Below are 51,247 nucleotides of genomic sequence, written 5' to 3'. Positions count from 1 at the left end.
AACCCTTCGGGTTTACGCTGGTGACGCGGGGTGGAGCAGCCCGGTAGCTCGTCAGGCTCATAACCTGAAGGCCGCAGGTTCAAATCCTGCCCCCGCAACCAATTACAAAAAAAGCCCGCTTCAAGCGGGCTTTTTGCGTTCTGCCAACGCCGAAAGCATCCAACCAATCAGCCCCCAGAAAAAAGCCTAACCAAACCACGCTCCACAATACAAAGCCGCCTAACAAAACAATAACCTCCCCAAGCACTAAACAATCGCTGGCCCAAAGCATAAACGCAAATCCCAATCCTAGCGCCGCTCCCACATCGCAGCGCAGGATTGTGGGAATCGGCCATTTCCCCGCCGCGCGGACCACGATGAGGTCGTGAAGCTGCGGGCCGATTCCGCCCTCCCGCACAAGGAAGGTTTCCGTGGCGAGGTCTCGCCATGCGATGCGATCGCACTGCGCCAACGGGTAGGCTTCCCGCATGACGACCATAAGGCGGTCGTGCCAGATGATGCGGGAATGCAGATCGGGGATTTCGTGGGTGCAGGCCATGAAGGCAACGTCAAGCTGGTCTTCCCGCACCATGAACTGTGCGTCTCTTGCTGTGCCTTCGGTGATGTGCAGACCAACGCCAGCATGAAGGCTGCGGAAGCGGTCCAGCAGCCGGTCGCGAAACCCGCCTGATGCGAGAGAATGAACTCCGGTGTGAAGTTCTCCTTCCTCGCCGCGCGCGCATCCCGGCGGTTTTGATGGCACGGTCAAGAATTTCCACGGCATCATCGACCTGATCGACAAAGCGGCGTCCTGTCTCGGTCAGCCGGACGCCGCGTGTCTTTCGGTCGAAGAGGATGATGCCAAGGTCTTGCTCCAATGCCCTGATCCGCAAACTGACACTTGACTGGTTGGTTCCGAGGGCGTGAGCTGCGCCACGAAAGCTAAGATACTCTGCAACAGCGAGCGTCTGAATCAGGGCGACCATCGGGATGCGGCCGCCAGCAATAGTAATTACCCGTTCTTCGCCCAGTGCCTTACTTCGCCGCCCACGCATTCCGTCGCCCTAGGCGCAAATTCTGCGCCCGGTTTCCAAATCGGATCGGATTGAACCTGCGCAGCGCGCCACTGGTGGTACGGTCTTTGACGTTACCCTGAGCCAACAATTCGGCCTCAGGCAAGAGATCGATATTCCTCATAAGCGATCCTGTAGGTTGCGCTCCTTCGCTCGACTTGAGCGAAACCGAGTTCGCCAAGGTGCATCCCCGCAATTAGTAGGTGTTCCGAACTGGCAAGGTCCAGCAGCCTCGTTCGTGTCTCGGCGGCGAGATGTGCATCCTGATCGAACGCAATCGACACGTCGGGCCGCGGAATCTGAATCTCGGGGAAATGGACAATATCTCCCCAAACCAGCAGATTTTGACCGCCGGATTCGAGGCGATATCCGGTGTGCCCCGCGGTATGGCCCGGAAGCGGAACCGCCGACATGCCGAGAAGGACCTCACCGGCATCGAAGGTGCGCAGCCGCTCGCGATAGCCGTCGAATGCCTGACGGGCCACGAGGAAGTTGCCACGGGCGCGTTCGGGCGCACGGTTCAGATTGCTGTCGTCCTGCCAGAACGCGGCTTCCCGACGGTGGACGACAAGTTCGGCATTCGGAAAGACGGCTTCCCCTGAAGCGTCCATCAGCCCTCCAACATGATCAGGATGGGCGTGCGTCAACAGGATCGCGTCGATCTCCGAAGGCTGAATGCCCGCGAGCAGCAAAGTGGTCTTCAATCGGCCGCCCCATTGCTTGAGGCCGCCCGCACCTGCGTCTATCAGAACCGTGCGGCCGCCTCCGCGCACCAGATAGCAGTTGATATGGATCGAGGTATGATCCGCTATCCCTGCTTTTTCCTGCATACGCGAGGCGTCAACCGGGTCGATGTTCGCGAGAAAATCGAAACTGGTATGGAGATAGCCATCACTGACGGCAGTGATCGTCAAGTCACCGATCTGATGGTTGGGTAATACGAGACTAGACATGGTTCTCCTCCAGGCGTCGGCTCAATTTCGTGCGTGGATGCTCGAGGCTTCATAGCCAAAGCAACGGATGCGCGCGGTGAGGTCGGTATTGCGTCTTATGGCGTCGTCCAGCCCCTCCATGAACTGCGCCATGACCGGCTGCGTCCGAAATGGCTCAAGGCGATATCGGATTTCCGCGAAAGCGGGGTGCCCCCGACCGTGCCGGACAGAGACATAGACGATATGCACTTTCTCCAACGCGGCCCGAAGGATGCCGGTGCAAAGTTCGGTGCATTGCTCCGTGAGGCCTACGAGAGCTGCGTCCGGCGGCATCCTGTCCGCAGGAATGTAGATCGTGACATTCGGCATCGGTGCTACCGCGCCTTCCCGACAGCGGCGTTACCGTCGTTCGTCAACTGCGCCGTCATCGGCACATAGACATGGACGCCTTCCGGAAGATGTTCGATGTCAGGCGCATTGCCGCGCTCCACCTTGGCGAGCCAGCGGTGTTCCGGGAACTTCTCCATAGCGACCGCGTGCATCGCATATGGGGTGAGGCCCAGCCGGGTCAGCGGCTCGGGGCCTGCTGCGCTGGACGCCAGATATTCGCCATCGCCAATCGCTGGCGCGCGCTCGACGCCGCCGTAGAGGTTCCGGTGCCAGTCGATGATGTGCTGCTGCCAGCGTGCGAAATTGCCGCCGCCCTTATGGCGATATTCCTCACCCGTCAGAATATCGAGGCCATCAATCGAATGAAGGGCGAGATAGACAGGGCAGCCGGGGCTCAACGCCTTGAAACGCTGCGAAGTATGGAAGCCGCTCACAGAAATGAGCGCTGGCAGTTTGTCCAGGCTGTAAAAGTCGTTCCATTCCGCTTCGCTGGCTGGATCAGCAAAGCTGCATTCTACCGTATAGATCATCGCGCCACCTTCGACCGAAAGCGCAGCGCTTCCGGCTTGTCTATCGTTGATATTTTCTCATGATGGATCGCCAATTCTTGCCTGTATATCGATATTGAATCATGCTTCAGTGATTGAATATCAAGGTGGCAGGGGGGCGAATGCCAAGCCATCCTGTCAGGAGCCGTCATGCGCCGCAAGATTCCCAGCAATTCCGCACTCATGGCGTTCGAGGCGTCCGCTCGTCATGGAAGCTTCGCGCGCGCTGCCGACGAGCTGGCTCTGACCGAAGGGGCGATCAGCCGCCAGATCGCTCGGCTGGAAGCGTTCCTCGGCGTCACGCTGTTCGAGCGGGTCGGCAATCGCGTTCGGCTTCTGCCAAATGGAGAGCGTTATGCGCTTCAGGTTCGCGAGACGCTCGACCGGCTGGAACGAGACAGCCAATACCTAATGGGGCAGCCCAGCGATGGCGCGAGCCTCGACATCGCCACCATCCCGACCTTTGCCACGCGCTGGCTTATTCCACGATTGGCGCGGTTCCGCGAAGTGCACCCGAATATCACCGTGCATCTTGCCGAACGGATGGAGCCTTTTGTGCTTGCCGGAAGCGGTTTCGATGCCGCGATCCATTTCGAGCACCCCGCATGGACGGGAATGAGAACGCATCGCCTGTTGCAAGAGACATTGGTTCCCGTTTGCCATCCGGCTCTTCTCGGTAAAGGCGAAGGCATGGCATCTCTCGATGAACTGCCGCGCCTTCATCGACGCCAGAACGCGGACGTCTGGCAACGCTATGCGCAGGAAACAGGTATCGAGCTAACCAACCCTGCGGTTGGTGCCCGTTACGATCTTCACTCCATGCAAATCGAAGCCGCGTTGGCCGGCCTCGGCGTTGCGCTGGTGCCGCGCCTCTATATCGAAGCCGAATTGGCGGAAGGTCGCTTGGTCGCACCCTGGCCTGATGGCACGTCGATCTCCAAGACCTTCTGCCTCATCCTGCCGGAGCCGATCCGATTGAGTGGGGGACCAATACAAGTGTTCGCAAACTGGCTTATCAAAGAAGCTCGATCGTCAAACCCAATGCTTTGATGTCAGGCAGCGCTGCGATGTGGGGTCCGCTCCGCCCGCCATCGGTTACGTCCGATCCTGCTGCGGTTGAGTCCTTTCATGCGCGTCTGCTGGACGTTCCGCCTCGAACGCCTCTTTCCGCTTTCCGGCCCACAGTTCCCGCGCCCGTTCACCGTCTTCGCTGTTAAGCTTTTCGGCCATTCAGATGAGCGCGCCGAGCATGACGGCGCGATCATCGTTCGTCAGTTCGACAACGCCGGATTTGACGACGAGCCCGCCGAGTTCGATCAGATGGCGCGTCCGCTTTCGTCGCTCGATCTGCCACGTCCGCATGTCAGTTCTGGCCTTCGCCGCCCGATGCCGGTTGCGTGCCGAACGGTCGCGCCTGAGTGCCGCCGCTGTCGCCGTCATTTGCCGGTTGAGATCGGCGTAATTTCCCCCGAAACCATGCTGCTCTTGATTGTCTTCCAGACTTAGTCGTTGCGCTGCAATGGGGTAGAATGGTAGAAGATTGGTTGATTAGGTAGAAGCGGAGCACCTCCACATGAGCCTCAACGTGAAAGATCCCGAAGCGCATCGCCTGGCTCAGGCGATTGCCCATGCGACCGGGCAGAGCATGAGCCGTGTCGTGACCGACGCGCTGCGGGAGCGGTATGCACAAATCGAAAAACAGAGGGGTAGGGCCTCCGTCGAAGAGCTTCTGGCGATCGCTGACAGGGCCGCGGTTCACCTGAAGCGGCCTTACGCCGATCACGCCGAGCTCCTCTATGACGAGGACGGCCTGCCGAAATGATTATCGATACATCCGCCATGGTGGCGATCCTCTACGGTGAACCGGAGGCAGCTGCCTTCACGCGACTGATCCACGATTCCACAGCCAGCCGGATCAGTGTGGCGAACTATCTGGAACTGTCCATGGTGATCGGGAAACAGCTCGGGCCGGAAGGTATGAGGCAGGCCGATGCCTTCTTCCGCCGTGCAGCGATCGATATCGAACCTGTAACAGTTGAACAGGGTCATCTGGCGCGCGAGGCATTCCTCGATTTCGGGAAGGGCCGGCACAAGGCCGGGCTGAATTTCGGCGACTGCTTTGCCTACGCTCTCGCCAAGGATTTCGGAGAACCGTTGCTGTTCAAGGGCAACGACTTCACCGAGACGGATATCCGTTCGGCTACGTGACTTCGTGGCTGATAGCGACCGGATCAACCCCGCGACGTTTCAGGCAATCTCCAATCCGTTTGTGTAGGCGTTTAAGGGCAGGGGACTGTTCCGTGGTTCAGAGCTATGACTGCCGATCCACGGGGTGTTATTTGTAAGCGTATAGGCGACCCCACGTAGCATAGCGGCTCGATATCGCTCATTTTCCGCATGAATCATGCGGGGAATTCTATGAGTGAAGATATGAATCAGGGCCGGACGTTCGTGATTCTGACGGCTGAACCCGTCCGGAAGCGGCGAAAGCCGAAGTTTTGGTCAGATAAGGATAAGGCTCTGATCCTGGAGCAAGCGCTCGTTCCGGGCGCGAACATCTCTGCGGTTGCGCGTGCCCACGACATGGATCCTTCTCAGCTTTTTGGTTGGCGACGCGCGGCACTTGCGTCCGGCGCGGTTCGGCGGCTTGATCAGGCACCCGAAGAGGAGGTGTCTGCGGAGACTGTTGAGTAATTCCTGCGCGGCCCAGACCGGATGCCTACCCACGGCGGCTCGGACGTGCCAGGGCCAAAAATGTCATTGTTATGGTGCCAGCTTTGGTATGTCCCGCGTGAACAATCGCAGGAATGATTAGTTGCGAGCCCCCACAACCAAATTTTCCCATGACAACGATGTATTACCGCCGCTCGATCTGGAGGGTGGCATCGCGTATTCCTGACAATCGCCCCCAGGCCCATATCACGAGAACCTTGACGAACCACATTGGTTCACCAATAATTATAGTGAACCAAAGAAAGTTAGATGCCATGACTGCTGCATTTACTGTGCGGGTTTCGGATGAAACCGCGGACAAGCTTAATCAGATCGCGGAAAAGCTGGATCGCTCCCGCGCGTACATGGCGGCCGAGGCCATCGAGGCGTTTGTTGAACAGCAAGAGTGGCAGCTCGCCGAGATCGAGGCTGGGTTGGCCGAAGCCAACCGGGGTGAATTTGCCAGCGATGATGATGTGGCGAAGGTTGTCGGCAAGTACGTCAAGTCTGCCCGTCAATCATGAGTCGGAAACGCATCCGCTGGACGCTGCGAGCGTTGCGGCGGCTTGATGAGATTGGTGAGTATATCCAGAAAGACGATCCAGACGCTGCTGCGCGTGTTGTCGCGCGGATTGTGTCGGCTGCTGACATACTGGCGGACTTTCCGGCGACGGGACGTGCCGGCCGCATCAAGGGCACCCGTGAAGTGGTGCTCGCGGATATTCCCTACATAATTCCATACCGCGTCAATCAGGACATTGAGATTATCACCGTCATGCATGCTCATCAGCGGTGGCCGCAGACGTTTTGACGCGCCGGATACTTTGACGGAATCGCCCTGAGGATAGGGGCGGGACAACCGCTGTTCATCGCATAGCCCCTGATTAGTCAGTTGCCTCCCGTCCATGTGACAAGCGGCTGTCGTCGGCTTCCGATCGCAAAAGGCTGCGGTGTTTGCCCCGGCCACCTTCCTGTCGTTCTCCGTTACCGGCTGAGCCACGCGGCCGGAACGGTCGGGGTATGCGCCCGGTTTCTGCCGCCGGCAATCGGCTGCCCGCTCCATTCGCTACGCTCCCGTGTTGCCGTTGCCTGCGTCCGCCTTCGGCTCAGAAAACGCGGTCGCCAAAATCCCCCGACCGGCCACGATAGGCGCAGCCGGATAACCAACGGGAGAACCGAACATGAAACCGACCCAAAAGAGCAAACCCGACTACGCCGTCTATGTTGTAGAGGGAGAAGGCGACAAAGCGCATTGGACGAGAGTAGGCGCGGGATGGACACATGTGACGGCGAAGGCATCAACATCACGCTTACAGCCCTGCCGCTCAACGGGCGCTTGACCATCCGCAAGCCGAAAACCGAACAGAACGACGCATAATGCGCCCCGCCGCAACACCATCCTGTACGGCGACTGCATCTCCTTGATGCAGCGCCTGCCGGGCGGGGCCCGGCGAAGGCATTGGTCGCAACCGCCAGAGCCAAAGTGGCGAACGAAATCGTTCTTGCGCTGAGAGACATTAATAACTCCATACGAAACCCATGCGCCACCCGTTGGCTCGCAAGGTCTCTGTTTGCGTTGGAGAACCGGAAACGGTTCCTGCTTCTCTCCCGTGCCGCCCGTCTCGGGAAACGGATCGGTGTTAGGAGATGCAGGTTATTTTGCTCGTCAGAATTGCGGGTACATTGCAGGGTTGTTGAAATATCACAAAATTATCAAGTATTTTTAGATAATTGCGTAGATTTCTTTAACTATATTGTAAGAAAGAGCGCGGCCGCCAATATGCTGAATAGGAATGGGCAGCCGCTGAAGACAGCCCCAAAGGTGTGCAATTTCCGGCGCTTTTGTTTCGGTGGCGATGGTCGCCGGCCATTGAGGATCGAGGCGATCATATTCCTGGGTTTAAAGGCCTATTCGCAGCGCTGGCCGCTTGCGCGGTCGAAGAGATGCAGCGAGCTCGCGTCGAAGCCGAGCCTGAATGTCTGTCCCTCCGCGATCACGGTGCGCGGCGGCAGGCAGGCCATCAGCCGCTGCGAACCCGCCTTCGCGGTCACGATCAGCTCGGGGCCGGTCAACTCTGCCACTTCGCAGATCGTCTCAAGCAAGCCGTGCTCATCAAGACGCAGGGTTTCCGGCCGGATACCGACCACAAGCTGCTGTCCTTGGCTGATGCCAGCTTTCGTCGCTGGCATCGGCAGCGTGATCGAGGTTCCGTCGATGCGGAGCGAACCCTGATCGGCGGTCGCATTCAAAAGGTTCATCGGCGGCGCGCCGACGAAGGTCGCGACATAGAGCGTTGCCGGATGATTGTAGATCTCGTCCGGCGCGCCGAGCTGTTCGATACGGCCGTCGCGCATCACGGCAATGCGGGTCGCGAGCGTCATCGCTTCGATCTGGTCGTGTGTGACATAGACGACGGTGGTCTTCAGCATCTGGTGCAGGCGCTTCAGCTCGGTGCGCATCTCCATGCGCAGCTTGGCGTCGAGATTGGAGAGCGGTTCGTCGAAGAGGAAGACTTCCGGCTTGCGTACCAGCGCCCGGCCAATCGCCACGCGCTGGCGCTGGCCGCCGGAAAGCTGGCTCGGCTTGCGTTCCAGCAGCGCCTCGATCTGCAAAAGCTTCGCCGTCTCGCGCACCGCCTTGTCGCGCTCTGCTGCAGGCACTTTGCGCATTTCGAGGCCGAAGCCGATGTTGCGATGAACGGAGAGGTTCGGATAGAGCGCATAGGACTGGAACACCATGGCGATGTCGCGGTCCTTCGGATGCACGCCGAGCACGGAGCGCTCGCCGATGCGGATATCGCCGCTGGTGGCCTCAGCAAGCCCAGCGATGATGTTCAAAAGCGTGGACTTGCCGCAGCCAGACGAGCCGAGCAGAACCAGGAACTCACCGCTTTCGAGCGAAATATCGATGCCTTTCAGTGTCTCCACTTCGCCGTAGCTCTTGCGGATGTTCTGGATTTCGAGCGCGCTCATTGAACGGCCTCCTCGGATGCTTGGGCCGGGCCGTAGCTGCGCGGCAGTGTGGAAATGGCGCGGGACGCGACCGCGGTCCCCGCCGAAAGGCAGGCCGCAGGCGGCTCGCCGCGGGCAAGGGCGGCCAGGAAGCCGGCATTGAAGACATCGCCGGCGCCGATCGTGTCGACGACAATAACCTTTGGTGCCGCGGCCGAAGCCAGCACGCCGTCGGCATCGATGGCGATCGCACCGTCCGGACCGCGCTTGACGACGAAGATCGCGCCTTCGGGCATCAGGGTATGGAGCGCGCGAGCGGCTTCGGCCGGATCATTCATGCCGGCCAAGGTCGTCGTCTCGACCTCGTTCATGAGCGCTACGCCGCAGCGGGAAAGCCAGCGCCGCGTGGCGTCGCAATTCTCCTTGGTCCAGCCATCGAGCGGCCAACCGGTGTCGAGTGCGACGGTGATCCCGTGCTTGTCAGCCCAGTCGAACAAGGCATCGTAATCCCGCGTGAGATCTTCTGTGAGGAAGGCGCCGCAGAGCAGCGCATAGCCGCCAGCAAGCTTCTCGCCGTTGAGAACCGTAAACACGTCATCGAGATTGAACCTCGGCAGGTGGCCGCGCGTGGTGAAGAACGTACGCTCGCCATCGGGATGGGTGATGCCGACCGAGAGCGTCGTGCTCTCAGGGCTGACAGGCCATTTGCTGCTGCGCGCGCCAAATGCCTCGCTGAGCCAGCGTCCGAACTGATCGCTGCCGACATTGGCCGCGATCTCGTAATCAACGCCGAGGCCCTCCCAGGCAAGCGCGCTATTGCCCGCCTGACCGCCGACGCGCAGTTCGTCATGATCGACGATGATCTCCGTGCCGGCCCTTGGCCATGGCGCCGCCGGTCCGAGGATCAGGTCAATATTGACATTGCCGATGACTGCAAGCGGCTTCATTCATTCGCTCCGGGTGATCTTGGTGGAGCGTATCGGCGTGCCGGCATTCTCCACGCGCTCGTCGGCAAAGGCGATCATCAGCGACTGGGCGACGGGCAGCATCTGGAAGATGGCGGCAAGTCCGGTTTCCGGCTTGAAGCGCAGCGTGACACAGCCGGGCACCGGTTCTTCCTCGGAGCCATCGAAGACGATCACTGGGGCACCCGTCTCGACTGCGGAAACGGCCATGGCCGTTACGAGGTCCGCCGTCGCATCATTGCCCCGGAACAGCACCGCGCCGATCGTGGGGCCAAGCATTTCCATCGGACCATGTCGCAGCTGGCCTCCTTCGAGCGAGAAGCACGGACGGCGGGACAGTTCGGTGAGGCCGAGCGCAAGAGCCTCGGCCACGCCCTGCAGGCGGCGGCCCGAGGTGACGACTGTGGCGACATTGGCGAGTGCTGCGAGCGCAGGCTTAATATCGAGCGTTTCAGGCGTGCGAAGCACGGCGAGCGCAGGCGCCGGATCCTGCCCGAGGGCGGTGAAGATCGCCAGATGCAGCGCGAAGGTGACGGTGAGGCTGCGGGTTGCCGCAAAGGCAAGCTCGGTACCGCCGGCGCCGACAAGAGAAAGCGCGTTTTTTGCAAGAAAGGAGCTGCCCTCCAGCGTCAGGCCGAAAGTATCGGCAGTGCCGCCCGTCTCGTTGAACCAGCGCAGCACTTCGGCGCTTTCACCGGATTGCGAGGTCATGAAGATCGTGCGGCCATCAAGCGACAGCGGCTGGCCGAGCTGTTCGGAGAGCGGCAGGGCGATCGCATCGATGCCGGCGGCGCGATAGAGCGGCTCGACGGCGCGGTTGACAGCATGCGAGCCGCCCATGCCGAGTAGCAAGAGCCTGCCGGTGCGCTTCAGCGAGGCAGCGGCCTTGGCGGCCATATCGCTCGCAGCCTCGAAGGAGGCAAGTGCATCGGCATGCTGGCGGGCCATTTCGCGGTCGATGGCAGCAAGGCCTGCGGGGCGGGTTTTCTCTTGGGTCATGGTCATCCCTTGACGCCGCCATTGGTCAGGCCCGAGATCAGGGCACGTTGCATGACAAGGCCGATCAGCACCGGGGGCAGGGCGGCTAGCACACCGGCAGTCGCGATCAGTCCGTAATCCGAGACACGGCCGCCGGCGAGATCGGCAATGGCGACAGTGAGGGTCTTGGCGCGCTGGTCCGAGGTAAAGAGCAGCGCATAGAAGAATTCATCCCAGGCTAGCAGGAAGGCAAAAAGCGCCGAGGTCGCCATCACGGGCATCGCAAGCGGCAGTGTGATGATTCGCAGCGTCTGGAACAGCCCGGCGCCATCGATCATGGCAGCCGCTTCGATCTCCTTCGGAATGGAATCGAAGCCGGATTTCATCAGCCAGGTCGTGAATGGCGCGAGAATCGTCAGATAGACGAGCACCAGGCCGAAAACGTTGTTGAGCATGCCGAGATGGGCAAGGCCCATATAGAGCGGCACGGCAAGCGCCACCGGCGGCAGCATATAGGTGGCGATGACCATGGAAAGTGACCATCCGACGGACGGCGTGCGCGACACGGCCCAGCCGGCGGGGATAGCGAGCGCGATCGCCGCGATGGTCGCCATGCCTGCGACTTCGATGCTGTTGCGCAGCGACGAGGTGAAGGCGGCACCCTCGCTGTTTTCCAGCGTCGACAGCAGCAGCTTGTAGCGCGAGAAATCCGCCGTCTGCGGCCACCAGCGCAACGGCTTGGCAGCGAGATCGGCAGCCGGCGAAATGCTCATGATGAAGAGCCAGGCGATCGGTGCCAGGATAACGATGGCGAGGAGGAGGGCGCAGACATAGATGAAACAGGTGAAGAGCGGGCTTTGGCGTTCCATCAGGCGGCACTCCCTGCGGTTTTGCGCACTAGGGCGGCATAGGCCGCGGCAAGTAGCGTGACCAGCAGCGTGACGATGAGGGCGAGTGACGCGCCGGACCCCGCTCGCTGGAAGGAGAAAGCCTCCTGATAGACGAGGATCGATAGTGTGCGCGTGCTGTTTGCCGGGCCGCCGCGCGTCATCACCCAGATGATGTCAAAGACCTTGAAGGCCTCGATGGTGCGCAGCACCAGCGCCACCATAAGCGGCCCCACAAGATAGGGAAGGATGACGAAGCGGAAGCGCTTGAAGGGGCCGGCGCCATCAACCAGCGAGGCGGCCGTGATATCACGCGGCACGGCCTGCAGGGCGGCGAGCGCAATCAGCGCCACGAGCGGGAAATTCTTCCAGCAGTCGGCGACGATGAGCGCCGTCAGCGCCGTGCCCGGTTCGCCGAGCCAGGAGCGGTAGGCGTCGATGAGGCCAAGCTGAGTGAGGGCTGCGTTGAGCGCGCCATATTCGGGATTGTAGATCAGCCGCCACAGTGTCGCGTTGACGACGGTCGGCAGCGCCCAGGGCAGGATCATCAGCGCGCGCAGCACGCCGCGGCCCTTGAAATTCTGGTTCAGCAGCAGGGCGGCCAGCACGCCCAGCACCATTTCGGCGGCAACGGAGACGATCGCGAACCAGGCCGTGGTAATCAGGGTGCGCTGGAAATTGGAGTTCGCCAGCATCTTGGTGTAGTTGTCGATACCGACGAAATTGCCGCCGGTTCCCACCAGCTTGGCATCAGTGAAAGAAAGGCCGACCGTGTCGACGAGAGGCCAGCCGATGACGGCGATCATCACCACAAGCAGCGGCAGCATCAAAAGCCAGGCACGAGTTGTCATGGAGGTGCCGGACATGGCAGGCCCCTTCTTTCATTCTTCATGGAGGAGGTAAGAGGCGGGCGGCGATTGGCGCCGCCCGATGAGATTATCAGAGACCGCTATTGTCGGCAGCAGACTTCAACGCATCTTCCGGAGAAGACTGGCCGAGCAGCGATTCCTGGATCGCCTGCTGAAGTGCGGTCGACAGTTCCTGATATTTCGGCGTCGTCGGACGCGGATACATGGCAGCTAGGCCGACCTTTGCGGCCGCAATCAGTTCTTCCTGGCCTTTTGTAACGGCCGGATCGCTATAGGACGAGGCCCAGATCGGCAGGCTGAGCTTCGCATACTGGTTCTGCGTTGCCTGCGAGGTCATGAAGGAGATGTACTTCCACGCCTCGTCGGGATGCTTGCTGGCCGACGTGATGCCGAGACCCATCGAGCCGTTCACCGCGGAAGCCTCGCTCTTGCCGGCAACGCCCGGCGCCGGCACGACGCCGACCTTGCCAGCGACCTTGCTGTCCTTAGGGTCGTTCGCCATGTTGTACATGTAGGTCCAGTTCAGCGCGAAGGCGGCATCGCCGTTTTCGAAGACCTTGCGGACATCCTCTTCGAGGAATTCCTTGGAGTTCGGGTTGGTGAGGCCGGACTTGTAGCTGGTGACCATGTATTTCAGGGCATCGAGGCCGCCGCCGGTTTGGAAGTCCGGCTTGCCGTCCTTGATGAAGTCGCCCTTATAGGCGCTGACGAGCGTGGCGTAGTCGCAGATTGCGGCTTCGGCCTGTGACCAGCTCCAGGCGATCGGGGTGGCGAGAAGACCCTTGTCCTTGATGATCTTGGCCTGTTCGTTCAGTTCGTCCCAGGTCTTCGGCGGCGTCTTGATGCCGGCCTTTTCTAGGATTTCCTTGTTATAGAACAGGTACTTGGTATCGAGGATCCACGGCATGCCATAGTACTTGCCGTCATACTGGACCGTCGTCCATGCACCCGGCAGCACGTTCTTCTTCGTGTCGTCAGAGATGCGCGAGGAAACGTCGACCAGAACCTTGTTGGTCGCGTATTCGGCCGGCCAGATCACATCGAAGAGCACGACGTCGTAGCCGCCGCCGGACCCTTGCGCGAGCACGGTCTTGTCGTGCAGGCCTTCATAAGGGACGAATTCGAGATTGACCTTGATGTCTGGATTGGCCTTGGAGAAGGCATCCGTCATGGCACGCACATCGGCTTCGCTATAGGCAGCCTGCGCCATGAAAAGGGCATTGATCGTGGTTTCGGCAAAGGCGTGCGAGGCGAAGGATACGCCGATCAGCGCTGCGCCGAGCAATGTCTTGTTCAATGATTTCAACATTCCAGCCTCCGGTTTTTGACAGTCACGCGATTTTTCCAATGGCGGCTGACGTCGCCATCAGTTGTCGAGCAGGCAATTGGCCGGGTTGGCTGCCGAGCATCGATCGGCGCGTTTTGGAGCTTCAAGGCTCCCTTGCGTTCCCTGATGAAACTCTGTGGTTTCTTTTAAGTCAATTGTCTTGACTAATTTGTTCTTCAATATTCTATTGCTGTCAAGAGGCAAAAACAGATGAACGATATTCGCCCGATCAGGGCTACCAGCGGAACGAACCACGAGGGCACCAGCGCCCATAACCGGCGGGTGATCATCGATGCCCTGCGGTTGAATGGTGCGCTCTCTCGCGCCGATCTCGCCCGCGCCACCCGCCTGACGAAACAGACTGTCTCCAACATCATGGAGGAGCTGGAAAACGATGGGCTCGTCACATCGAGGGAAACGGTGCGCCGCGGCCGCGGCCAGCCTTCGACGCCCTACAGTCTTGTGCCAGAGGGCGCTTTCGCCATCGGCCTGCAGATCGACCGTCACATCACCCGCGCCATCGCCGTCGATCTCGTCGGCAATGTGCTGATACGCAAGGAAGCGAACCTACCGGCAGGTGGACCGGCGACAGGTACGCCCGTCGTCTTGCAGCTCGTGGAAGACGTGCGCAGCGAATTGAAGGAACGCGTGGCTCAGGCGGAGAAGCGCCTCGTCGGCCTCGGTGCCGCGATGCCGGGTCCGTTCGGAATCGAGCAGGAGGATGCCGACAATCCTTGGATGATGGGTGCCTGGCAGCGCTTTCCGCTGCTGGAAACGCTTTCTGCGGGCACTGGTCTCAACGTCACTCTGCAGAACGACGCCGCGGCCTGCGCGACCGCCGAGCGCATGGTGGGTGCCGCACATGGCCTCGACCATGCCGTCTGCCTCTATGTCGGCTATGGTATCGGTGCCGGGCTCATCCTCGGCGGCGAGCTCTATAGCGGCGCCCATGGCAATGCCGGCGAAATCGGCATGGCGCTGCTGACATCAGGCGGGAGGCAGACCCAGCTGGAGCATCGCGCCTCGCTGGCTTCTCTCTACGATCACCTCGGCGTCGATCCGATGGCGCCTGATATTTATTCGCTGATAGATAAGCGCGCCGCTGCCGACGATCCCGATATCCTTACCTGGATCGAAAGGGCGGCGATCGACCTACGCTGGAGCGTGCAGCTCATCGAAACTATCTTCGATCCGCAGACGGTTATTCTGTGCGGCGGCGCGCCCCCAGCGCTGGCAACGCGGCTGATGGCTGCGATGCAGCCGCTGTTGCCCTCCAATGCCGATCGTCCCGATCGATTGCTGCCGCGCCTGCAGCTCGGCATGACCGATCCTTGGGCAGTGGCGCGCGGTGCGGCGGCGGAGCCGATCGGCCACGCCTTCGATCCGCGTTTCCAGGCGATCTTGAAATCCTAATAGTCAGGGATGTCTCGGGCTGGCGCCGAGGCGCGCGAGCACCTTATTCGGAATGCCGTAGCGCTGGATGACGTCGCGGCCGTTGCGCAGGCCGCAGATCTCGCGATGGATGAACATGGCCCAGACGGCTTGCGCCGCGATATCCACCAGCCGCTCGTGCTCCACGCCCTCTTTGCCCTTGGCCTCGCCCTCCTGCAGCGCGGCAAGCGCTGTCTCCACCTTCATGCCATGATGGCCGAGTGTGCTGGCGCGTTCCGATAGCATCTCATATTCGAGAATGCCGAGGCCGGTTTCTTTGGTTTGCGATGGATTGAAATTGCGTGGCGGGCGAACTGTCATATCGGGCTCCGCATGCTTGATGATCTGTCTCTCTATGGTTTTACACAATCCCAGCCACTTTCCCAAGTCTGAGCCTGTTGCCCGCGTCATCTTAAGGCTGTCCGCATGAATCCGGATATGCCGGGATTTTCGTGACCGTTGGCCGTTTTCGGGTGGTTGCCGACCGTCATTTGAGGTCCAATAGCGACATAAGTGCTCCATCAGAGGCAATCTCGCCCGATGCCACGAGCGCAATTCAAAGAAAGGATATCGGCATGACCAAAGCGCAGAAAAATGCGGAAAAGCAGTATGTCTATCGGATCATCGATTCGCCCGTTGGCGCCTTGAAGCTCGTCGGCAGCGATGATGGGCTTGCCGCGATCCTTTGGGACAATGATCGCCCAGGGCGTGTGCCGTTGCTGATCGTGGCCGAAGACGATAGCCATCCCGTGCTCGTGGAAACCGAGCAGCAGCTCCGCGAATATTTCGCCGGCAAACGACAGGTTTTCGACCTGCCGCTCGATTTTGCCGGAACGGAATTCCAGCAGAAGGTATGGCAGGCCCTGCTCGCCATCCCTTTCGGCGAGACGCGCAGCTACCGCCAGATTGCGACCGAGATCGGCTCGGCTAAGGCGATCCGTGCGGTCGGTGCCGCCAATGGTCGCAACCCGATCTCGATCATCGCACCCTGCCATCGCGTCGTGGGATCGGCCGGTGATTTGCGCGGGTTCGCCGGCGGTCTCGAGCGCAAGGCCTATCTGCTGCGGCTCGAAGGGGCTGATGCGACGACATTCGACTTTGCCGCGTGATCGTTTGATGGTCATTCAGGCAGGCACGAAAAAGCCCATCCAGTCCTCCGGATGGGCTTTTTGTTTCAGCGCTGCTTGACGGCGCCAGACCTATTTCAGCCCTCGAGCCACTTCACCTGTTCCGGCGTCAGCTTGATGTCGAGCGCCGAAAGGCTATCCTCCAGCTCGGCGATCGTACGCGGGCCGATCAGCGGGATGACCGGGAAGGGCTGCGCGACGACATAGGCCAGTGCGATATGGATCGGGTTGCGGCCAAGCTTCTGCGCCAGTTCGATCGCCCTGTCGCGACGACCGAAATTGCGGTCGGAATACCAGACGCGAACCAATTCCTCGTCGTCGCGCTTGTCGCGGCCGGCGCGATCGGTGAAGAAGCCGCGGCCCTGGCTCGACCAGGCGAAGTTCGGGATCTGCTTCGCATTCAGCCAGGCTTTCCACTCATCGTCCGAGGCGGCGATGCAGCCGGCCCAGATCGGGTCGAGCATTTCCGCAAGCGAGAAGTTGTTGGAAAGGGCCGCCGGTGCCGTCTTGCCGTTCTTCTCTGCATAGGCGATCGCCTCGTCGAAGCGGGCGCGCGTCCAGTTCGAGCCACCGAAGATGCCGCGGATGCGGCCGGCCTTCACCTCGGCATCCATGGCATCGACGAACTCGCCGACCGGAACGTCGGTATTGTCGCGATGCATGAAGTAGATGTCGACATAGTCGGTCTTCAGGCGGTTGAGGGATTGGTCGAGCTGCTTGGCGATCACATCCGGATAGCAGAGCGGCGAATGCGCACCCTTGCCGATCAGCACGATCTCCTCGCGCGGCACGTTGCGGCTGGTGTGCCAGTCGCCGAAGATGCTCTCCGTCTTGCCGCCACCATAGACATAGGCCGTGTCGAAGGCATTGCCGCCAGCTTCATAGAAGGCGTCGAGCGTCAGCGAGGCGGCTGCGAAATTCGGGAAGAATTCGAAGCCGAGCGTGACGATCGATGCCGGCTTTGAGATACCCGGAATGCTGCGCTTCGGAATGCTGTTGCCCTTGGTGACGGTCGCGCCGGCGATGTTCTTCGTCCGTTTTGCTGCCTTCTCGACGCTATATTCCAGGCCGATCGACGTGCGCCATTGGTCGAGCACCTTGAGGTTTCCGATCGAATCGGCCCAGCTGATGCCGGGATATGCGAATTCCTTGTTTCCGGCGCGGATGGCATCGCCGGCCGCATCGACCTCGAAAGAATAGAGCCAGCGATCTTCCTTGACCTCGATCGTCTCTGTCTCGCCACCCTTGATGACGTCGATCTTGCCGATGCCGCCCTTGTGGCCTGAGGCGAACCAGAAGTCCTTGACTTCGATACGGCCTTCGGAGCCGATGATGCGCAGCGTGTTGTCCTGGTTCGCCATGATCGAGCAGGACACTTCGGCAATAACGTTGTTCGGGAACTTCAGGACGGCGGAAGCCCATTCGTCGACACCGGTCTGGCCGAGGTGGCCGACGCCCGAGACTTTTTCCGGATCGAGGAACGGCTTGCCATCGACCGCACCGGCGATCAGGCGGGCCATAGAGACCGGATAGCCGCCGACATCGAGAATGCCGCCGCCGGCCGTCTCATTGGCAAACAGCCGGTGATCCGGATTGACCTTGCCCATATTGAAACCAAAGGATGAGCGGATGATGCGCAAGTCGCCGATCACGCCGCTCTTGACGAGTTCGATCAGTTTCGCCGTCTGCGGATGGACGCGATACATGAAGGCTTCGCCGGCGAAGACACCGGCCTTCTTGGCTTCATAGTAGATGGCTTCCGCATCGAAAGCGGAAAGCGCGATCGGCTTTTCAACGAGCACATGCTTGCCGGCACGGATCGCCTTGATTGCCCATTCGGCATGGCCGGTGTGCGGCGTAGCGATATAGACGGCGTCGATTTCCTTGTCGGCGAGCAGGGCTTCATAACCGCTAACGATGCGCGCGCCCGGGAAACCGTCGCCGAGACCTGGCTTGTCCGGGTTGCGGCTGGCGATGGCCACCAGCTTGCCGCTGCGGGAATGGGCGATACCATCGGCAAAAGTCTGCGCGATCCTGCCGGGGCCGATAATGCCCCAGCGGATTGGTGTCTCAGTGGTCATGGAACGATCCTTTCCTAAATCTGCATGCTGTCTTGGGGGAATGGGAAGCGCCTACCGCAATCGGTTGCCGGCGCTGTCGAACAGGAATGTCTTGGCGGCCGCCAGCGCCACGGTGAGCTTGTCGCGGTTGCCCGTGTTGCGGGACTCCTCGCGCTCAATGACGATCTGCTCGCCGCCTTCGATATTGGCGTAGATATAGCTGGTGTTGCCGAGATGCTCGGCGACATCGACGTCGACGATCATGTCGACCTCCCCGCGCCCGCCTTCGAGGAAATGCTCCGGGCGAACGCCGAGTGTCACCGGCTGGCCGATCTCGAGCTTGGCGGAGGTGATCGGCAGCGTCAGGCGCACATTGCGCTGGCCCTTGAGCACCACGGCGATGCGGCTGGGTTGGTTATCCGTAACCTCGGCCTGCAGAAAGTTCATCTTAGGCGAGCCGACGAAACCGGCAACGAACTGGTTTGCCGGGTCGTCATAGAGATCGAGCGGCGCGCCCACCTGTTCGATATTGCCGCCGCGCAGCACGACGATCTTGTCAGCGAGCGTCATGGCTTCGGTCTGGTCGTGTGTGACGTAGATCATCGTCGTGCCGAGCTTCTTGTGAAGGCGCGAGATTTCGACGCGCATCTGCACGCGCAGCTCGGCGTCGAGGTTGGAGAGCGGCTCGTCGAACAGGAAGATCTGCGGCTCGCGCACGATGGCGCGGCCGATGGCGACGCGCTGGCGCTGGCCACCGGAAAGCTGTTTCGGCCGGCGCTGCATCAGTTCGGTGATCTGCAGGATCTCGGCCGCCTGCTTGACGCGGCGGTCGGTGTCGGCCTTGGGATTGCCGTTCATCCGCAGGCCGAAATTGAGGTTCTGCTCGACGGTCAGGTGCGGGTAGAGGGCATAGGACTGGAAGACCATGGCGATGCCGCGGTCGGCCGGCTCCATGTCGTTGACCACGCGCCCGCCGATCTTCAGTTCGCCGCCGGAAATATCCTCCAGCCCGGCAATCATGCGCAGCAGTGTGGACTTGCCGCATCCGGACGGTCCGACGAAGACGACGAACTCGCCGTCCTTCACCTCGAGATTGGCGCCGTGGATGATTTCCAGCGAACCGTAGCGTTTGACGATATTGGTGAGAGAAAGTTCAGCCATACGGATCTCCCGGAATTATTTGATTGCGCCGGCGGCAATGCCGGCGATGAAGTGGCGTTGCAGGAGAACGAAGACCACCAGGATTGGCGCCGTCAGCATCACGGCACCGGCCATGATGCCGCCCCAGGAGACCCTGGTGAGGCCGATCAGCGTTCCGAGCGCCACGGGTGCCGTCATCATCCCAGGCCGGGAGTTAATGAGCAGCGGCCAGAGATAGTTGTTCCAGGAGGCCAGGAATAGGATGATGGCGAGTGCTGCCATCGTCGGCCTTGCAAGCGGCAGGGCGATGCGCAGGAAAATCTGCCACTCCTTGACGCCCTCGACGCGGGCGGCATCAAAGAGCTCGCCCGGCATCATTGAGAAGGCCTGGCGCATGAAGAGCACGCCGAGCGAGTTGAAGAGCGGTGGTACGATCAGCGCGACCCATGAGTTGGCCAGCCCGAAATCGCGCGCCACCATGATGAATTGCGGGATGACGACAACGGAGTAGGGCAGGGTGATCGTGCCGAGGATGATGCCGATGACGCCGGAACGGCCGGCGAACTGGTAACGCGCCAGAGCCCATCCGGCCATCGATGTCAGCAGCACCGAAAGGAAGGTGTAGGTGACCGCAACGACGATGGAGATCGTCATCGCGCCGACGAAGTTGGTGTCGGCCTGTAGGTTTCGGAAGTTGTCCATGAAACCCGTCGACGGTGTCAGGATGATGCCGGGGCTGAAAATGCCGTAATCGGGCATGGTCGAAAAGACGAACATCATCCAGAGCGGAAACAGCCAGATGATGGCGAGCGGCGCCAGCAGGCCGTGCAAGGCGATCGAGCGGATCAGAGTGGATCTGGATTTTGATTTCATTTTGGTTCGCGCCCTACCCAGAGATTGAGGAGAGAGATGGCTACCGCAAGCGCCGCCATCGTATAGGCGATCGCGGAGGCATAGCCGAAGTTGGTCGACTGGAAAGCCTGGCGATACAGCAACAGGCCGAGCGTTTCCGTCCCGCCGCCGGGGCCTCCTCTGTTGGTAATCAGATATGGCTCGGTGAAGAGCTGCATGGTGCCGATGACGGACAGGACAACGCAGAACAGAATGATCGGCTTCAGGAGCGGCAGGGTGATGTGGATGAACTGCTTGAAGCGGCTGACGCGATCGAGGGTTGCAGCCTCGTAAACATCCTCTGGGATCGATTGCAGCCCGGACAGGATGATGATGGCGTTGTAACCCGCCCAGCGCCAGGTGACGGCGATAACGATGAGCACCATGGCGGCGTGGGAGTCGGCGAACCACGACACCGGCGCGATGCTGACACTGCCGAGCAGCTTGTTGATGATGCCAAAATCGACGTTGAACATCAGGCGAAAGACCGCGGCATAGGCCACTTCTCCAACGACGACGGGCGCGAAGAAAGCAAAGCGAAAAATGCCGCGTGCCTTCAACAGCGATGAATTCAGCAGCACCGCCATGACCGTGGCGAGCGTGATCATGACCGGCACCTGGACGATCAGGATGATCAGCGTATTTTCAAGCGCGTTGTAGAATGCCGGATCGCCGAACAGCCGCCCCCAATTGAGCGACAGATTGAAGGTCCACGGATTGACCCGGGTATTCTGGAACGAGATCAGGAACGAATCGATGATCGGCCAGACCCAGAAAGCGGCGAATACCAGAAGATAGGGTGCAAGGAACGCGTAGGCGCTCCGGTTTCGCAACCGCATGAAAGCCTTCTCCTTTATACGCAGGAAAATGATGCGTAACATCGCATCCCCGCCGCCCTAGAACGTGACGCCGAAAAGTGTAGGCGGTTTTCGGACGACGTCACGCTCTACGTCTTTGATTCTAGGGCGGCGGGGAGGCCGGGCGCGGCTTGGGAAGCACGCCCGGCGGTGTCACTCATTTCGCGATCGGCAGACCCGTCGCCGAAGCGATCTGCTGAGCCGCATCGTCGAGCGCAGCCTTGCCATTCGGATATCCGCCGGCAAGATATTTCGTCTGGACAGCCTTTATGACTTCGTCGGCATCACTGAAATACTGAGTGCCTGGGCTCGGGCGGATCTTCGGCAGGGTTGCGAGGATATCGGCCCAGACCTTTTGACCGCCCCAATAGGGCTGCGGCTGATTGACGAAGGGATCCTGGACCGCGGTCAGCAGCGACGGCACGAGGCCGAAGGATTTCAGCATAGTCACCTGGCCCTCATTGGTGCCAAGCGTGTATTCGAGGAATTTCCAGGCGGCTTCCTTGTTCTTCGAGCCGCTGGCGATGGCGAGTGACGAGCCGCCGAGATTGGCCGCATGCGGACCGTCGGCCGTCATGCTCGGCATCGGGTAGACACCCCATTTGCCAGCAAGATCCGGCGAGGTGGAGCGGACGGTGCCTTCATACCAGCCGCCATAGAGCTGCGATGCCACCTTGCTTGCCGTGTTCGCCTGAATTTTCTCGTTCCAGTTCGCCGCGCTCATCAGGCCGGCGTCTTTGATCTCCTTCACCTTGTCCAGAGCCTTGACGCAGGCCGGTTGGTTGACGGTGATGCTCTGGCTGTCATACGAGAAATAGCCGCAGCCCTGTTCATTGGCGAGCATGCGGAACCATTCGGTGTCGCCGTTGAGATCGGCCTGCGTCATGATCACGCCCGGATTGGCGGCGGAGATCTTTTTGCCGGCGGCTATGAAATCGTCCCAGGTCTTGATCGTTGCCGGATCGACGCCTGCCTTTTCATACATGTCGCGGCGATAGAACATGGTGACCGGACCGGAATCCCACGGCATCGCGTAGGCGGCATCGCCGACTTCAAGCTCCGCGCGTTTGAAATCCGGGAACTGCTTCTTCAGTTGATCGTTGTAGCCAAGCTTCGTCAGGTCGGTCAGGCAGTCCGGAAAGCGATTCCAGAAGATCGAAGCCTTGTGGTTTTCGATCGACATGACATCAGGCAGGCCATCGCCGCCGGCAGCGCAAGCAGCCAGCATCTTGTCGAAGACCTGCGGATTGCCGATGTCTTGAACCTCGACCTTGATATCAGGATTTTTCTTGTTGAATCCCTCGACAGTGGACTTCAGCGCCGACGCGGCGATGTTCCAGCTCCAAACAGTGATAGTGGTTTGCTCAGCAAAGGCAGAACCGGAAGCGAGCAGGGCAGCAAGTGCCGTCGCTCCAGCAAGTTTTAAACGCATTGAAAATCCTCCCTTTTCAATTGCCGTCCTCAGTAGAACACGCTTAAACTATCCGCCGGTACGCTTCTGTCTCCTAAAAAGGGAACATCGACTTGGCGAAAAGTAAGGTGGGTCAAAGGGCGGTTTATCAGCCGGGTGCGAGCAGTGTCGAAGGGCTCCCAAACGTCCTGCAGATGTTTCATAACCACCCGTTGCCGATGGCAAAGCCGCATTGGCACGCACAGGTGGAAGTCAATTACATCGTCCGCGGAACCGTGCATTACCGCATCGGCGATCACGAGCTTACTTTGAGAGCGGGCGAGATCTGCCTTTTCTGGGGCGGTCAGCCGCATCTGTTGGACGAACTGTCGGAGGATGCGATCTATGCCGGCGCGCATCTGCCGCTTGTCCATTTCTTCCGCCTGCGGCTGCCGCTCGATATCTCCGGCCGCCTCATTCGCGGACAGACCCTGATTAGCTCGGCGACCGATGCCGCCGATGATGAGAACTTCGCGCGGTGGCACCGCTATGTCATGTCCGAAGACGGCGCCAAGGCAGAACATGCCGTCGCGGAACTCCTCCTGCGTCTGGAGCGCATCGCCTTCGAGCCCTATCGTATGGTGCCGGAAAAGCCGGCGAATCCGGTGAATGAGCAGGCTCATCCGCAATCCTCGCGCAGCCTGGCGCGCATGTGTGATTTCATCGCCGAAAATTTCCTGCATGACATCGATACGGTCGATATTGCCAAGGCAGCGAATCTCCATCCGAAATACGCCATGAACCTCTTCAAGAAATCGACAGGCATGACGCTGGCGAAATATGTGAGCCTGCTGCGCCTTTCGCGCGCCCAGGCGATGCTGATGCGCGACGGCGCCAATGTGCTGCAGGTCGCGATGGACAGTGGTTTCGGCTCGATCAGCGCTTTCAACAAATCCTTCCGCCATATTGCCGGGATGACGCCCTCCGATTTCCGGCGCGACATGCGCGTGCTCTCCGCAGTGAAAGTAGAGGCCATCAAACCTTCGATGCCGCGGCCGTCGCAGCAATATCATCGCTAGAGAGGCTTGCGGTCACGCATGATCTCGCGCATTGCTCCTGACCGATGAGGGAGGAGGATCTCATGCGGCAGTTTTCGGCTTGTATCGAGTGGTTGTTTGCGCGCGACGGTGATGCTTTTGCCGATCGTATCCGGCTGGCGTATGCGGCCGGGCTCGATGCGGTCGAGTTCTGGCGTTGGACGGACAAGGATCTCGATGCGATCGCCGCTGCCGCAGCCGAGACCGGCATTGCCGTCTCGAGCATCGTCGCCGAGCCGATGATCGCTCTCACGAATCCGGCAAACAAGGAAGCATGGCTGAAGGGGTTGCGGGAGTCCGCTGCTGTCGCCCAACGTCTCGGCGCACCGGTTCTGATTGCGCAGGCCGGCGACGATCTGCCGGAGTTTTCGCGTGCCGAGCAGCGGGCGGCCATCGTCGCTGCTCTCAGCGCCGGTGCCGATATTCTCGAAGGGTCCGCCGTCCGGCTCGGCGTCGAGCCGCTGAACACGAGGATAGACCATCCCGGCTATTATCTGTCCTCGACCATGGAAGGCCTCGATATCGTCGATGAGGTCGGTCGCCCGGAAATCGGCATCGTCTACGATCTCTATCATTCGGCCGTCATGGGCGAGGATACGCGTGAGGTCGTCGGCGATCGCATCGACCGCATCGTCCATATCCATATCGCCGATCATCCCGGCCGTAACGACCCCGGCACCGGCCATATCGATCTGGCGAAGCGGCTGGATTGGCTGTACGCCCAAGGCTATCGGGGCAGGGTGGGTCTGGAATACAAGCCGGCGATGCAAGATCCGGCGGCCGTTCGCGCGGTCGTGAAATCGCTCGGCGGCTAGACCGGCTCCATCATGCCGAAGACGGCGACCAGCCCGATGACGACAATGCCTATGACGATCTCTGCGATGCTTCCAAGCCGGAGCGCCTGCAGAGCGCGGCTATGGTTACGGCCGCTCCAGGGAACGAAGACATAGCGATTGACGATCGCCACCACCGCCATGACGGCGACCAGCGCGATCTTGATGGCAAGCAGCTTCTGATAGGGCGACGACCAGTCCGTCGGTAGCCGTTTCAGGATCAGCATCACGTTGACGACGCCGGAGATGATGACGAGCGCGACGGCGACATGCCCAGCACTGGAGAAACGACGCAGCGCCAGCAGCGCTTCCGTCCGGCAATCCGCTCGGTCGAGAAGCCGCAGAATGGGGATCAGCGGCACGAGCGCTCCCAGCCAGCCGCCGGCGGTCAGCACATGCAGGACATCGTTGGCACGATGCACCTGCCGCAGCCAGCCTTCCAGCATCGAGGCGTGCCCGGTCAAGGAAAGGAAGGCAAGCCCCAGGCCCGAACCCAGCGCCAGCCCGCGCCGCCGCCAGCTTTCCGGCAGCAGGAAGGCGCCGGCCATGACTGCGGCCGCAACTGCCTGTGCCTGCCAGGCCAGGCCGACTGTGGTCTCGAAAAGCACGTCATGAATCATGCCGGCATCTAGCGCATCGCCCCATCCATTGCCGAGATTCGCCATGGTTATGGGGAGTGCCGCCAGCACCGTCACGGCCGTAATGGCGGTCGCTGCGACGAACATCCTTGCGGACAGGCGCCAGACGGCGTCGGCCAGCGTTTTCGGCACGAGCAGGCAGAGATAGGCGCTCGCACCCCATAGAAGCACCAGCGACGCATCGTGAAGAAAGCGGCAGAGTTGGAGCGCTGTCGTCGGATCCATCAGGGCTTCACGATAAGTTTACAGGCGCCATGAGTGCGAAGTTCCAGTTTGATGCGGTATCGATTTCGCCGGCTTGGCGAGCGCGATAGGATTGCGGATACCCACTGTCAACTTTCTCCATGCATAAAGGCGTCATTCGGGACGCTTTGCCGTAAGGCAATCCGCTATCGCAGGCCTTGGCCGATCGCGATATCGATCATGGGCGCGATTCTTGCTTTCTTGGCAAAGAATCGTCGCTTTTGAGTCCTTTTTGCAGACATAATTGAGGCGTTCCGGGGTGTGCGCTCGAAAGGCAGTTTCATGGCGGCATCTAGGATACGCGAAAAAATGGCCAGTGGCTTCGCTCATCGCCGGAGTCGCGAATGGCTCGAACATCTCGATATGCCCACCTACGTCATCGGCGATGTCCATGGCCGCTACGATCTCCTTAGCGCACTGGAGCGCAAGATTTTTGCAGACGCGGCAGGGCTGCCGGGCCGAAAGCTCATAATCATGCTCGGCGATTTCATCGATCGCGGCCCAGCCTCGGCGCAGGTGGTCGGCCGCCTGATGGCGTCGCCGCCGAATGGCTTCGACCGCATCTGCTTGACGGGCAATCACGAGATGGCCATGCTCGCCTATATTGACGGCGAGATATCGCTCGATGATTGGGTGGCGCTCGGCGGCGATGCAACGCTCGCGTCCTATGGGGTGGATATCCAGAAATTGAGGGAGCGATATCCCAAGCAGAAGCAGCTCGATACTTTTATAAGGACTTGGCTGCCTGATGATCACGTCAATTTTCTGCGGCGCCTGCCGATCCTGCTGGACACGCCCGAGGTGCTGTTCGTTCATGCCGGCATCGATCCGGACAGACCGATTTCCGAGCAGCAGGACGACGATCTTGTCTTCATCCGCTCGCGCTTCCACGACAGCGCGCAGCCGCTGCCGAAGTTGATCGTGCACGGCCATACACCGATCCGGCAGGCCGAAGTCGATGGTCTCAGGCTCAATCTCGATACCGGCGCCTTTTATACCGGCCGTTTGAGCGCGGCCCGGCTGTGGCAGGGCCGCGTTCACATTACCTCAACTTGATGTGCGGGCTATAGATTGCCGATGCAGAGGTACTTCATTTCCAGATAGTCGTCGGCGCCATGGCGTGAGCCTTCGCGGCCAAGACCCGATTGCTTGATGCCGCCGAACGGTGCCGTCTCCGCCGATATCAGGCCGGTATTGATGCCGACCATGCCATATTCCAGCGCTTCGGCGACGCGCCAGACTTTCTTGAGGTCGCCAGCGAAGAAATAGGCGGCGAGGCCGAATTCGGTGTCGTTCGCCTGCGCGATGACATCCTCAACGGTGTCAAAGCGGAAGAGCGGCGCCACCGGGCCGAAGGTCTCCTCGCGGGCGACCTTCATGCTCCGGTCGACGCCGGTCAGGATGGTCGGCGCGAAGAAGGTGCCGGCACCTTCGATGCGCTTGCCGCCGACAACGATGCGGGCACCCTTCGAGACGGCATCCCGCACATGGTCTTCGGCCTTGGCGACACCCTGTTCGTCGATCAGCGGCCCGACTGATACTCCCGCCTTGAAGCCGTCGCCGACAGAGAGTTCGCCCACCTTGGCTGCGAGTTTGGCGGCGAAGGCGTCATAGACGTTGGACTGGACATAGATGCGGTTGGCGCAGACGCAGGTCTGGCCGGCATTGCGGTATTTCGAAGCCATCGCCCCTTCGACGGCGGCGTCGAGGTCGGCGTCGTCGAAGACGATGAAGGGCGCATTGCCGCCGAGCTCGAGGCTGACCTTCTTGATCTGGTCGGCGCACTGGCGCATCAGGATGCGGCCAACCTCCGTCGAGCCGGTGAAACTGATCTTGCGCACCTTCGGATTGCCGCAGAGCTCGCGGCCGATCGCCGGCCCGTCGAGGCCGACGATGATGTTAAGAACGCCGGCGGGAACGCCCGCCTCTTCGGCAAGCACGGCAAGCGTGATCGCCGTCAGCGGCGTCTGCTCGGCAGGCTTCGAGACGACGGTGCAGCCGACGGCAAGGGCCGGCGCGATCTTGCGAGCAATCATGGCCGCCGGGAAGTTCCACGGCGTGATCGTGCCGACGACGCCGACCGGCTGCTTGATAACGACCATGCGCTTGTCGTTTGAGGGGGCGGGAATGGTTTCGCCGTAGATGCGCTTGGCTTCTTCCGCATACCATTCGACATAGGAGGCGGCGTAGAGGATCTCGCCTTTCGCTTCCGGCAGCGGCTTGCCCATTTCGGCCGTCAGGATTGCGGCTAGCTCGTCGGCATTGGCGACCATGAGGTCGAACCATTTGCGTAAGATTGCGGCCCGTTCCTTGGCCGGCCGGGCGGCCCAGGCGGCTTGCGCGGCATAGGCGGCGTCGATGGCGGCCGTCGTTTCGGCAGCACCCATATCCGGCAGCGAGGCAAGCACTTCGCCGGTCGCGGGATTGATGACATCGAAAGTCTTCGTCGCCCCGCCGCCGGTCCAGGCGCCGTTGATATAGCCGGCGGCGCGCAGGAGGCGCGAGGAGAAGGGAACATGCTTGGTCATTGCTGTTGTAAAGGACATGGTCTGCACTCCGACAGGTTTCGCCCGGCAGGGCGCACGGACGGACAAATGAGAAAATGCTGATGGCGACGATCAGCGGGAAACGCTCGCCTCGATCAGCGATGCCTCGAGAATGTCGAGCGCTTCGCTGAAGACGCCGTCCTGAATAGTGATCGGCGACAGGAAGCGGATGACATTGCCATAGACACCGCAGGTGAGCAGGATCAGCCCCTTGTCGAGGGCGATCAGCCGTACCTTGTTGGCGAAATCCGCGCTCGGCAGCTTAGTCGCCGCGTCGTTGAATTCCACGGCATTCATGAAGCCGGGACCGCGGATATCGGCGATTTCGGGCACCTTGTCGCGCAGCGATTCCAGCCGCTGTTTCAGGCGCGAGCCGAGCTGGTTGGCGCGGTCGCACAGGCCTTCGTCGGCGATGACGTCGAGCACCGCATGGGATGCGGCGATGCCGAGCGGATTGCCGCCATAGGTGCCGCCGAGGCCGCCTGGAGCGGGTGCATCCATGATCTCGGCGCGGCCAGTGACGGCGGCAAGCGGGAAGCCGCCGGCAAGGCTCTTTGCCATGGTAACGAGATCGGCCGCCACCTCGTGGTGATCCATCGCAAACATTTTGCCGGTGCGCGCAAAGCCGGTCTGTACCTCGTCGGCAATCAGGAGAATGCCGTGCTGGTCGCAGATCTCGCGCAACGCCTTCATGAAGGTTGAGGGCGCCGGATAGAAACCGCCTTCGCCCTGTACGGGTTCGAGGATGATTGCGGCCACGCGCTGCGGATCGACATCGGCGGCAAAGAGCTTCTTCAGCGCCGCCAGCGACTGTTCGACACTGATGCCGTGCAGCGGTACCGGGAAGGGCGCATGGAAGACGTCACCCGGCATCGGGCCGAAGCCGATCTTGTAGGGCGCGACCTTGCCGGTCAGCGCCATACCCATGAAGGTGCGGCCGTGGAAACCGCCACCGAAAGCGACGATCGCGGAGCGGCCGGTAGCGGCACGGGCGATCTTGACGGCGTTTTCGACCGCTTCGGCACCCGTCGTCACGAAAATCGTCTTCTTGGCGAAATCGCCGGGGACGATCGCGTTCAGCCGCTCGGCAAGATGCACATAGCTCTCATAAGGCACGACCTGGTGGCAGGTATGCGTGAAGCGGTCGAGCTGTTCCTTGACGGCGGCGATGACGCGGGGATGCCGATGGCCGGTATTCACCACGGCGATGCCGGAGGCAAAGTCGATATAGCGATTACCTTCCTTGTCCCAGATTTCGGCGTTTTCGGCGCGATCTGCATAGATCTGCGTCGTCATGCCGACGCCGCGGGAAATGGCGGCGTTCTTCCGCTCGGTTAAAGTCATCGCAGTCGCTCCCAGTAAGCTGTTTCGAATTATCTTGCAGAAGTTCTGCAATTTATTTAGAAAACTCCTACATTTTTCCCGCAAGATTTCAAGCGGGATTTTGTGCGACTGGCAAGAAGGCGCCAAAGGCTCTCATGCAGCGTCGTGCATTTTTAAGGCGCGTTAAGGCGCTTCATCCATGCTAGACGGGTCGACAGACAAGGGATCAGGGAAATTGGCAATGAGCAGCATCGAGCCCGAGCGCTACCCCGTGCGCTATAAGGTGGCGGAAGCGGCGCGTCTTGCCGGCGTATCGGCCTCCACGCTGCGGTTATGGGAAAGCCAGGGGCTTGTCGTGCCCTTTCGCTCCGAGACCGGGCACCGTCAGTATAGCGCCGAAGACGTGGCGCGCCTGAAGCGCATTGCATGGTTTCGGGCGGAGCGCGGTCTTAATCCGGCAGCGATTCGCGAGGCACTGGAGGCAGAAGAGGGTGGCGCAGCGAGCCTGGAGAATGGCGAGCAATCGGCTTCATCGGAGATCGGCCGCAGGCTTCGCTCGCTGCGCCATGCCGCCGGTAAGACGCTGGAGCAGGTCGCCGCCGATATGGGCATGACGTCCTCGACGCTCTCGACCCTGGAGCGCACCTCTCAGGGTGTCAGCTTCAAGACCCTCCATGACCTGGCGGAGTACTACGGAACGACGGTGTCACGCCTTTCTGGCGAGGAGCGCGAGGATGTTCCGGCACTCATCCGATCCGGCGAATGGCGTGCCTGGCCGGAGACGACGCCGGGCGTCACCGTCCAGCTGCTTGCCGAGGGTAGGAGGATGATGGATTGCCATCGCTTCGTGCTTGCGCCGGGCGCGGCGAGCGAGGGCGCTTATCGACACGAGGGCGAGGAGTTCATCCATGTCCTTGCCGGGCGTTTGGAACTGGTGCTCGACAGCAACCAGTTTTTCGATCTGTTGCCCGGCGATTCCCTTTATTTCGAAAGCCGCCGCTATCATTCCTGGCGCAATCGCCACGATGGCGAGACCATATTGCTCTGGATCAACACCCCGCCGACATTTTGAACGGCGCCTGCATCGTTATCCGGTATCGTTATCGCCTCGTCTGTTCTATAGAACGGACGAGAAGCGAATTTCGAATACAGCGCCGGGAGAATTTCATGGCTGCCACCATCCGCTATCACGAAGGTGATATTTCCGCCGAAGATGCCGCCCACTATACCGGCGCCATAGCCATCGACACCGAAACCCTCGGCCTCATTCCGCGCCGCGACCGTCTTTGCGTCGTACAGCTTTCGTCGGGTGACGGCACCGCTGATGTCATCCGCATTGCCGCCGGCCAGAAGCAGGCACCCAACCTCGTCGCCATGCTTGCCGATCCTGCCCGCCAGAAGATCTTTCATTATGGCCGCTTCGACATTGCTGTCCTGTTCCATACGTTCGGCGTCACCACTACGCCGGTCTTCTGCACCAAGATCGCCTCGCGCCTGTGCCGCACCTATACCGACCGCCACGGCCTGAAGGATAATCTCAAGGAGATGCTCGACGTCGATATCTCCAAGGCACAGCAATCCTCCGATTGGGCCGCGGAAACGCTGTCACCGGCGCAGCTCGAATATGCGGCTTCCGACGTTCTCTATCTACATGCGCTTCGCGACAAGCTGACGGAACGGCTGCTGCGCGACGGCCGCATGGACTATGCGGATGATTGCTTTGCCTTCCTTCCGACCCGCGCCAAGCTCGATCTCCTCGGCTGGGAAGAAGCCGATATCTTCGCGCACAGCTGATCGCCTCGTTCCGCGGGAGAAATCCACAGGCCAGTGCCGTGAAAGCGGCATTGGCCTTTTTTATTTAGCAATCTGTTAAGAAACGGGCTGCTATCTTTCCATATGGCTTCCAGCCCGACGCGTTCGCGTTTCGCTCTTCCGGTTATCCGGTGCTCGAAGACCCACCGGCCGCATGAGCGGACCCTGATTGAACCTGCCTCCGCTTCCATCGTCGCATTGCCAGACAGATTTGCCAGACAAAGGAGCATGTCATGTTGCTTCCCGTTGGTGCCGTGTCCGCCGTGGGTGCGCCCATAGAAAAGCCGATCGTTGCGACAGCGGAGACCTCCGGCCTCCAGACCGCTGCCACGCCGCTGGCCGTTCTATCGAGCACGATCAATGCCAGCGTCGAGGGCAAGCTGAACATGCTCCTGGTTGCGGCCCGCGAACGGATGCTCGATAGCCTCCTGTCCGCTATCGATGCCGCGAGTCAGGTGGTGAACGTTTCACGTGAACCGGGCGAGAACAATGCCGCCTATGCGCAGCGCGTTGCCGCCGCGATCCGCAGCCTAACGCCACAACAGCTCGTGGTCGCCCAACAGCGAATGGATACGCAGATGAACATGCGGGTGTCATTGCCGCTTCTTGCCGAGGCGCTGGAGGATCCGGAGACCCCGCACGCGATCCAGCTGGCTCTCAGCCTGGAGCCGGCGTCAGCCGCCGAACCTGACGCAGTGCTGAAAGCCGTCGTCAATTCCTACGGCCAGAATGCCGGCAGGACGGAAGCGCCGGTCCCGCAGGCGCCGGCCTCGACCCCGCTGCAGCGAGCGGCCGATCTGGCCACCCTGGCAACGGCCCTTGCGGCCGCCGCAGAAGAGCCGTTGCTTCCCACGCCCACGCCCACGCCCACGCCCACGCCCATCGCATCGGCAGCGGAGCCCGCGGCCCCGCCGACATCCGCGCCGGTGCAGACGCCGCAACAGGGTGCTCCCACACAAGCCGCACCTCCCACGCAAGCCGCACCGGCTGCAGCTCAGACGGTTCCGGTCCAGACGTCCGCGCAAAGCGCAACGCCGTCTGCCCCGCAAGCTGCCGCTATCGGCAGCGTTGCCGCCGGTACGCACCCGGCTGCTTCGCAGCTTGCGTCCCTTGTCGACGATCTTGCCGTGGTAGCACTGCTGACCGCGATCGGTGACGAAGCCGAACTTCCGACCGAAATCGCCTTGATCAGATCGCCGCTGACGCCGCCGTCGGTGCCGCGTGATATCCAGCAGATTCAAGCCGATATCAAGCAGGGGCTGCAGGTCGTCATCGACCCGCCCGCGATGGCGACCAGTTCCGACCTTGAGCAGATCATCAGCAATCCTGCGTCCTCGGTCGAGAAGATCATCGCACAGGCGCTGACAGCCAATGCGGCAATGCCACCGCCATCACAGCCGGCCGTCGTCAACGAGAACGCGAGAAGCCTGGCCTCGGCCGTGCCGGTATCGTTGACGGATCAGCTCGACGCGCCTGCCGCCGCGCTCCCCGGCAGCCCGCAGCCGTCGTCCGCAGCGCCGATGGGAATGTACGAGGCTGCGGAGCAGACGGGATTATCCGCACCCCTGCCGCTCGGCGTTCCCTTTGTGGTGGCGAACTATTTGCCCGCCGATGTCCCAGTCAAAACCGGCGAATCGAAGCTGCTCAACCGCGTCGATCCCGTCGACGACGAAGAAGGCGGCAGCGCCCGGGACGAAGAGACAGCGCATCAGCAGGATCAAGACGAAGCTCAAGCGGAAGAAGCGTCGCAGAAAGCTGAAGAGCCTTCCGACGAAGCAGACACGGGGCTTGTGCCTCCTCTTGACGAGGCCGTACCGGATCACCTTGCCTTGCCGCAGCCGTCACGCGATCCGCTGCACGATCACGCCTTCGATTTCTATCGGCGCATGGTGGCGTGGGAATAAAGCATGTCGCGCAAAAGTGTGCAGCGATTTTGCGGCAACGACATCCGCAAAATCAAAGACCTGAAGCGCAAGAGGCGAATCTGAAAGATCGCGATGCGCTTTAGGCCGTCTCGGAGGACGGCGGCATAGGCGCGGCTAAACCGATAAAGAAAAACCCGCCGGATCGCTCCGGCGGGTCTTTTGTTTCCAAGCGTCTGCCGAAGATTATTCGGCGTTGCGGTTCTTCAGAGCCGCACCCAAGATGTCGCCGAGCGAAGCGCCCGAGTCGGAAGAACCGAACTGAGCAACGGCTTCCTTCTCTTCTGCGATTTCCAGAGCCTTGATCGACAGCATGATCTTGCGGTCTTTCTTGGAGAAGTTGGTGACGCGGGCGTCGACAACCTGACCAACCGAGAAACGCTCCGGACGCTGTTCGTCACGGTCACGCGACAGATCGGCGCGGCGAATGAACGAGGTGATGTCTTCGTGGTTGACGAGCTTCACTTCGATGCCGCCGTCGTTGACTGCGATGACTTCGCAGGAAACGACTGCATTCTTGCGCAGGTCGCCGGAAGCAGCAGCTTCACCAACGCTATCCTTGCCGAGCTGCTTGATGCCGAGCGAGATGCGTTCCTTCTCGACGTCAACGTCGAGAACGACAGCCTTGACGACGTCACCCTTGTTGTACTCTTCGATGACCTGCTCGCCCGGACGGTTCCAGTCGAGGTCGGAGAGGTGAACCATGCCGTCCACATCGCCGTCGAGGCCGATGAACAGACCGAATTCGGTCTTGTTCTTGACTTCGCCTTCGACTTCGGTGCCAGCCGGATGATTGCGGGCGAATGCTGCCCACGGATTTTCCAGCGTCTGCTTCAGGCCGAGAGAGATACGACGCTTGGTCGGATCGACTTCGAGAACGACGACTTCGACTTCCTGGCTCGTGGACAGGATCTTGCCGGGGTGAACGTTCTTCTTGGTCCAGGACATTTCCGAGATGTGGATCAGGCCTTCGATGCCCGGCTCCAGCTCGACGAACGCACCGTAGTCGGTGATGTTCGTGACGGTACCGGAGATCTTCTTGCCTTCCGGATACTTGGCCTGGATGCCGTCCCACGGATCGCTCTCGAGCTGCTTCATGCCGAGCGAGATGCGGTGGGTTTCCTGGTTGATGCGGATGATCTGTACCTTGACCTGCTGGCCGATGGACAGGATTTCCGACGGATGGTTCACACGGCGCCATGCCATGTCGGTGACGTGCAGCAGGCCGTCGATGCCGCCGAGGTCAACGAACGCACCGTAATCGGTGATGTTCTTGACGACGCCGTCAACAACCTGGCCTTCTTCGAGGTTCTGAACGATTTCAGAACGCTGCTCGGCACGGGACTCTTCCAGAACCGTGCGACGCGAAACGACGATGTTGCCGCGGCGCTTGTCCATCTTGAGGATTTCGAAGGGCTGCGGGTTGTGCATCAGCGGGGTGACGTCGCGGATCGGACGGATGTCGACCTGCGAACGCGGCAGGAAGGCGATAGCGCCGTCGAGATCGACGGTGAAGCCGCCCTTGACCTGGTTGAAGATGACGCCTTCAACGCGCTCGCCAGCTTCGAACTTGGCTTCGAGCTTGATCCAGCTTTCTTCGCGGCGAGCCTTTTCGCGCGACAGAACGGCTTCGCCAAGCGCGTTTTCGATGCGCTCGACGTAGACTTCGACTTCATCGCCAACCTTGAGCGTGCCGTCCTTGGCGCGTGCACCGAATTCCTTCAGTGCGATACGGCCTTCGACCTTGAGGCCGACGTCAACGACCGCGACATCCTTTTCGATGCCGGTGACGATGCCCTTGGTGACATAGCCTTCAGCCAGATCGTTCTTGGCGAAGGATTCTTCGAGAAGGGCCGCGAAATCTTCGCGAGAGGGGGAAGTTACAGACATAAAATCTCCTGGCGTGTCCTTGATTCATGCAATCTGGACACTGATGCGCCGGCGGTTCGTGTTAACGGGCCTGACCCCAGTCCGCTTTCCATTCAAGGAAAGCTATCCGGCGCTTGGACGGAATGTCAGGCTATTTTGAAATCGGCGGTTCCGGGCGCTGGGCGCGCGAAAGCCGCTCATAATTTTCAGGCATTTCGGCTCAGAGCGGCGTCGACGATCGACTTTGCCGTCTGAAACGCCGCTTCTATACTCATTTCTGAGGTATCTAGCAAGTACGCGTCTTCAGCTGGTTTCAAAGGGCTGTCGGTGCGGCCCATGTCGCGCTCGTCGCGCCGTTTCACATCCTCGAAAATGGCGTCGTAATCGGCGCTGCCGCCGGCATCGACGATCTCCTCATAGCGCCGCTTCGCGCGGACTTCGGCCGAGGCCGTCACATAGAGCTTCACCGGTGCGTCAGGGCAGACCACCGTGCCGATGTCGCGGCCGTCGAGCACCGCACCCGGCTTCTTTTCGGCAAAGCGTCGCTGAGCCTCCACCAGCGCCCGGCGGACTGCCGGCATGACGGCGATCTTCGATGCGGCCTCGCCGATCTCGTGCCTGGACAGAACCGTCCGGTCGAGCCCGGCCAGATCGACCTTGCGCGCCGTGCCTTCGGCGATAGCCTCGTCGTCGAGCGGCAGCCCAGCATCGAGCAGCGCCTTCGCGGTGGCGCGGTAGGTGAGGCCGGTATCGAGATGATGAAAACCATAGGTTTCGGCGATCCGGCGCGCCAGGGTTCCCTTGCCGGCAGCCGCAGGCCCATCAATAGCGATGATCATGTCTTCTTCCGTCCCTACGCGGTCTCTCGTTATTGTCTGGAGCGACGCACCAGTTCGGCCGCTTCCGCCACCGCTGTACGATCGAGCACAGCGAGGCCCTCGGCGATGCCAGTCGGTCAGCCAGCGTCCGGTTCTGGCTCACCTTCCATTTGCCGTCAATCGTCTGGATATCGATTTCAATGCCGGTAATGTCTTCCATCGGGGCTGCAATGCAGTCCGGCGGCGCAGCTTCCGCCGCCCTGGGCATTGCACGGTCTATTAACCGCCGGTCCCGATCGTCGCGCCCAATCTTGTCATCATAGCAAAAAATTCGGGAAAGCTGGTGGCGATCATGGCCGAATCGTCGATCGAAACCGGGTGCTCGCTGGCAAGCCCCATGACGAGGAAGCTCATGGCGATGCGATGATCGAGATGAGTCCTGACTTCGGTGCCGCTGGAACTGCCCAGGCCCTTACCGTCAGGTCTGCCGCGAACCGTCAGCGAATCCCTGCCTTCGCTACAGTCGACACCGTTGAGCTTCAATCCTTCGGCGACAGCCGAGAGCCGATCGGATTCCTTAACCCGGAGCTCTTCCAGCCCCTGCATGATCGTTGTGCCTTCCGCAAAAGCGGCCGCGACGGCCAGCACGGGATATTCGTCGATCATCGACGGCGCGCGTTCGGCCGGCACGGTGACACCCCTGAGCGCCGAGGAGCGCACATGGAGATCGGCGACATCCTCGCCGCCCGTCACGCGCCGGTCGAGGATCTCGATATCCGCGCCCATCTCCTGCAGTGTCAGGATGAGGCCGGTGCGCGTCGTGTTCATCAGCACGTTGCGGATGGTGATGTCGGAGCCGGGCACGATCAAGGCTGCCACCAGCGGGAAGGCGGCGGAGGAGGGATCGCCAGGAACATCGATAGTCTGGCCGGTGAGTCTGCCCTGGCCTTCGAGCCGGATGGTGCGCACGCCGGCTACGTCGGTCTCGACCGAAAGTGCTGCGCCGAAACCGGCGAGCATTCTTTCGGTATGGTCGCGGGTCATGACTGGCTCGATCACCGTCGTAATGCCAGGTGCATTAAGTCCTGCCAGAAGCACGGCGGATTTGACCTGTGCCGAAGCCATCGGCACGCGATAGGTCAGCGGGCTCGCTACACCTGGCCCATGCAAGGTGACGGGCAGCCGGTCGCCCGTAGCGGCGCCGACCTGTGTTCCCATGCGGCGCAGCGGATCTAGAATGCGGCCCATCGGCCGTTTCGACAGCGAAGCATCGCCGACGAAGGTTGTTTTGAAATCGTAGGAGCCGACCAGGCCCATGGTCAGGCGGGAGCCGGTGCCGGCATTGCCGAAGTCGAGCGGTGCCTCGGGCGCGAGCAACGCGCCATTGCCGATGCCGTTGACGATCCAGGCATCGCCGTCCCTGCGAATCGTAGCGCCAAGAGCCTGCATGGCCCCGGCGGTGTTAAGCACGTCCTCGCCTTCGAGCAGACCTTTGATGTGCGTCTCGCCCGAAGCAAGGCCGCCGAACATGAGGGAGCGATGGGAAATGGACTTGTCGCCGGGAATGCGGATCGTACCGCAAAGGCCGGCCGAGCGGCGTGCCACGGCTGGTTGGGGGAGGGTATCGTGCGGCATAGGCAATTCCTTTGCGATGCCGGTATTCCATCCGCATTCTGTGTTGGCCGAGATCGTTCTTGGCCAGATGTTCTGCGGTTCACGCTGGCTGGTTAGCACAGGCCCGTTCCCCAGTCATCCCGCAATGCGTGAAAACTGCGTGCGAAGCGGCATGAACTTTAGCTTTGACAGAAACGGCCGCAACGATTAAGGGGACCGGCTGATATTTCCCTTAAAACGCCGGCTTCCCCGGCATTGCCGAATTTTCATTCGGCCATTCATGAGGCATTGACAGTGGCGAAAGCGGAACTTGGAACAAAACGTACCGACCCCGATACCGGCAAGAAGTTCTATGACCTGAACCGGGATCCGGTGGTCTCGCCCTATACAGGCAAGTCCTGGCCCTTGTCCTTCTTCGAGGAAACCTCCGCTTCCAAGGAAGTTCCGGAAGAAGACGAAGTGGCCGAAGTCGATACCGAAAACACGGAAGTCGAACTGGTCTCCCTCGAGGATGCCGATGATGCGGCAGGCGGCGACGACATTCCGGATATCGGCGATGACGATGTCGAAATCGGCGACGATGACGACGATACCTTCCTGGAAGCCGACGAAGATGAAGACGATGACGACATGAGCGACATCATCGGCGTCACCGGCGACGAAGACGACGTCTGATCTGAACGACAGTCGGCCCGGGTCTCAAGAAAAATTTTCCCGGGCCGAATTTTTCGGCTTGCTATCTGTGAAAACCACAAGTAATAAGCCGCCACCCCGACGGGCGAAGCGCTCGGAAGGGACCCAGGGCCGGTCAAACGGCGCCATCTTGATGGGGCTATAGCTCAGCTGGGAGAGCGCTTGCATGGCATGCAAGAGGTCAGCGGTTCGATCCCGCTTAGCTCCACCAAATTCCTCCTTTTAAAACAGCAGCAAATTTGTTCGTCGCTTCAGCTACGATTATTTCCCGTGGGGAAGCACCGGGGAAGTACGAGAATGTTTAGTCGAACATCAACTCAAAAAATGAGCAGCTATGAGTGAAAAACAGAACGATGCCTTCCGAGTAGATGCTGCCAATTTACCGGCCCGCTTTCCAACACACTTTCATTCTCCATCATTCTGGGAATGGTTGGGAAGAACAGTGGCGACATTCGGACTTTTAGAAGACACGCTTGCTAGAGCAATCTTCGCCTTTACCGGGACGAGACGCTATTCTCCCGAGGAGATTGAAGGAGCTTTCGAGAAGTGGGTACCCAGTCTCGAACAAGCTCTTTCCGACACCCTCAATCCCCTAATCGACAAATACGCGGCGGCAGTGCGCGCGCATCAGGATGCGCAATCTAAAAATCTCGACGAGCTCGTCGTGCATCTGAGAGCCTGACCGAAAAAGAGTTGAGTGAAATCAGTCATTTGTGATTCTGTTTGTTTGCTTAGGACGAACGGAGACCACAATGGGTTGGACTGATTTCACCCGTCGGCAATATGCCCGACGCGCGCGCCGCTATGCAAGTGACCTGACGGACCGGGAATGGGGATTGATCTCGCCTTATCTGCCTGGGCCAAGGCGTTTGGGCAGGCCGCGTAGCACCGATCTTCGCGAGGTTATGAATGCGTTGCTCTACATTGCTTCGACGGGTTGTCAGTGGCGAATGCTGCCCAAGGATTTTCCGCCGTTTACGACAGTGCAGGCCTATTTCTACGAATGGCGAGCAACGGGTTTGTGGGGACGGATCAACCATCATCTTGTGATGGAGGCGCGCGAGCTGGAAGGGCGGCAAGCCTCACCGTCTGCTGGTGTGATCGACAGCCAGAGCGTGAAAGCCACGGAAAGCGGCGGAATTTCGGGCTATGATGCGGGCAAGAAGATTAAGGGGCGCAAGCGTCACATCGTCGTCGATACGCTGGGATTTATGGTCTGCCTCATGGTTCATAGCGCCGACATCCAGGATCGCGACGGCGCAACCGCCGTCCTCAAAACAATCCTCAACCGCTGGCCTTGGCTCAGACATATCTTCGCCGATGGCGGATATGCCGGTCCAAAACTGAGAGGAGCTTTGCAAAGGGTCGCAACGTTTACCGTCCAGGTCGTCAAGCGAACCGATAAGGCCAAGGGCTTCGAAGTACTGCCACGTCGCTGGGTCGTGGAGCGCACTTTCGCATGGCTTGGCAGATGCCGCCGACTGGCCAAGGACTGGGAAAAATCAATCGCTTCGGCCGAAGCGTGGATCATCATCGCTCACATCCGCATCCTTACCCGACGTCTGGCAAGGTATTACGTTTATTGAATTCTTTTCGAGTCGGGCTCTGAGAGAAGCGTCGAAAATTAGGAACGCCATCTGTCACGGCGCCTGGATGCCGCCAGATTCGAATGAGCTTTCCGAATTGCGCTATTTCGCGAGGAATGGAGAAGTCTTCGACACGCGGATTGATGAAGCATTTCTGCGCCAGCTTCAACAACATGCCACTGAGCTCGTCTTGGCTGTGGTCAACTCTGTTACTGTGATGGGGTTTCAATTTCCAGGGTCTTCCGGGCCTGGAATTCCAATTGTGAAAGCCTGATTTTTGCATCGGTCGGGGTGTGACGATTTCATCTGGTATTAGCGCCGGCAGGGGTGCGGACAGCTCCGCCAAGCCGTGGGCATAGTCAGCTCGTACCATCAAGTGCGGGCTCGGTGGATTTCCTCGCGATCCCGGAAAAGAGGAAGCAGGAAGAGCGGAAAAAGAAGCGGAAATAGAGGCGACGTAGCCACCGCGGTTATCCGAAATGGTTTTGGCTGAAAACCATTCTAGCCTCTTGACTGCGGAATTTCCGCAGTTCTCGGGTGGGGAAATTCTCCACCTAGTCAGGTCGTGTATTGGAACCGGGGAAATTGCCCTGGGTAAGAAAGCATCTATAATATCAATCTGTTACAGGGTTTGTTCCGCGCGAATCTGCCGTTAAGCCGGGTGGCCTGATTCGCAATTTTATTGTCCTTGTAATTCAGGGACTTAATACATTTTTTAGTTATATGTGCCGGGTGTAACATTCTTGTTAATTGACCGTTCATCCCTATATAGGTATCACCATGATACATAGAAAGCTCGGTAGACACCGCGCTAGAGGGGGAAATGTGACGAAGAAGGAACCTTGGGAACCCAATACTGCGACCGACATGATCAGGTCGATTGCCAGGAAACGGAACCTCACGGTGACTTACAAGTTACACGCGAAGGAACGTCTGGAAGAGCGCAATTTGATTGCGTCTGATGTGCTTTACGCACTGAAGAACGGGTTCGTCTACAACAAGGCGGTCCCGGCTACTCGTCCGGATATGTACCGCTATCGTGTCGAATGCAAGACTCCGAACAGCGGTAGTCGCGCGATCGGCGTGGTCGTCATCCCCTCTGTAAGTGGCTGTCTGCTGAAAATCGTTTCGGTCATGTGGATCGACGAGTATGAACGTGTCGCAGGCACGATTGTTGGAGAAGATGATGAAGAAAATTGACCACCACTACACTGAGAGCGGGCTGAAGAACGTTGTCATCAGCGGCATTCCCGTCGAGGTCGATGATGATGGTGACGAAATCATCACCATCCCGGCCATTAATGAGCTGCACCATGTAATTGCCCTCGGCATTGTCAGCCATCCGAAGGGAATTAGCGGTGATGAACTGCGCTTCCTGAGGACCGAAATGGGCCTGACGCAAGCAGAACTTGCGTCAATGGTGCATCGCGACAAGCAATCCATCGGAAGGTGGGAACGCGGAGAAATCGACATCGATAGTCCGGTTGAAGCCATCATACGGAGGATGGCGATTGAGAAGCTGAATCTTCCTGCTGATGTCGGGATGGACGAGCTCTCCAGGTGGAGCATTCCAACTGCGGAACCGCAGCTGATCTCTGTCGAGAAAGTTGAAAGCGCCAGCGAGCCTTACGTGCTGGTAGCAGCGGCCTAACGGTCGAAAGCTCCGAGGTGCCAGAGACCGCCGAAAAGGTGCTTAGAACCGGTTGATACCAGAGTCATGAGATACAAAAGGCGCCTACTCGGGCGCCTTTTTTACATTTCTCAGCCCTTCTTCGAACTGTAGGGGCTGCAATCCGTCGCCGCGCCGTAGTCCCTGATCGTGATTAGGTCGGTCGCATAGCTTGAAATCGGTCAAACCCTTCCCATGTGATTAATGGAGAGCGAGGATGTGGGATGGCGCTGCCGGTTATCTGGGAAATTATCGAGCCAGTGGTTACTCTTCGTGAAGGTCTAAAGGCCGCAGATGAATTCTCGCAAAACTGGCCGCCGCGGGATGTGTCGCAATACATAGATAAGCTTTTCGAGATAATCGGAACTACAGCGGCAGGCTACTCTTTAGCTAAGTTGATGGGCCAAGCGGTGGATGCTGTTTACGAAGATGACCCGACGACGGTCGCCATTCCGAACGAGCGACAGCGAGCAACAGTGCCCATCCGCGTCCCCCATGCCGCGCCGGCATTTTCATCACGCCAAACTGATTCCTCCGATTGGGCGGCGTCTCCATACGCACATATTCCCTCTGGATTGCCCGTTCGTCAGCGCATGCTGTTGATGTAGTAGGCGGCGCAGCTCGCCGGACCTCAGTTCCTTTGCGATGCAAACCTGGCATTCGGCGTGTCGAAGTCCTTCATTGCGTCGTCGGCATATCCAGCCAACTTTGAAAGGGCATCCTCCGCATCATTGAGGCGCCAGGAGCTATTGCATTGGGATGTATCCGAAATCAGTGACAAGAGCGGCGCAAAGCCAGGCGCGATCTGGATCGACGTCGTCTGGAAGCGTAAAGCTGAAATCGCGAGCGCCTATCGGATATCGCTGTCCCGCGATAGGCTTAACATCTATATCGATCGCGTTTTCTGATTTTCCCACCGGCGGGAAATTGTCCCGTTGCTCAGCGTCGAACACGGTATGGATATAGCAGACCTGAAAAGCGAGTTCTTTAACCTCTTTGGGAGGGCCGTATGGCTGGCTCTGAGGAATTACAAAGTAGCCGCTTTGCAAGTTTCCAACCACGGTCTTTGCCTTTGCGCCGCGGTCGTCTCCCTTTACGGAGAAGGTACCAATGAGCTGGAAGTCGCCCCCACCTGGCAATGGCTTGAATTCAAAATTGGCCGGTCCAGGCACCCCATAGGAAATGAGCGCAACGCCAGGAGGAACGTCGATCGGCGGACGAGGGTTCAAAACTTTCGCGATGATGGCAATTGCAAGAATAGCGAGCAGTAGGACGCCGGCAACACCTAGCACCCAAATTCCATAGTTGGGGCGTCGGTTCGACGGAGTGCGTAGGGATTTTATGATCACCAGCCCAACGCCAGCGCTTCCTGATACGGCGCTTGCCCAAACTGTCTTGTAAGCATCCGTTAGGAATGTCGGGAGATGTTGAAAGGTAGTCCTCGATATAAATTGCGTCGCAATAGTGAAGATGAAGATGTCTATTGCGCCGGCGATAAGGACAATAATAAAAATATCAATTAGATCCGGTCGCAATACCTGCCTTTGATGTACCGCCATACTTGCCTCCCCCGAGAGCGATACCAATGCTTTGATGCAGAGTACAAGCCATCGCGCCGATAGTCGATGGCCATGATTTTGCTGTTCAGTGCGGATGAGCAGACCCGCATGCAGACCCAAAGGCGCGTGAGAAACCGAACCCGGCAGCCTGGCGGAAATTCTGGTTACGTCGCATGCCCCCTTATGAGAATCGCAAAGCAAGGCTGTTGGAAGCTGAAGCGAAGCTTTTTGACCTGATATCCGAGCTTGCCTCGGCTGTCGTCAGTTCCGTCACCGTTATGGGATTCTAATTGCCATCCGGACCGGGAAACTCCAATTGTGAATACCTAAAATCGGCACGGTGACGCCGATCGAGCCGAGATACAGGTCTGGTTATAGGCTTGTTCCAGCGCTTGCGCGAATTGGCACCGGGAAAGCGATGCTCGCCACGATAGGAGTCGTCACCTGCGAGGGTTCCGCTCTGCCTATCGCTGCTTTCCCGATCTGTGTGATCCGCCAGTGGGGACTATCCGGACGAGATTAGCCCTCATCCGGATTGATTACTATTAGTTGTCACTAATATTGGTAGAATGACCGAGGACCGATGCCACTAATGGGAGTAAGTGAGATGCTTCTTCATTTTATTGGGAAAATTGGCGCCGTTTCTTCTCTCGCAATTGTTGTTTCGACCTCCGCATATGCATGTGGCGGACCATTGGATGTCGCGTGCAATGTTGGAAAGGCCATTGAGAAGGGAGCGCAAGACACCGGGAAAACGGTCGAAAAAGGCGCTCAGGACACGCAGCGCAGCCTCTCTGATGCGCTGAACAGGATTGATCCACGAATAACGCAAATCGGGCGGGACCTCGACAGAATACGCCTTAATTTTCAAGCTTCCGTCTTCGGGGGGCCGGCGCTGGAGCAATGGTTCATCAATTCCAGAAACACCGCAATACAAAACGCGCAACCTATCTACCCTGAGATGCGTGCAGCTATGCAGGGGTGGTACGACGACAGCGTTCTAAACAATGTGTGGTTCAAAGTCGGTGATGGAGGTGCATTAAACCTCGCAAATGCCTCCATTCAGCTGAGAGATGTGCAGGCAGTCACCTTGATTGATGTCATTGTCTTTCGTGACCAACAAGGCGCGGCAACACCTTCGCTGTGGGCTCATGAACTTCAACACGTGAAGCAGTTTCAAGATTGGGGCGTCCATAGCTTCGCTGTCCAATATGTCAGGAGCTGGAATAGCGTGGAGGATCCTGCCTACAAAATTGAGGCGGAGTATGCGAACAATCCGGGCCCCCGCAGTGGGCCAAATATCATACTTCCCGGACCACCCCCGGGCGCGGCGACCGCTTGGGCCAGCATATGCCGGGTCGGACCGGGGCCAAATGACTTTTGTCAGCTTTCGCAACCAATGCCCCAAAGATCGAACTGCAGTTGTCAAGGAGCGAACCGCATCTGGTATGGTATGACGCAGTAGAGAACCGGGTGGTACACCGCAAAAAGGGCAAATGCGTTGGCCGAGAAGAAGAAATAAGCCTCCGAACGCCTGGATCTACGCTGCCCGTCCTGGTAGCTCTGCATCAGCCCCATCACTATTGATGCGACCTGAACTTTCCCTTCGACCAACGAGGTGATAGTCATCACCTTAAGACAACTCAGAGGAGATATTCATGTTCGCTGTCGCGCGCTACCGCGAAGAACATGGGTGAAGATAGTTGCCTGTTTTTCCATGCGCCGGGAGCTGTGGTCAGACGGGTACACAGCGTGGTTAATCCATACGGACCGTACGAGCAATCCACGCACGCTGTAAGCGATGATGAAGCCTATTTCCCAAAGCTCCGAGGAAAGTGGGATTTCGCTGGCTATTAAGCGCGCACTATGTTGAGCCGGAAATGGCACGGACAGCATTCCTGAGCGCCGATAGCCTTTAACTTTCTGGAACTAAGAATCCGAAAACGCCTCTCGCGTGAAACTGTACAGGGTCTCAGCGACCCAAGCTCCAGAAATGGATTTGCTTCATGCTTGTCAGTATCCGAATTCCCATAAGCAACGGCGCTCCGCATCCCCCAACTTCATGCTAACCTCCGATCCTCCGTAACCCGTCCCGAATCGCCCATGACCAGACAGCGCCGCCGTCGTCTCATCAAGACCCGCCGTACCGTGACGGGGTTTCTGCTCGTTGCCTCGATCGCCTTTCTGGCGGGCATGACCGATGCCGTCGGCCTGATGCTGACGGGCAATTTCGTGTCCTTCATGACCGGCAATACGACACGGGCGGCGATCGCCCTCGGAATGGGCGAGTTCGGCCATGCGGCGGTGCTGTTCTCGGCCATCCTGACATTCATCATCGGCAATGCGCTCGGCATCGTCATTGCCCATGCGGCGGACCGGCGAGCTTTCGTGGTGCTTGCCTGCGTCAGCATCCTTCTGGCTGCCGCCGCGGGCTTCGCGGAGCCGTCGCTGGTTCTGGTGCAGTTCTATCTGGTGGTGCTTGCCATGGGCATGGTCAATGCCACGGTCGAGCATATCGAGGGCCTGCCGATCGGCCTCACCTATGTCACCGGCGCGCTGTCGCGCTTCGGACGCGGTCTTGGCCGTTTTCTGCTGGGGGATCGGGATTTTCTTTGGACGGTGCAGATCGTGCCCTGGAGCGGCATGATCTCGGGCGCCATCATCGGCGCACTTCTGGCCGGCGCCTTTGGCGCACATGCGCTCTGGCTGGTTTCTATGGTCGCTCTCGTCCTGGCGCTGTCGACGCTTTTCATCCCCCGCCCGCTGCAGCGCCGCTTTAATCAGCGCTTCGTTATTTCGGCGTCCACGGTGCGGCGACCGAAATAGCCACATTGCAGTGCACAAAAATCTGCTAGGGAGAAAAACGAATCGTTTTGCCGACAAGCCTAAGGATATGCCGTGTTCGTTTTTTCGAAACTTGTCTGGATTTTCGGTCAGCCACTCTCGCTGGCATTTCTCTTCGTACTGCTGGCATTTATCGCCGCTCTTCTGCGCTGGCGCGCCACCGTGATTGTCTCCTCGCTGCTGTCGGTGCTTATCCTGTTCGTCTCGCTCTATACGACAGCCGGCGCCTATGTCGTCCAGGGGCTGGAGGAGCGTTTTCCGCATCCCGCAACCGATCCCGACGACCTCAAATGCATGATTGTCCTCGGCGGCGCCACGCAGAACGAGGTAACGACCGCGCGTGGCGGCTATGAGTTCGATTCGGCCGGCGATCGCCTGGTCGAAGCGCTGCGTCTCTCGCAGAAATATCCGCAGGCGCGCATCGTGATCTCGGGCGGCGATGGCTCGATCGGCGGCACCTATGAGGGGGATGCCGTGATTTCCGAGCGCTTCTTTACGGCACTCGGCATTCCCAGAGACCGCATGGTTGCCGACACCACCTCGCGCACCACCTTCGAGAATGCGGTCAACACGAAGGAATTGCTGGCGCAGAACGGGCTTTCGAATTGCCTGCTCATCACATCAGGCTTCCACATGCCCCGCTCGATGGGCATCTTCCGCAGGCAGGGCATCGATGTCGTGCCTTGGCCGGTCGACTACCGAAGCACCGGCAAGGAAACGCCGGGCCTCGATTTTACCCAGCCCTCGCGCAACGCACAGCTGCTGGCGACAGGATTGCGCGAATGGGTCGGCCTGGTCGGCTATTACGCCGTCGGCCGGACATCGGCGCTCTATCCCGGGCCGTAACTACGTGCCCCGGGGCGTAACCACCTGCCCCGGGCCGTAACCACCTGCCCCGGGCCGTAAAGCCTACTTCTTCGAGATCGTAACGAATTTGACGCCGCGGACCCGGACGGTGATCTCGCAGCGGTCCTCGCCGTCCTTGCGGTCGCAGAAGCGCGGATGCATTTTCATGACCAGCACCATGTTGCCGAAGCGCTGGATGAAATCGTAGCTGTAGATCCGCGCAGTGGCGACGAGCAGGTAGCCGCCCTCGGCCACCTGGACGTAGAAATTGTAGGGGCAGCCTTCGTCCGTGCAGTAGGGGCCTTTTTCGCCCTTGCAGGTGATCTCGCCCTCGTTAACGACGATATCCATCAGCTTGTCGTTATTGATATCCTGCTGAGTGGCGAAATTGTCGCCGAAGCTCGCCTGACCGTCGCAGCTTTTGGTGAAGTGATCCTTCTCGAATGCGACGGGATCCTGCAGGATCGATTGCTGCGCCTCGGCCACTGCGGGCATGATCACGAATGCAATGAGATTGAGGATCACGATCAGCAGGGATTTCACGGGGGATTCCTCTTCGAAGCGCCGTCGCGGCCACGATAACAGCAGCGGCCGCTGCGAGATCTTTGCATCAGCCGGCTTGCGCGGCCCTTGCCGTCGTGATTCATTTCGAGAAAATCGCCGGCGCCTCGTTGGAGTTTTCGATGTCGCTTCTCTCGTTTCTTGATTATGCCGGCGTCGCTCTTTTTGCCGCAACCGGTGCGCTCGCGGCTTCGCGCAAGCAGCTCGATCTGATTGGCTTCCTGTTCCTGGCCGCCGTCACCGGCATCGGCGGCGGCACGCTGCGCGATATCGTCCTGGGCCGAGTGCCGGTCTTTTGGGTGCTGAATCCGACCTATATCATCATCTGCGCCGTGGTCGGCGTCCTGGTCTTCTTCACCGCGCATCTCTTTGAATCGCGCTACAGGCTGCTCATCTGGCTCGACGCCGTGGGACTATCGGCCTATTGCGTGATGGGAGCCGCCAAGGGCATGGCGGCGACAGGCTCACCCACCGTCGCGATCGTCACCGGCGCGCTGACGGCAACGTTCGGCGGCATCCTGCGCGATCTGCTGGCGAATGAGCCTTCGGTCCTGCTGCGCCCGGAAATCTATGTGACGGCGTCAATCGTCGGCGCTGGCGTCTTCACCGCCGCCAATGCGACGATGTTGCCGCTTTACGCCTCTGCGGGGCTGGGCGTGATTGCCGCCTTTGCGGTGCGCGGCGGCGCGCTCTGGTTCGGCTGGACATTTCCGACCTATCATCACAAGCCAGGCCGGCATCCGGACGATGTGATGTGAGCTGAGAGGCAGTCGTTCTACTGCCTACTGCCTCTGCTTGCGGCGCAGGCGGATCACCACGTCGACATGGGCGATTTCCATCCCTTGCGGCGGTTCGGGCAGGTTGTCGATCGTCAGGTTACTGATCGGGATATCCAGCACTTCATTGTGGCCTTCCACGAAAAAGTGATGGTGATCGGAGACGTTGGTGTCGAAATAGGTTTTGGTGCTTTCGACGGCGAGCACGCGGATCAGGCCGGCCTCGGTGAACTGATGCAGCGTGTTGTAGACGGTCGCGAGCGAAACCGGAACGCCGGCGGCGACGGCTTCTTCGTGAAGCTCCTCCACCGTCAGATGGCGGTCGCCCTTGGCGAAGAGAAGGTCTCCCAGCGCAATCCGCTGTCGGGTCGGCCTCAGGCCCACATTGCGCAGCCTGGTTTCGATCGCGATTTCGGCATGTTCTGCCATTCAGGGACTCCGGATTCCTGATCTCTATAATTCTTTACTAAGCCATATAACTTTTGCCTTGATTGCTTTCAATAGTTTCAATGGGGTGGGAAGGTGCTCAAAAGCCGCAAAAAACCGGCTTTTGGCGCAATTCGCTCTGGTCGCGGCTCTGGCGTTCCTGTATGCGACCACCACATAACGGCTAGTGCGGTCGATCGAACGGATGAATGAGAGTCCAATGCTTTCGCTTCATTTTCTGTCCATCTTGCACTAAAGCTTCACATCCATCGGCATTCATGCGGGGGAAACGGAATTTTTATGACGACGAGACAGTCCAGCTTCAATTACGAGGAAATCCTGGCTTGCGGCCGCGGCGAACTGTTCGGCCCGGGCAACGCGCAGCTTCCCCTGCCGCCGATGCTGATGGTCCATCGCATTACTGAAATTTCCGAGACCGGCGGCGCCTTCGACAAAGGCTTCATCCGCGCCGAATACGACGTGCGCCCCGATGACTGGTATTTCCCCTGCCATTTTGCCGGCAATCCGATCATGCCGGGCTGCCTCGGCCTTGACGGCATGTGGCAGCTGACCGGCTTCTTCCTCGGCTGGCTCGGCGAGCCCGGCCGCGGCATGGCGCTTTCGACGGGCGAAGTGAAGTTCAAGGGCATGGTCCGCCCGGATACGAAGCTTCTCGAATACGGCATCGACTTCAAGCGCGTCATGCGCGGCCGTCTGGTGCTCGGCACCGCCGATGGCTGGCTGAAGGCCGATGGGGAAACCATCTATCAGGCGACGGACCTGCGCGTGGGCCTGTCGAAGGACAAGGTCGCCTGAACTGCGGCGCCGCCGCCTCCACAAAGACAGACGTTTTAGAAAAGGTCATCGACATGAGACGGGTAGTTGTTACGGGTCTGGGTATTGTCTCTTCGATTGGAAACAATGCTCAAGAAGTGACCGCCTCGCTGCGCGACGCCAAATCCGGCATTTCTTTCTCTCCCGATTTCGCCGAGCATGGCTTCAAGTGCCAGGTCTGGGGCTCGCCGAAGATCGACACAACCGATCTGGTGGATCGCCGCGCCATGCGCTTCCTATCGCAGGGCGGTGCCTGGAACCATGTCGCCATGAAGCAGGCGATTGCCGACAGCGGCCTCGAGGAAGGCGATATCACCAACGAGCGCACCGGCATCATCATGGGCTCCGGCGGCCCGTCGACCCGCACGCTGATCGAAGCGGCCGACATCACCCGCAAGAACAACAGCCCAAAGCGCATCGGCCCCTTCGCGGTGCCGAAGTCGATGTCCTCGACCGCCTCGGCAACGCTGGCGACCTGGTTCAAGATCCACGGCGTCAATTACTCCATCTCGTCCGCCTGCTCGACCTCGGCGCACTGCATCGGCAATGCCGCCGAGATGATCCAGTGGGGCAAGCAGGACGTCATGTTCGCCGGCGGCCACGAGGATCTCGACTGGACCATGTCGAACCTCTTCGACGCCATGGGCGCCATGTCTTCGGACTTCAACGACAACCACCCGGAAACCGCCTCGCGTGCCTATGACGCCAAGCGCGATGGATTCGTCATCGCCGGCGGCGCCGGCGTGCTGGTTCTGGAAGAGCTGGAACATGCCAAGGCCCGCGGCGCCAAGATCTATGCCGAGATTGTCGGCTATGGCGCCACTTCGGACGGCTACGACATGGTCGCACCGTCGGGGGAGGGTGCCGTGCGCTGCATGCGCCAGGCGCTAGCCACCGTGAAGGGCGATATCGATTACATCAACACCCACGGCACTTCGACGCCGGTGGGCGACAGCAAGGAAATCGGCGCAATCCGCGAGGTCTTCGGCGACAAGATCCCGCCGATCCAGTCGACCAAGTCCCTGACGGGCCACTCGCTCGGCGCCGCAGGCGTTCAGGAATCGATCTATTCGATCCTGATGATGCAGGAGCGCTTCATCGGCGAAAGCGCCCATATCACCGAACTCGATCCGGAATTCGAAGGCGTGCCGGTCGTGCGCAAGCGCATCGACAACGCCAAGTTCGATATCGCTCTTTCGAATTCCTTCGGCTTCGGCGGCACCAACGCCACGCTCGTGTTCCAGCGCTACAACGGATAAGGCAATGACGGGAATCATGCAGGGTAAGCGCGGCCTCATCATGGGCGTCGCAAACAATCACTCGATTGCCTGGGGTATTTCGAAGGCGCTTGCAGCCGAAGGCGCGGAACTGGCTTTCACCTTTCAGGGTGAGGCGCTCGGCAAGCGCGTCAAGCCGCTCGCAGCCGAAGTCGGTTCGGATTTCCTGCTGCCTTGCGATGTCGAGGATCTAGCTTCCGTTGATGCCGTCTTCGACGCGATCAAGGAGCACTGGGGCAGGCTTGATTTCATTGTCCACGCCATCGGCTTTTCCGACAAGAACGAGCTGAAGGGGCTCTATGCCAACACCACGCGGGAGAATTTCACCCGCACCATGGTAATTTCCTGCTTCTCCTTCACCGAGATCGCTAAGCGCGCCGCCGAACTGATGACCGAAGGCGGCAGCATGCTGACGCTGACCTATAATGGTTCGACGCGCGTCATTCCGAACTACAATGTCATGGGCGTCGCCAAGGCGGCGCTTGAGGCTTCCGTTCGTTATCTCGCCGCCGATTACGGCCCGCGCGGTATTCGCGTCAACGCCGTTTCCGCCGGCCCGATCCGCACGCTCGCCGGCGCCGGCATTTCCGACGCCCGTGCCATCCTGTCGTGGAACCAGCGCAACGCGCCGCTGCGCAAGTCTGTTACCATCGATCAGGTCGGCTCGTCGTCGCTCTACCTCCTGTCGGATCTGGCGGCAGGCGTCACCGGCGAAGTCCATTTTGTCGATGCCGGTTACAACATCACCTCCATGCCGACGCTGGAAACGCTGTCGAGCGCGGACGCCGAGTAAGCGCGCTGATCTCAATCGCCCTCCCGGTCTTTGGCCGGGGGGATCATTTTCCGGATATCCTTCCCGATGACGTCCAACGAGGCGAAATCCCTCGCATCGACCGAACGGCTCATCCTCCGCCGCTTTGTGCCGGAGGATTTTAAAGCCTATAGCGCCTACC

The 51,247-nt window shown here is 59.8% G+C and carries 52 protein-coding genes, 2 tRNA genes and 2 pseudogenes (1 of these 56 cut by a window edge); 30 read left to right on the top strand and 26 right to left on the bottom strand.

Translation table 11 applies throughout. The annotated features are described in order from the left end of the window. The first annotated feature begins 24 nt into the window (after positions 1 to 24). Positions 25 to 101 (top strand) — tRNA-Met (locus PH552_RS29170). Here the strand turns inward: PH552_RS29170 and PH552_RS29165 are convergent. From PH552_RS29165 to PH552_RS29155, 4 genes and pseudogenes are all read right to left on the bottom strand, one after another. After that, positions 80 to 781: a LysR substrate-binding domain-containing protein gene (locus PH552_RS29165; RefSeq protein ID WP_285166488.1), complete on the bottom strand. Its 702-nt coding sequence runs from the start codon at positions 779 to 781 to the stop codon at positions 80 to 82. The two genes, PH552_RS29170 and PH552_RS29165, sit on opposite strands and share 22 nt — an antisense overlap. Before the next feature lie 64 nt (positions 782 to 845). After that, positions 846 to 965, bottom strand: a pseudogene (locus PH552_RS33790) (helix-turn-helix domain-containing protein); the annotation flags it as partial. 185 nt (positions 966 to 1,150) lie between these two features. Next, positions 1,151 to 2,005, bottom strand: coding sequence for an MBL fold metallo-hydrolase (locus tag PH552_RS29160; RefSeq protein WP_113251455.1), 855 nt, complete (start codon positions 2,003 to 2,005; stop codon positions 1,151 to 1,153). 353 nt (positions 2,006 to 2,358) lie between these two features. After that, on the bottom strand, positions 2,359 to 2,904 hold the full coding sequence (locus PH552_RS29155; RefSeq protein WP_112340031.1) for a sugar ABC transporter: 546 nt from the start codon (positions 2,902 to 2,904) through the stop codon (positions 2,359 to 2,361). A gap of 168 nt (positions 2,905 to 3,072) precedes the next feature. Here PH552_RS29155 and PH552_RS29150 point away from each other — a divergent pair, with 168 nt between their 5' ends. Then, positions 3,073 to 3,972 carry a LysR substrate-binding domain-containing protein gene (locus tag PH552_RS29150; RefSeq protein ID WP_112340032.1) on the top strand — a complete coding sequence of 300 codons (900 nt, stop codon included), beginning with the start codon at positions 3,073 to 3,075 and terminating at the stop codon, positions 3,970 to 3,972. A gap of 45 nt (positions 3,973 to 4,017) precedes the next feature. Here the strand turns inward: PH552_RS29150 and PH552_RS29145 are convergent. Next, positions 4,018 to 4,284: pseudogene (locus PH552_RS29145) on the bottom strand (conjugal transfer protein TraD). Between the two features lie 211 nt (positions 4,285 to 4,495). Here PH552_RS29145 and PH552_RS29140 point away from each other — a divergent pair. The 5 genes from PH552_RS29140 (at position 4,496) to PH552_RS29120 (ending at position 6,445) form a co-directional block, all read left to right on the top strand. Further along, positions 4,496 to 4,744: a type II toxin-antitoxin system VapB family antitoxin gene (locus tag PH552_RS29140; RefSeq protein ID WP_112340033.1), complete on the top strand. Its 249-nt coding sequence runs from the start codon at positions 4,496 to 4,498 to the stop codon at positions 4,742 to 4,744. Further along, entirely contained in the window at positions 4,741 to 5,130 is a 390-nt protein-coding gene (locus tag PH552_RS29135; protein ID WP_285166487.1) for a type II toxin-antitoxin system VapC family toxin, read from the top strand. Before PH552_RS29140 ends, PH552_RS29135 begins: the two co-directional genes overlap by 4 nt. A gap of 210 nt (positions 5,131 to 5,340) precedes the next feature. Further along, positions 5,341 to 5,616: a transposase gene (locus PH552_RS29130; protein WP_112340035.1), complete on the top strand. Its 276-nt coding sequence runs from the start codon at positions 5,341 to 5,343 to the stop codon at positions 5,614 to 5,616. A 293-nt stretch (positions 5,617 to 5,909) separates the two neighbouring features. Then, positions 5,910 to 6,158, top strand: coding sequence for a CopG family ribbon-helix-helix protein (locus tag PH552_RS29125; protein WP_112340116.1), 249 nt, complete (start codon positions 5,910 to 5,912; stop codon positions 6,156 to 6,158). Further along, entirely contained in the window at positions 6,155 to 6,445 is a 291-nt protein-coding gene (locus tag PH552_RS29120; protein ID WP_112340036.1) for a type II toxin-antitoxin system RelE/ParE family toxin, read from the top strand. Before PH552_RS29125 ends, PH552_RS29120 begins: the two co-directional genes overlap by 4 nt. A 1,097-nt stretch (positions 6,446 to 7,542) precedes the next feature. Here PH552_RS29120 and PH552_RS29115 read toward each other — a convergent pair. The 6 genes from PH552_RS29115 to PH552_RS29090 all read right to left on the bottom strand — a co-directional run bounded on the left by PH552_RS29115 (position 7,543) and on the right by PH552_RS29090 (position 13,594). After that, the gene (locus tag PH552_RS29115) at positions 7,543 to 8,607 is read right to left on the bottom strand and encodes an ABC transporter ATP-binding protein (RefSeq protein ID WP_112340038.1); all 1,065 of its coding nucleotides are present in this window, start codon (positions 8,605 to 8,607) and stop codon (positions 7,543 to 7,545) included. Then, positions 8,604 to 9,533 (bottom strand): PfkB family carbohydrate kinase, encoded by a 930-nt coding sequence (locus tag PH552_RS29110; protein ID WP_112340039.1) that lies wholly within the window; start codon positions 9,531 to 9,533, stop codon positions 8,604 to 8,606. Before PH552_RS29110 ends, PH552_RS29115 begins: the two co-directional genes overlap by 4 nt. After that, positions 9,534 to 10,556, bottom strand: a complete 1,023-nt coding sequence (locus PH552_RS29105) for an SIS domain-containing protein (RefSeq protein ID WP_112340040.1) — start codon at positions 10,554 to 10,556, stop codon at positions 9,534 to 9,536. It abuts the gene before it with no gap. Then, positions 10,553 to 11,398, bottom strand: coding sequence for a carbohydrate ABC transporter permease (locus tag PH552_RS29100; protein ID WP_112340041.1), 846 nt, complete (start codon positions 11,396 to 11,398; stop codon positions 10,553 to 10,555). The genes PH552_RS29105 and PH552_RS29100 overlap by 4 nt, the downstream gene beginning before the upstream one ends. After that, positions 11,398 to 12,282, bottom strand: coding sequence for a carbohydrate ABC transporter permease (locus tag PH552_RS29095; RefSeq protein ID WP_112340042.1), 885 nt, complete (start codon positions 12,280 to 12,282; stop codon positions 11,398 to 11,400). The genes PH552_RS29100 and PH552_RS29095 overlap by 1 nt, the downstream gene beginning before the upstream one ends. A gap of 73 nt (positions 12,283 to 12,355) precedes the next feature. Continuing rightward, on the bottom strand, positions 12,356 to 13,594 hold the full coding sequence (locus tag PH552_RS29090) for an extracellular solute-binding protein (RefSeq protein ID WP_112340043.1): 1,239 nt from the start codon (positions 13,592 to 13,594) through the stop codon (positions 12,356 to 12,358). 228 nt (positions 13,595 to 13,822) lie between these two features. On the opposite strand from PH552_RS29090, the gene PH552_RS29085 reads away from it, so the two are divergent. Then, positions 13,823 to 15,025 carry an ROK family transcriptional regulator gene (locus PH552_RS29085; RefSeq protein WP_112340044.1) on the top strand — a complete coding sequence of 401 codons (1,203 nt, stop codon included), beginning with the start codon at positions 13,823 to 13,825 and terminating at the stop codon, positions 15,023 to 15,025. 3 nt (positions 15,026 to 15,028) lie between these two features. Here PH552_RS29085 and PH552_RS29080 read toward each other — a convergent pair whose 3' ends face one another. Then, positions 15,029 to 15,364, bottom strand: a complete 336-nt coding sequence (locus tag PH552_RS29080; protein ID WP_112340045.1) for a DUF6665 family protein — start codon at positions 15,362 to 15,364, stop codon at positions 15,029 to 15,031. Between the two features lie 254 nt (positions 15,365 to 15,618). Here PH552_RS29080 and PH552_RS29075 point away from each other — a divergent pair, with 254 nt between their 5' ends. Next, complete coding sequence (locus tag PH552_RS29075) at positions 15,619 to 16,152, top strand: methylated-DNA--[protein]-cysteine S-methyltransferase (RefSeq protein WP_112340046.1); 534 nt, start codon at positions 15,619 to 15,621, stop codon at positions 16,150 to 16,152. 95 nt (positions 16,153 to 16,247) lie between these two features. Here PH552_RS29075 and PH552_RS29070 read toward each other — a convergent pair whose 3' ends face one another. From PH552_RS29070 to PH552_RS29050, 5 genes are all read right to left on the bottom strand, one after another. Continuing rightward, positions 16,248 to 18,251, bottom strand: coding sequence for an aldo/keto reductase (locus tag PH552_RS29070; protein WP_112340047.1), 2,004 nt, complete (start codon positions 18,249 to 18,251; stop codon positions 16,248 to 16,250). Positions 18,252 to 18,302: 51 nt separating this feature from the next. After that, positions 18,303 to 19,391: an ABC transporter ATP-binding protein gene (locus tag PH552_RS29065; protein ID WP_112340048.1), complete on the bottom strand. Its 1,089-nt coding sequence runs from the start codon at positions 19,389 to 19,391 to the stop codon at positions 18,303 to 18,305. A gap of 15 nt (positions 19,392 to 19,406) precedes the next feature. Beyond that, positions 19,407 to 20,243, bottom strand: a complete 837-nt coding sequence (locus PH552_RS29060) for a carbohydrate ABC transporter permease (RefSeq protein ID WP_112340049.1) — start codon at positions 20,241 to 20,243, stop codon at positions 19,407 to 19,409. Beyond that, positions 20,240 to 21,100 carry a carbohydrate ABC transporter permease gene (locus PH552_RS29055; protein WP_285166486.1) on the bottom strand — a complete coding sequence of 287 codons (861 nt, stop codon included), beginning with the start codon at positions 21,098 to 21,100 and terminating at the stop codon, positions 20,240 to 20,242. Before PH552_RS29055 ends, PH552_RS29060 begins: the two co-directional genes overlap by 4 nt. Before the next feature lie 175 nt (positions 21,101 to 21,275). Beyond that, entirely contained in the window at positions 21,276 to 22,550 is a 1,275-nt protein-coding gene (locus PH552_RS29050) for an ABC transporter substrate-binding protein (RefSeq protein ID WP_112340050.1), read from the bottom strand. An 86-nt stretch (positions 22,551 to 22,636) separates the two neighbouring features. Between PH552_RS29050 and PH552_RS29045 the strand changes: the two genes are divergently transcribed. Both PH552_RS29045 and PH552_RS29040 read left to right on the top strand, forming a co-directional pair. Continuing rightward, complete coding sequence (locus PH552_RS29045; RefSeq protein ID WP_245430232.1) at positions 22,637 to 23,587, top strand: helix-turn-helix domain-containing protein; 951 nt, start codon at positions 22,637 to 22,639, stop codon at positions 23,585 to 23,587. 62 nt (positions 23,588 to 23,649) lie between these two features. After that, positions 23,650 to 24,420, top strand: coding sequence for a TIM barrel protein (locus PH552_RS29040; RefSeq protein WP_285166485.1), 771 nt, complete (start codon positions 23,650 to 23,652; stop codon positions 24,418 to 24,420). On the opposite strand, the gene copD is transcribed toward PH552_RS29040, so the two are convergent. Further along, positions 24,417 to 25,301: a copper homeostasis membrane protein CopD gene (copD, locus tag PH552_RS29035; RefSeq protein ID WP_285166484.1), complete on the bottom strand. Its 885-nt coding sequence runs from the start codon at positions 25,299 to 25,301 to the stop codon at positions 24,417 to 24,419. The two genes, PH552_RS29040 and copD, sit on opposite strands and share 4 nt — an antisense overlap. Positions 25,302 to 25,601: 300 nt before the next feature. Between copD and PH552_RS29030 the strand changes: the two genes are divergently transcribed. Beyond that, on the top strand, positions 25,602 to 26,375 hold the full coding sequence (locus PH552_RS29030; protein ID WP_112340054.1) for a metallophosphoesterase family protein: 774 nt from the start codon (positions 25,602 to 25,604) through the stop codon (positions 26,373 to 26,375). A gap of 8 nt (positions 26,376 to 26,383) precedes the next feature. Here the strand turns inward: PH552_RS29030 and PH552_RS29025 are convergent, their stop codons facing one another. Together PH552_RS29025 and PH552_RS29020 are read right to left on the bottom strand one after the other, a co-directional pair. Further along, positions 26,384 to 27,865 carry an NAD-dependent succinate-semialdehyde dehydrogenase gene (locus PH552_RS29025; protein WP_183765342.1) on the bottom strand — a complete coding sequence of 494 codons (1,482 nt, stop codon included), beginning with the start codon at positions 27,863 to 27,865 and terminating at the stop codon, positions 26,384 to 26,386. Positions 27,866 to 27,937: 72 nt separating this feature from the next. Continuing rightward, entirely contained in the window at positions 27,938 to 29,209 is a 1,272-nt protein-coding gene (locus tag PH552_RS29020; RefSeq protein WP_183765345.1) for a 4-aminobutyrate--2-oxoglutarate transaminase, read from the bottom strand. Positions 29,210 to 29,429: 220 nt separating this feature from the next. On the opposite strand from PH552_RS29020, the gene PH552_RS29015 reads away from it, so the two are divergent. The 3 genes from PH552_RS29015 (at position 29,430) to PH552_RS29005 (ending at position 32,904) form a co-directional block, all read left to right on the top strand. After that, a complete protein-coding gene (locus PH552_RS29015) occupies positions 29,430 to 30,260 on the top strand; it encodes a MerR family transcriptional regulator (protein WP_112340057.1) in 831 nt (276 codons plus the stop codon). A gap of 95 nt (positions 30,261 to 30,355) precedes the next feature. After that, positions 30,356 to 30,982, top strand: a complete 627-nt coding sequence (locus PH552_RS29010; RefSeq protein WP_183765348.1) for a ribonuclease D — start codon at positions 30,356 to 30,358, stop codon at positions 30,980 to 30,982. Between the two features lie 251 nt (positions 30,983 to 31,233). Beyond that, on the top strand, positions 31,234 to 32,904 hold the full coding sequence (locus PH552_RS29005; RefSeq protein ID WP_285166483.1) for a hypothetical protein: 1,671 nt from the start codon (positions 31,234 to 31,236) through the stop codon (positions 32,902 to 32,904). Positions 32,905 to 33,108: 204 nt separating this feature from the next. On the opposite strand, the gene rpsA is transcribed toward PH552_RS29005, so the two are convergent. From rpsA to aroA, 3 genes are all read right to left on the bottom strand, one after another. Next, entirely contained in the window at positions 33,109 to 34,812 is a 1,704-nt protein-coding gene (gene rpsA / locus PH552_RS29000; protein ID WP_113251468.1) for a 30S ribosomal protein S1, read from the bottom strand. 185 nt (positions 34,813 to 34,997) lie between these two features. Continuing rightward, positions 34,998 to 35,630 carry a (d)CMP kinase gene (gene cmk / locus PH552_RS28995; RefSeq protein ID WP_113251469.1) on the bottom strand — a complete coding sequence of 211 codons (633 nt, stop codon included), beginning with the start codon at positions 35,628 to 35,630 and terminating at the stop codon, positions 34,998 to 35,000. A gap of 258 nt (positions 35,631 to 35,888) precedes the next feature. Continuing rightward, complete coding sequence (aroA, locus tag PH552_RS28990) at positions 35,889 to 37,244, bottom strand: 3-phosphoshikimate 1-carboxyvinyltransferase (RefSeq protein WP_285166482.1); 1,356 nt, start codon at positions 37,242 to 37,244, stop codon at positions 35,889 to 35,891. 273 nt (positions 37,245 to 37,517) lie between these two features. Here aroA and PH552_RS28985 point away from each other — a divergent pair, with 273 nt between their 5' ends. From PH552_RS28985 to PH552_RS28955, 7 genes are all read left to right on the top strand, one after another. Continuing rightward, entirely contained in the window at positions 37,518 to 37,898 is a 381-nt protein-coding gene (locus PH552_RS28985) for a TIGR02300 family protein (protein ID WP_095436113.1), read from the top strand. A gap of 153 nt (positions 37,899 to 38,051) precedes the next feature. Next, a tRNA-Ala gene (locus PH552_RS28980) sits at positions 38,052 to 38,127 on the top strand. 123 nt (positions 38,128 to 38,250) lie between these two features. Next, complete coding sequence (locus PH552_RS28975; RefSeq protein WP_285166481.1) at positions 38,251 to 38,598, top strand: hypothetical protein; 348 nt, start codon at positions 38,251 to 38,253, stop codon at positions 38,596 to 38,598. Between the two features lie 70 nt (positions 38,599 to 38,668). Then, positions 38,669 to 39,502, top strand: a complete 834-nt coding sequence (locus tag PH552_RS28970; RefSeq protein ID WP_285166491.1) for an IS5 family transposase — start codon at positions 38,669 to 38,671, stop codon at positions 39,500 to 39,502. Between the two features lie 825 nt (positions 39,503 to 40,327). Further along, positions 40,328 to 40,702 carry a DUF4258 domain-containing protein gene (locus PH552_RS28965; protein ID WP_285166480.1) on the top strand — a complete coding sequence of 125 codons (375 nt, stop codon included), beginning with the start codon at positions 40,328 to 40,330 and terminating at the stop codon, positions 40,700 to 40,702. Next, positions 40,689 to 41,153, top strand: coding sequence for a helix-turn-helix domain-containing protein (locus PH552_RS28960; protein ID WP_285166479.1), 465 nt, complete (start codon positions 40,689 to 40,691; stop codon positions 41,151 to 41,153). The genes PH552_RS28965 and PH552_RS28960 overlap by 14 nt, the downstream gene beginning before the upstream one ends. Before the next feature lie 242 nt (positions 41,154 to 41,395). Beyond that, positions 41,396 to 41,779 carry a hypothetical protein gene (locus PH552_RS28955; protein WP_285166478.1) on the top strand — a complete coding sequence of 128 codons (384 nt, stop codon included), beginning with the start codon at positions 41,396 to 41,398 and terminating at the stop codon, positions 41,777 to 41,779. Between the two features lie 138 nt (positions 41,780 to 41,917). Here PH552_RS28955 and PH552_RS28950 read toward each other — a convergent pair whose 3' ends face one another. Then, complete coding sequence (locus tag PH552_RS28950) at positions 41,918 to 42,730, bottom strand: hypothetical protein (protein WP_285166477.1); 813 nt, start codon at positions 42,728 to 42,730, stop codon at positions 41,918 to 41,920. Between the two features lie 607 nt (positions 42,731 to 43,337). Between PH552_RS28950 and PH552_RS28945 the strand changes: the two genes are divergently transcribed. The 3 genes from PH552_RS28945 (at position 43,338) to PH552_RS28935 (ending at position 46,420) form a co-directional block, all read left to right on the top strand. After that, on the top strand, positions 43,338 to 44,195 hold the full coding sequence (locus tag PH552_RS28945; RefSeq protein WP_285166476.1) for an eCIS core domain-containing protein: 858 nt from the start codon (positions 43,338 to 43,340) through the stop codon (positions 44,193 to 44,195). A gap of 638 nt (positions 44,196 to 44,833) precedes the next feature. Beyond that, positions 44,834 to 45,556 carry a YoaK family protein gene (locus PH552_RS28940; RefSeq protein ID WP_112340062.1) on the top strand — a complete coding sequence of 241 codons (723 nt, stop codon included), beginning with the start codon at positions 44,834 to 44,836 and terminating at the stop codon, positions 45,554 to 45,556. 72 nt (positions 45,557 to 45,628) lie between these two features. Continuing rightward, positions 45,629 to 46,420, top strand: a complete 792-nt coding sequence (locus tag PH552_RS28935; RefSeq protein ID WP_285166475.1) for a YdcF family protein — start codon at positions 45,629 to 45,631, stop codon at positions 46,418 to 46,420. A 63-nt stretch (positions 46,421 to 46,483) separates the two neighbouring features. On the opposite strand, the gene PH552_RS28930 is transcribed toward PH552_RS28935, so the two are convergent. Beyond that, the gene (locus PH552_RS28930) at positions 46,484 to 46,963 is read right to left on the bottom strand and encodes a hypothetical protein (RefSeq protein WP_112340064.1); all 480 of its coding nucleotides are present in this window, start codon (positions 46,961 to 46,963) and stop codon (positions 46,484 to 46,486) included. Between the two features lie 140 nt (positions 46,964 to 47,103). Here PH552_RS28930 and PH552_RS28925 point away from each other — a divergent pair, with 140 nt between their 5' ends. Further along, a complete protein-coding gene (locus PH552_RS28925; protein ID WP_112340118.1) occupies positions 47,104 to 47,739 on the top strand; it encodes a trimeric intracellular cation channel family protein in 636 nt (211 codons plus the stop codon). Positions 47,740 to 47,763: 24 nt separating this feature from the next. On the opposite strand, the gene irrA is transcribed toward PH552_RS28925, so the two are convergent. After that, a complete protein-coding gene (gene irrA, locus PH552_RS28920; RefSeq protein WP_112340065.1) occupies positions 47,764 to 48,186 on the bottom strand; it encodes an iron response transcriptional regulator IrrA in 423 nt (140 codons plus the stop codon). 297 nt (positions 48,187 to 48,483) lie between these two features. On the opposite strand from irrA, the gene fabA reads away from it, so the two are divergent. The 4 genes from fabA to PH552_RS28900 all read left to right on the top strand — a co-directional run. Further along, positions 48,484 to 48,999, top strand: a complete 516-nt coding sequence (gene fabA, locus PH552_RS28915) for a 3-hydroxyacyl-[acyl-carrier-protein] dehydratase FabA (protein ID WP_004127724.1) — start codon at positions 48,484 to 48,486, stop codon at positions 48,997 to 48,999. 53 nt (positions 49,000 to 49,052) lie between these two features. Further along, positions 49,053 to 50,276, top strand: a complete 1,224-nt coding sequence (gene fabB, locus PH552_RS28910; protein ID WP_112340066.1) for a beta-ketoacyl-ACP synthase I — start codon at positions 49,053 to 49,055, stop codon at positions 50,274 to 50,276. Positions 50,277 to 50,280: 4 nt separating this feature from the next. After that, a complete protein-coding gene (gene fabI, locus PH552_RS28905; protein WP_113251473.1) occupies positions 50,281 to 51,087 on the top strand; it encodes an enoyl-ACP reductase FabI in 807 nt (268 codons plus the stop codon). A 66-nt stretch (positions 51,088 to 51,153) separates the two neighbouring features. After that, on the top strand, positions 51,154 to 51,247 hold the start of the coding sequence (locus tag PH552_RS28900; protein ID WP_285166473.1) for a GNAT family N-acetyltransferase. 485 nt of this gene lie beyond the right edge of the window; the window shows 94 of its 579 coding nt (coding positions 1-94); it begins with the start codon at positions 51,154 to 51,156; its stop codon lies beyond the right edge, outside the window.

The sequence above is a fragment of the Rhizobium aureum genome, assembly GCF_030182495.1.
Classification (GTDB): Bacteria; Pseudomonadota; Alphaproteobacteria; order Rhizobiales; family Rhizobiaceae; genus Rhizobium; species Rhizobium tropici_C.
Note: the sequence above shows the minus strand (reverse complement) of the source record. Positions and strands in the feature narration are given on the sequence as shown.

Bases quoted from the DNA above. Each gene is read 5' to 3' on its own strand.
- PH552_RS29100 (WP_112340041.1), bottom strand. From the start codon at position 11,398: ATGGAACGCCAAAGCCCGCTCTTCACCTGTTTCATCTATGTCTGCGCC.
- cmk (WP_113251469.1), bottom strand. From the start codon at position 35,630: ATGATCATCGCTATTGATGGGCCTGCGGCTGCCGGCAAGGGAACCCTG.
- PH552_RS28955 (WP_285166478.1), top strand. From the start codon at position 41,396: ATGGCGCTGCCGGTTATCTGGGAAATTATCGAGCCAGTGGTTACTCTT.
- copD (WP_285166484.1), bottom strand. From the start codon at position 25,301: ATGGATCCGACGACAGCGCTCCAACTCTGCCGCTTTCTTCACGATGCG.
- PH552_RS29050 (WP_112340050.1), bottom strand. From the start codon at position 22,550: ATGCGTTTAAAACTTGCTGGAGCGACGGCACTTGCTGCCCTGCTCGCT.
- PH552_RS29005 (WP_285166483.1), top strand. From the start codon at position 31,234: ATGTTGCTTCCCGTTGGTGCCGTGTCCGCCGTGGGTGCGCCCATAGAA.
- PH552_RS29105 (WP_112340040.1), bottom strand. From the start codon at position 10,556: ATGACCATGACCCAAGAGAAAACCCGCCCCGCAGGCCTTGCTGCCATC.
- PH552_RS29135 (WP_285166487.1), top strand. From the start codon at position 4,741: ATGATTATCGATACATCCGCCATGGTGGCGATCCTCTACGGTGAACCG.
- PH552_RS28960 (WP_285166479.1), top strand. From the start codon at position 40,689: ATGAAGAAAATTGACCACCACTACACTGAGAGCGGGCTGAAGAACGTT.
- PH552_RS29025 (WP_183765342.1), bottom strand. From the start codon at position 27,865: ATGTCCTTTACAACAGCAATGACCAAGCATGTTCCCTTCTCCTCGCGC.
- PH552_RS29095 (WP_112340042.1), bottom strand. From the start codon at position 12,282: ATGTCCGGCACCTCCATGACAACTCGTGCCTGGCTTTTGATGCTGCCG.
- PH552_RS29150 (WP_112340032.1), top strand. From the start codon at position 3,073: ATGCGCCGCAAGATTCCCAGCAATTCCGCACTCATGGCGTTCGAGGCG.
- PH552_RS29085 (WP_112340044.1), top strand. From the start codon at position 13,823: ATGAACGATATTCGCCCGATCAGGGCTACCAGCGGAACGAACCACGAG.
- PH552_RS29110 (WP_112340039.1), bottom strand. From the start codon at position 9,533: ATGAAGCCGCTTGCAGTCATCGGCAATGTCAATATTGACCTGATCCTC.
- aroA (WP_285166482.1), bottom strand. From the start codon at position 37,244: ATGCCGCACGATACCCTCCCCCAACCAGCCGTGGCACGCCGCTCGGCC.
- PH552_RS29010 (WP_183765348.1), top strand. From the start codon at position 30,356: ATGGCTGCCACCATCCGCTATCACGAAGGTGATATTTCCGCCGAAGAT.
- PH552_RS28940 (WP_112340062.1), top strand. From the start codon at position 44,834: ATGACCAGACAGCGCCGCCGTCGTCTCATCAAGACCCGCCGTACCGTG.
- PH552_RS29065 (WP_112340048.1), bottom strand. From the start codon at position 19,391: ATGGCTGAACTTTCTCTCACCAATATCGTCAAACGCTACGGTTCGCTG.
- PH552_RS29030 (WP_112340054.1), top strand. From the start codon at position 25,602: ATGGCGGCATCTAGGATACGCGAAAAAATGGCCAGTGGCTTCGCTCAT.
- PH552_RS29075 (WP_112340046.1), top strand. From the start codon at position 15,619: ATGACCAAAGCGCAGAAAAATGCGGAAAAGCAGTATGTCTATCGGATC.
- PH552_RS29130 (WP_112340035.1), top strand. From the start codon at position 5,341: ATGAGTGAAGATATGAATCAGGGCCGGACGTTCGTGATTCTGACGGCT.
- PH552_RS28975 (WP_285166481.1), top strand. From the start codon at position 38,251: ATGAGTGAAAAACAGAACGATGCCTTCCGAGTAGATGCTGCCAATTTA.
- PH552_RS29040 (WP_285166485.1), top strand. From the start codon at position 23,650: ATGCGGCAGTTTTCGGCTTGTATCGAGTGGTTGTTTGCGCGCGACGGT.
- PH552_RS29055 (WP_285166486.1), bottom strand. From the start codon at position 21,100: ATGCGGTTGCGAAACCGGAGCGCCTACGCGTTCCTTGCACCCTATCTT.
- PH552_RS28925 (WP_112340118.1), top strand. From the start codon at position 47,104: ATGTCGCTTCTCTCGTTTCTTGATTATGCCGGCGTCGCTCTTTTTGCC.
- PH552_RS29140 (WP_112340033.1), top strand. From the start codon at position 4,496: ATGAGCCTCAACGTGAAAGATCCCGAAGCGCATCGCCTGGCTCAGGCG.
- PH552_RS29060 (WP_112340049.1), bottom strand. From the start codon at position 20,243: ATGAAATCAAAATCCAGATCCACTCTGATCCGCTCGATCGCCTTGCAC.
- fabA (WP_004127724.1), top strand. From the start codon at position 48,484: ATGACGACGAGACAGTCCAGCTTCAATTACGAGGAAATCCTGGCTTGC.
- PH552_RS28950 (WP_285166477.1), bottom strand. From the start codon at position 42,730: ATGGCGGTACATCAAAGGCAGGTATTGCGACCGGATCTAATTGATATT.
- PH552_RS29125 (WP_112340116.1), top strand. From the start codon at position 5,910: ATGACTGCTGCATTTACTGTGCGGGTTTCGGATGAAACCGCGGACAAG.
- PH552_RS28970 (WP_285166491.1), top strand. From the start codon at position 38,669: ATGGGTTGGACTGATTTCACCCGTCGGCAATATGCCCGACGCGCGCGC.
- fabB (WP_112340066.1), top strand. From the start codon at position 49,053: ATGAGACGGGTAGTTGTTACGGGTCTGGGTATTGTCTCTTCGATTGGA.
- irrA (WP_112340065.1), bottom strand. From the start codon at position 48,186: ATGGCAGAACATGCCGAAATCGCGATCGAAACCAGGCTGCGCAATGTG.
- fabI (WP_113251473.1), top strand. From the start codon at position 50,281: ATGACGGGAATCATGCAGGGTAAGCGCGGCCTCATCATGGGCGTCGCA.
- PH552_RS29080 (WP_112340045.1), bottom strand. From the start codon at position 15,364: ATGACAGTTCGCCCGCCACGCAATTTCAATCCATCGCAAACCAAAGAA.
- PH552_RS29070 (WP_112340047.1), bottom strand. From the start codon at position 18,251: ATGACCACTGAGACACCAATCCGCTGGGGCATTATCGGCCCCGGCAGG.
- PH552_RS29015 (WP_112340057.1), top strand. From the start codon at position 29,430: ATGAGCAGCATCGAGCCCGAGCGCTACCCCGTGCGCTATAAGGTGGCG.
- PH552_RS29155 (WP_112340031.1), bottom strand. From the start codon at position 2,904: ATGATCTATACGGTAGAATGCAGCTTTGCTGATCCAGCCAGCGAAGCG.
- rpsA (WP_113251468.1), bottom strand. From the start codon at position 34,812: ATGTCTGTAACTTCCCCCTCTCGCGAAGATTTCGCGGCCCTTCTCGAA.
- PH552_RS29020 (WP_183765345.1), bottom strand. From the start codon at position 29,209: ATGACTTTAACCGAGCGGAAGAACGCCGCCATTTCCCGCGGCGTCGGC.
- PH552_RS29120 (WP_112340036.1), top strand. From the start codon at position 6,155: ATGAGTCGGAAACGCATCCGCTGGACGCTGCGAGCGTTGCGGCGGCTT.
- PH552_RS29115 (WP_112340038.1), bottom strand. From the start codon at position 8,607: ATGAGCGCGCTCGAAATCCAGAACATCCGCAAGAGCTACGGCGAAGTG.
- PH552_RS28945 (WP_285166476.1), top strand. From the start codon at position 43,338: ATGCTTCTTCATTTTATTGGGAAAATTGGCGCCGTTTCTTCTCTCGCA.
- PH552_RS29160 (WP_113251455.1), bottom strand. From the start codon at position 2,005: ATGTCTAGTCTCGTATTACCCAACCATCAGATCGGTGACTTGACGATC.
- PH552_RS29090 (WP_112340043.1), bottom strand. From the start codon at position 13,594: ATGTTGAAATCATTGAACAAGACATTGCTCGGCGCAGCGCTGATCGGC.